Genomic DNA, 55365 nt, shown 5'->3' on the forward strand with positions numbered 1-55365 from the left:
TCGGCCTGCCCGCGGCCATCATGAACGTGCCGGGCAAGGGATACCGGCTTTGACCGCCGCCCCGTCGCGGACGCGGCCCTGGCGCGGCGGCATGCGGCCCTGGTGGAGCAGCAGGCGGCTGCGGCTGCGGCTGACCGTGCTCTACGGCGGCCTGTTCTTCGCCGCGGGCTCGATCCTGCTCGGGCTCACCTACCTGATCACCGCGCGCGCCCTGGAACAGCAGTTCGTCACGGGGCCCGTGAAGATCACCGCCGGGGCGGTGCCCGACCGGGCGCCCATGCCGCACGAGATCGACGGCGACGTGGTCTTCCGCCGCGAGATCCAGACCCGCGCCGACGGCGTGCTCAACGAGGTGCTGACCTGGTCCCTGCTGGTGCTGATCCTGGTGGGGATCATCGCGCTGCTGCTCGGGTACGTGCTCGCCGACCGGGCGCTGCGCCCGCTGGACCGGGTGACGGAGACGGCGCAGCGGCTGTCGGAGAGCACGCTGCACGAGCGGATCGGGCTGCGCGGCCCGGCCGATGAGGTGAAGCGGCTGGCCGACACGTTCGACGCGATGCTCGACCGGCTGCGCAGGGTGTTCGACGCGCAGCGCCGCTTCATCGCCAACGCCTCCCACGAGCTGCGTACGCCGCTGGCCGTCAACCGTACGGTGCTGGAGGTGTCGCTGGAGGAGCCGGCGGCGTCGGCGGACCTCAAGGCGCTGGCCAGGGCGCTGCTGGGCACCAACGCCCGCTACGAGCGGCTGATCGAGGGGCTGCTGCTGCTCGCGCAGTCCGAGCAGGAGCTGACCGTGCGCAAGCCGGTGGACGTGGAGCAGGTCGCGCGGACCGTGCTGGAGCAGCTCGACCCCGGCTCGCGCAAGCGGCCTGTCACCCTGCACCAGGACCTGCGGCCCGCGCTGGTCGAAGGCGATCCGCTGTTCCTGGAGCGGTGCGTGTTCAACCTGCTGGAGAACGCGATCAAGTACAACGTGCGTGGCGGGCACATCTGGCTCACCGTGGCGGGGGAGCCTTCGGGCGCGTCGGTCGTGGTGGAGAACACCGGGCCGCTGGTGCCCGCGTACGAGGTGGAGGATCTGTTCGAGCCGTTCAGCCGGTTGCAGGGCGACCGGGTGCGCTCGGCGCACGGGGCGGGGCTGGGGCTGTCGATCGTGCGGGCCATCGTGGCGGCGCACGGCGGGAGCGTGACGGCGCTGGCGCGGCCCGAGGGCGGCCTGCGGGTGGAGGTCCGGCTGCCGCGTACGGCGGCGTGACATCCACGAGGTCCGGCTGCCGCGCGACTGCGTGAGACCGCGAGGTCCGGATGCCGCGTGCGGCGGCGTGAGATCCTGGACGGATGCTGACGCCGATCGACACGCTGCGCGAGCAGGTCACCGCCCGGCTGGCCGCCTTCGAGCGCAGGCAGGTCCCGCCGGCGGGCGGGGTGCGCAGGGCCGGCGTCACCGTGTGCGTGCTGGAGGACGCCGCGGGCGGCCCGTACGTCGTGGTGATCAGGCGGGCCGCCCGGGGCCGCAACCCGGGGCAGTGGGCGCTGCCCGGCGGGCGGGCCGACGACGGGGAGCGGCCGGAGGAGGCGGCGCTGCGCGAGCTGGCCGAGGAGACCGGCATCACCGGGGTCGAGGTGGCCGGGCTGCTCGACGACTTCGTCACCGACTCGGGGTTCGTGATCACGCCGGTGGTGGCGTTCGGCGGCCGTCAGCAGCCGGTGCCCGACCCGCGCGAGGTGGCCTCCGTGCACGCGGTGCCGCTGGAGCGGTTCCTGGCGCCGGGGGTGCCGCGGTGGCGGGGTGAGCTGCTGCAGATGCCGCTGGGGCCGTCCATCGTGATCCACGCGCCGACGGGCGCGATCCTGTGGCAGTTCGCCGAGGTGGCGCTGCGCGGGCGGGAGCAGCGCGTCTTCGACGTGGCGCAACCGCACTGGACCAGGACGTAGACCCGGGAAAGGCGCCCCATGGGGAAGGGGCGATTACCTCCAGGGGCGGACGGTGTGCTTAACTCAAGATTGCCGATGTGGTTAGTGTCCCCCGGGCCGCAAATTACCGCCTTCACGGAATACCGTTCGGCTGGAGCCGTGTTGTGCACCTCGCCGAGGAGGCGACCGCCACATCGGCCTAAAGCTTTTCCCAGGCGTCCCGCCGCACCGGCGGGACGCCTGATCTATGGTGGGGTGGCCGCCGGCCCGATGATCAGGAGAGCTCGTTGCTGTACGAAGTGGTCAAGTTCGCCGCCGCTCCGCTCGCGCACGCCATGTGCAGGCCGCACATCTCGGGCGCGGCCCACGTGCCGAGGAGCGGGCCCGCGATCCTGGCCGCCAACCACCTGTCGGTGCTCGACTCGTTCCTGCTTCCCGCGCTGCTGCCCAGGCACGTGACGTTCACCGCCAAGAACGAGTACTTCGACGGCAACCCGGTCTCCGGCTTCTTCATGCGGCTGGGCGGCAGCCTCCCGATCGACCGGGAGAGCGCGCACGCCGCGCAGGCCATGCTCGACGACGCCGCCGCGCTGCTGGAGCGGGGCGAGCTGTTCGGCATCCACCCCGAGGGCACCCGCTCCCCCGACGGCCGCCTCTACCGGGGCAAGATCGGCGTGGCCTGGCTGGCGCTGAAGACCGGCGCCCCCGTGCTGCCGGTGGCGCTCAGCGGCACCGAGAAGGTCCTGCCGTACGGGGCGAAGGTGCCCAGGCCCGCCAAGATCGGCATCGCCATCGGGGCGCCGATGCGGTTCGAGGGCGACCACGCCAACGCGCGTGACCGGCGGCGGGTCACCGACGAGATCATGGCGGCCATCCAGAAGCTGTCCGGCCAGGAGTACGTGCCGACCTACGCCACCAGTTACAAGGCTTCGAATGGAATGCCCTGAATCGGACGCTAGGCTCGGACACCTGTCGTCGAGATGCAGGGGGCTGATCAGTGGCGCGGGGTCGTACGATCGCGATCGTGTCCGGAGCCACCGTGCTCGTGGTGGGGGCCGCGGCCGGTGGGGCGTACTACGTACTGCACACCAGAGGCACGCCGGCGCAGACCGCGCAGCGCTTCGCGGCGGCCTGGCAGGCGGGTGACAAGGGCGCGATGACGGCCGAGCTGGCCATGCCGCAGCAGCTCACCGCCTACGACCAGCAGCGCACCGCGCTCGCCGTCGAGTCGACCGCCGTCAAGCTGGGCCGGGTCACCGAGGGCGACGACCGCGCCAGCGTCCCCTACACCGCGACGCTCAACCTGAAGAACATCGGCGCGTGGACCTACCAGGGCACCATCGACCTGGTGGTGGCCGACCGCACGTGGAAGGTCGACTGGAAGCCCGCCACGCTGCACCCGTCGCTCACCGGCGGGGCCGCGTTCTCGCTCACCACCAAGTGGCCGCAGCGCGCCGAGATCACCGACGCCGACGGCGACCGCATCGACACCGGCACGGTCGGCGGCTCGGTGCAGCAGCTCGTCGGCTACCTCAGCAAGGCCACCAAGAAGGACGTCGCCAGGCTCGGCTCCTCCTACAAGGTCGGGCAGGCCGTCGGGTTCGACGGGCTGCAGAAGGCGTTCCAGGAGCAGCTCGCGGGCACCCCGGCGACCGAGATCAAGCTCGGCGACAAGACGCTGGAGACCATCGAGGGCACCGAGGGCGAGCCCGTCCAGACCTCGCTCGACCCGCGGGCGCAGGCCGCCGCGGTGACCGCGGTCAAGGAGATGAAGAAGCCCACCTCGCTGGTCGCGATCAAGGCTTCGACGGGCGAGATCCTGGCCGTGGTGAACAACGTGGGCGGGTTCAACCGGGCGCTCGACGGCCGCTACCCGCCCGGCTCGACGTTCAAGGCGGTCACCGCGATCGGGCTGCTGGACGCCGGCGTCGCCCCGCAGGACACCGTGACCTGCCCGAAGAACGTCAACGTCGGCGGGCTGTCGATCCGCAACTCCGACGAGGAGTCGTTCGGGTCGATCTCGTTCCTCGACTCCTTCGCCCACTCGTGCAACACGACGTTCGCGCCGCTGGCGAAGTCGAAGCTGGGCGCCGAGAAGCTGCTCGACGTGGCCGAGGACGTGGGCTTCAACCAGCCGCTGAACATCGGGGTGCCGGCCACCAAGGCCAGCTTCCCCAAGGCCACCTCCGACGCGGAGCTGGCCGCCGAGTCCTTCGGCCAGGCCAGGATCACCGCCAGCCCGCTGTCCATCGCCTCGGTGGCCGCCGCCATCGCCGACGGCGCGTGGCGGCCCCCGACGCTGGTGCCGTCCATCAAGCAGAAGGCCAAGGAGCGCAAGCTGCCCGAGGAGGTCACCTCCGGGCTGCACACGATGATGTCGGCCGTGGTCACCAAGGGCACCGCCAAGTCGGCGGGGCTGCCGGCGGGCACGCACGGCAAGACCGGCACCGCCGAGTACGGCACGGGCGAGAAGCTGGACTCCCACGCCTGGTTCATGGGCTTCAAGGGCGACGTGGCGTTCGCCGTGGTCGTCGAGGGCGGGGGCGGCGGCGGCGCGGTGGCCGCGCCGGTCGCGGCCACGTTCCTCAAGAACCTGTAGCCAGGAAGCGCCGGATCTCCCCGGCCACCCGCTCCGGGCGCCCGCGCTGGGCGGCGTTCTGCGTGGCGCCGTGGTCGAGGCCCTCCAGCGCCACGCGCCGGGCGCGCGGCAGGACGCGCTCCAGCTCGGCCAGCGCCGACCGCAGGTAGCCCTGGCTCCTGGTGCCGCCGAGCAGCAGCGTCTCCACCTCGACCGGCCGGTACGCCGCGAAGTCCGCCGGCGCCTCGGCCACGAGCTGCAGGTCCTGCCGCTGGGTCGGGGCCAGGTCCCTGAACGTCGGCTGCTCCCCCGCCGTCCCGTCCTGGCTCTTCAGCATCAGGCCCGTCAGCCACTCCTGCACGCGGCGGGGCAGCGCGTTGAACAGCGGCGGGCCGAGCCGCGCGGCCCGCATGCCGGTGACGAGCGCGGCGGGGATCCGGCCCTCGGCCAGCTCGCGGTCGAAACGCTCCAGGCTGCCGCGCACCTCGGCGGCGTCGAGGCCCAGCGGGGGTTCGAAGAGCACCGCCTTGCTCAGCGCCGATGGGCGGGTGAGGGCGGTGTGCAGGGTGATGACGGCGCCCGAGCTGACGCCGACGGCGTACCGGGCGCCGGTGGCCCGCAGCACGGCGTCGAGGTCCTCGGCCTCGCGCCCCAGGCCGTAACTCGCGCCCACTGGGCCGCTGCCGCCGCGGCCCCGGCGGTCGGGCAGGTAGCAGGTGAAGTCGGCGGCCAGGGCCGTGGCCAGGTCGAGCTGGCTTTGTCCTGTCTGCATGGCGCCGTGCACGATCACCAGGCCGGGGCCCTGACCTAACTCCCGGTAGCTGATCGTGGTGCCGTCGGCGGACGTCACGGTGCCGGTGGCGCTGGTCGTGGTCATGGTGGCTCCCCTTCCTGCCTCATGGTCGGCCCGCCTTCCAGGCGGGCTTGCCTTTGGTCGGCTTGCCTTCAGTCCGTGGGGCGGCCTCTGTCCGCGAGGTCCGCCAGGTCGGGCGGCAACTCGCCCGTACGGTGATATGCCTGCCATTCCGCCAATCCGGGGAACGTGCCCCCGTCCAGCTCCGCCAGCAGCGAGCGCACCCAGGCGGCCTCGGCCTCCCGCATCGCCAGCGCGTACTCCGACTCGACGAGGAACAGCCGGGGCACCTCGGCCCGCTCCTCCTCCAGCGCCCGCCGGCCGGTCTCGATCTGCTCCTCCAGCAGCCCCAGCCGCTGCCGCAGCAACGGCACGACCTCGCCGGGACCGAGGCCGCCCATCACCGACAGCCCCGACTCGAACGCCGACGGCTCGTGACGCGGCGTGGACAGCAGCTCCCTGGTCCAGTCGTCGGCCTCGCCGCGACCCGCCTCGGTGATGCGGTAGACGGTCCGCTCGGGCCGGGCGCCCTGGCGGCCGCTCTCCACCACCTCCAGCAGCCCGTGCTTCTCCAGATTGCGCACGACGGTGTAGAGAGAGCCCCATTTGATCGGCATGTCCTGGTCCTTGCCGCGGGCGCGCAGAACGGACGCCATCTCGTAGGGATGCATCGGGCGCTGAACGACGACGGTCAGCACAGCCAGGGCCAGCAGGTTGCCCACCGGACGCCGTCGGGGCATCTCCCTCACCACCCTTACTCGTACACGAATATACGCACGCGAGTATCCGGGCGGCAAGGGGTTGAGCCTCCAGCGGCTGGAAGGTGCAGACTGCCGGACGTGAGTAAGGAGCTCTACACGATCGGCGAGCTGTCCCGCCGCACCGGACTGCCCGTACGCACCATCAGGTTCTGGTCCGACAGCGGCGTCCTGCCGCCCGCCGACCGGTCCGCGGGCGGCTACCGCCTGTACGACGAGACCGCCGTGACCCGGCTCGGCCTGGTGAGCATGCTGCGCGAGCTGGGCGTCGGGCTGGAGGACGTACGCGAGGTGCTGGCGCGGCGGGTCACGGCGGCCGAGGTGGCGCGGCTCCGGCTACGGGCCGTGGACGCCGAACTGCGGGCCCTGCGGGCGCGCAGGGCCGTGCTGAGCCTGATCTCCGAACGCGGCACTTCGAACGAGGAGACCCTGATGTTGCACAGACTGACCCAGCTTTCCGCCGCCGAACGACGCGAGATCGTGGCGGAGTTCCTGTCCTTGACGTTCGGCGGGATCCCCTTGGACGGCGACGCGGCCGTCATCGCCGGCTGGATGGGCGAGCTGCCCGACTCCCTCACTCCCGGCCAGGTGGAGGCTTGGGTGGAGCTGGCCGAACTGATCTCCGACGAGGACTTCCGGCTGCGGCTCCGCCGAATCGCCCTGGCGGGTGCGGGGCCGCTGGCGGGTGCGGGGCCGCTGCCCGCCTACGAGCTGCGGACGCGCGTGCTCACCGAGGCCGGGCCCGCCTTGGCCGACGGGGTGGACCCTGCGTCCGAGGCGGGGCGGCGGGTGCTCGACATGGTCGCCGGGCCGGTGGTGGATCGGGGGGCGCTGCTGGAGTGGATGGAGACGGTGGCGGATGAGCGGGTGGAGCGGTACTGGGCGCTGCTGGCAACGCTCAACGGCCACCGCGGCTCCGAGCCCGCCGTGCCCGCCTTCACCTGGGTAATCGCCGCGCTACGCGCCCACAGCGCCGCGCCCTGACGCGCCCACCCCATGCCCACGGCGTCGCGGCTCGAAGCGCCCGCCCTTACGCTCCCGCCCACGCCCTCCCGCATCGCGCCCCCGCCTGCCTTCGAGGGTGTCTCTGATCCCTCCGACTTTGATCCTTTTGTGCATGGGCGGGAGCTGGGATACCAAGATTCCTGCTGGCCGGTCGTCGGGCAACGTGTCGGCTAGGTCAATCGGTCGTGCCGGCGTGCACGGCGATGATTCGCCAGCCGTGTGTCTCGTCGTGCAGCCAAGTACGGGTGTAGCGCATCCTGGCCGCGAACGGCGCACCGGAGACGGTCCCTTCGACGGTGCCGAGAAACCACGTCACCCCGGTGCGCCCATCGGTGAGCACGGTCAGCTCCTCCTCGGCCACCTTCGTCAACACCTGGGTCCGAGTGCGGTGCAGCTCCAGGTCGTCCGCCTTGGTCGCAACGTTCGCACCGAAAGTAAAGATCAGCCGATCATCCAGCAGCCGATCCAGCGCCTCGACATCTCCAGCGAGCTGCGCGGCCTGGAGCCGGCGCTCGGCGTCCCGCAAGTCTTCCATCATGAGGTCCACCCTCCCAGCCGGCGCCGCATCCGCGCGAGAACGTTCGCGCACGGCTGATCTTCGTCATCCGATCGAGGGACTCACGCGGCGTCGGCTTCGGGCGCGCACGACGCCGGTGCCACACCGCGCCCGCCCACGCCCACCGGCATCGCGCCCCGCCCGCCCCGGCATCGCGCCCCGCCTGCCTCAGCGCCGCGTGCCCGCCCCATGCCGCCCGCCCTGGCGCCGCACCCATCCACGCCTGCCCCCAAGGCGCCCACCCCCGCGTGCCCGCCCTCGCGCGCCCGCCCCCAAGCCGACCGCCCTCGCGCGCCCGCCCTCGCGGCGTCGGGTTCTGGGGGCGCGATAGCGTGCGAGGGGAAGGGCCGGCGCCGGCCGGTGGAGCGACGTACAGGGAGGGACGGCCCGTATGAGCCGCGAGCACAACTACCAGACCGTCGTGACCTGGACCGGGAACAAGGGCACCGGCACCAGCGGCTACCGGGACTTCGGCCGCGAGCACGAGCTGTCCGCCGAGGGGCCGCCGCTCATCCCGGGCAGCTCCGACCCGGCCTTCCGCGGCGATCTGGCACGCTGGAATCCCGAGCAGCTCCTGGTCGGGTCCCTGTCGCAGTGCCACATGCTGTGGTACCTGCACAAGTGCGCGATGGCGGGCGTCATCGTCACCGAGTACACCGACACCGCGACCGGCACCATGGCCGAGACGGCGGACGGCGGCCACTTCACCGAGGTGGTGCTGCACCCGGCGGTCACCGTCGCCGCCCGGGAGATGGCCGAGACGGCGCTCGCCCTGCACGCCGACGCGCACAAGTCGTGCTTCATCGCCGCCTCGGTCAACTTCCCCGTCCGCCACGAGCCGACCGTCCGCGTGGCCGACTGACATCCCCGGCTGACCTCCCCGGCCGGGAGAGCCGTCGGGCCGGGTCAGGCGGCCGGGGCTTCGTAGTCGAGGCCGAGCCTGGGCGCGATCTCGCGCAAGCACTCCTCGAACACCGGCTCCATGTCCGAGTAGACGAAGTCGAGCTGGTTCAGCACCTCCATGCAGAGCAGGCCGTACAGCCTGATCCAGCACGACATGAACACGTGCACCGCCTCCACGGGCAGCCCCATCCCGCTGGCGGACGCGTACGCCCGTAGTTGCTCCCCGACCGAAGGGTCCAGCTCCTCGGGGTCGGGCACCGGGAAGCGGCGGCTCTTCCACAGCTCGGCGATCTCCTCCAGGAAGACCTGTTCGAAGTCGCGCCCGGCCAGCTCGCGCGGCGAGTCGGGCCGCCGTTCGGCCGTGATGGGGCTGGCGAACACCCAGCCGAACTCCGCCCGGTGGGTGACGGCCCAGCGCCGCATCGCCCGGCAGGCCGCCAGGAGCCGCCGCCCGTGCTCGCCGGGCGGGCAGGCGTCGCGGGCCGTCTCCATGGCCTCGGTCAACTCGCGGAAGAAGTCGGCCGTCACCGCGCCGACCAGCTCGTCGTGCCCGGCGAAGTAGTGGTAGAGGGCCGGGCCGCTCATGCCCATCTCCCTGGCCACCGCGTTGATGGTGACGGCCTGCGAGCCCTGCTCGATGAGCAGTTTGCGGGCCGCCGCCCGGATCTCCGCCAGCGTCGTCTGCCGTACTCGTTCGCGTCTGCTGACGCCCTGCGCGGTCACCCGCTCACCTGCCTTCCGGTTCCGTTGACATCCTAGGGCATCTATGTTTCCTTAATGCCTCTAAGGAAATTTATCTCCATTAAGGAGTCACCATGGCACGCAATCCGTTGGCGAGCGCCTTCGCCAAGTACGTCATGGAGGCCCGCGTCAGCGACGTCGGTCTCATCACCCCGACCATGCGCCGCATCCGCCTGGAGACCGACGAGCCGATCGCGTTCCCCTACCGGCCCGGCCAGCACATTCGCGTCCAGATCAACGACCCGCTGTCCGTCTACGGGATCCTGCGCCCGTCCGAGACGCTCCGGACGTACACGATCTGGGACCTCGACCCCGACCGGCGCGCGCTGGAGCTGCGCGCGCACCTCTACGGCGGTGACGGGATCGGGCTGCGCTGGGTGCGGGAGGCGGCGCCGGGGGACGCGGTGACGTTCTGGTGGCCGCAGGGCGATTTCTTCACCCAGGACGACGCGCCGTTCCACCTGTTCGCGGGGGACGAGACGGCGAGCGCCGCGTTCGGCCCGATGTTGCGCGGGCTCGGGGAGGGGGCGCGGGTGCACGGGGTGCTGGAGAGCGAGTCCGCCGAGCATGACATGCCCATGCCCGGCCCGCACGAGCTGCGCCGCGCGCACCGGCGGGGCGCGCCCGCCGCGTCCTCGCGGACTCTGCTCGCCGCGGTGGCCGGCCTGGAGCTGCCCGGCAACACCGGCGCCGCCTACCTGGCGGGAGAGGCGCGCACCTGCCAGATGATCCGCGACTACCTGGTACGCGAGCGCAACTGGCCGCGCAAGGCCATCAAGGTCAAGCCGTTCTGGACGCCGGGCAAGCGCGGCCTCCACTAAAGATATTCCTTGACACGAATATTCTCCATGGCGAATACTTCTGGCCATGGAGGAACTCCTCACCGCACTGGCCGACCCGGCCCGCTGGCGGCTCGTGGGCCTGCTGGCCGAGCGGCCCCGTCCGGTCGGCGTCCTCGCGCAACTCGCCGGGGCGCGCCAGCCGCAGACGACCAAGCACCTGCAAGCCCTGGAGCGCGCCGGCCTCGTCACCTCCCAGCGCACCGGGCAGCGCCGCGTCTACGCGCTGCGGCCCGAGCCGCTGCGCGACCTGGCGGCGGCGCTCACCCTGCTCGCCGACACCGCCGGCCAGGCCGGCGGCTCGCGTGAGACGTTCGACCGTTACGGGCTCAGCCTCGACGCGGCCCGGCTGGAGGCGGAGGGGCCGGGCTGGGCCGACGGCAGGACGTTCAGGTTCCTGCGGTCGCTGGCCGCGAGCCCTGAGCTGGTCTGGCGGCACCTGACCGACACCTCGCTGCTCGCCGCGTGGTGGACGCCCGACGACCTGCGCGTCTCCCGGCTCGTCTTCGAGGCGCGGCCGGGCGGCCGGATCGTCCAGGAGTACCGCGACGTCGATGACGCCGACGGCTCCGACCAGGTCGCCGGGTACGCGGAGGGAGTCGTCGAGGACGTGCGACCCGGCGAGCACCTGTCGTACCGGCTCTCGCCGCTGCTCCCCGGCGGCGAACCGGCCTTCACCTCCCACGTCGGATTCGCCCTCCGTCCCGCCGGCGCGGGCACGGACCTCGACGTGTCCTACCGGATCACCGGCAGCACCGTCGGCTCCGCCGACTTCATCGCAGGCATCGAGCTCGGCTTCGGTCAGAGCTTGGACAAACTCGCGGCCACCGCCGCCGCGTACGACACCGAGAGCAGGAGCACGAAATGACGCAGCAGAACGGCCGCAGGGTCGTCACCAACATCGCCCTCTCCCTCGACGGCCGTTACGCCCAGCCCGACAACCCCGTGGACATGAGCTGGGTGATGCCGTACGCCGTCAGCGACGTCGCCCGCGACCACCTGACCAGCCTCTGGGAGCCGGCGACGACGGCCCTGCTCGGGCGGGTCAACGCCGAGGGCTTCCTCGGGTTCTGGCCGACCGTCATCGGCATGGAGGGCGCCGACCCGCGCGACGAGGGGTTCGCCAAGTGGCTGGTGGACGCCGACAAGGTGGTGCTCTCCTCCACCCTGCGTGAGGCGCCGTGGGAGCGTACGGCGGTGCTCGACAGGCCGGCCGCCGAGGTGGCCGGGGAGCTGAGGGGGACGGCGGGCGGCGACATCCTCGTGCTGTCCAGCGCGAGCGTCATCAAGGCGCTGCTCGCGGCAGACCAGGTCGACCGGCTGGCGATCACGGTGTTCCCCGTCTTCCTCGGCGGCGGGCCGCGCCTGTTCGACGACGGCCTGCCCGCGGGGCGGTGGACGCTCGCCCGACAGGCCGCGGGCGAGGACGGGACGCTGTCCCTGGTCTACGACCGGGCGCACTGACCCCTACCGCTGACCTCACCGGGGCCGGACGTTGTGGTTGCCGCTGAACAGGTTGCCGGGGTCGAACTCGCGCTTGACCGCCGCGAGCCGCTCGTACGTCCTCTCCGGGTAGACGGCGGCGACGTCCGCCTCGGTGGCGGAGCCGAGGAAGTTCGCGTACGCGCCGGTGACGTGCGGCGCGAGCCTCCCCCACAGCGCGTCCAGGGCGGGACGGGCGGCCTCCACGACCGGCCCGGGGCCCGCCGTGGTGGTCACGATCATCAGCTCCGCCCCGCGGTGCGCGTAGGCCGTGGCCTCCTCGGGGACGTGCGACACCGCGCCGCCGAGGCTGCGCACGGAGATGGCGGGCGCCCCCTGCGCCGCGCCCGCCTCGGCGAGGATCCGCAGCACCGCCGGCACCGACTCCTCGCCGGCGAACCCGCTCCTGGGGGCGAACCGGATGCCGGGCGGCGGAATCACACCCTCCACCAGAATGTCCCCGTACGGCCGCAGCGCCACGTCGTCGTCGATCACCGCGCCGAGGCCGCGGATCGGGCCGATCGCCTCGGCGGCGAGCCGCGGGTCGTCGCCGTCGAAGGTGACGAGCACCTCGACCGGCGCGTCGGGGCCGCCCGCGAAGGGGTTGGCGAAGTTCACGATCGAGGTCAGCTCCTCCGGCGCGGTGCGCAGGTGGTCCGCCCAGCCCTCCAGGACGGTGGCCGCCTGCCGCGCGGGGAAGGTGATCCTGCCGTGGAAGACGTCCGTCGTCGGGTGCGCGGCGAACTCGAAGGCGGTCACCACGCCGAAGTTCCCGCCGCCGCCGCGCAGCGCCCAGAACAGCTCCTGGTTCTCCTCCGCGCTCGCCCGCACCACCGCGCCGCCCGCCGTGACCAGCTCGGCGGCGACCAGCTGGTCCAGGGCCAGGCCGTGCTTGCGCACCTTCCAGCCGATGCCGCCGCTCAACGTCAGGCCGCCGACGCCGACGCTCCTCGTGTCGCCCGAGGAGATCGCCAGGCCGTGCGTCGCCAGGGCGGTCGCGACCTGGCCCCACGTGGCGCCGCCGCCGATCCTGACCAGGTGGTTCTCCTTGTCGATCAGGTCCACCGCGGCAAGCGCGGAGAGGTCGATCACGATGCCGCCGTCGTTGGTGCCGAAACCGGCGAAGGCGTGGCCGCCGCCGCGCACGGACAACCGGGGCGCGGCAGTGGTCTGCTCGGCCGTCTGGGCGGCGGCGAAGGCGACCGCTGCTCGCACGTCCGCGACGCTCTCCGGCCTCAGGACGTAGGCGGGGCTGCCCACGGCCAGGACCGAACGGCTGGCCGACTCATACCCGGCCGAGCCCGGCTCGATGATCGCGCCGCCGAAGTCGCGGCGCAGGTTGTTCAGCGCTGAAGTGCTCATCATGTTCCCGTCTCGACTGGCCCGGCCGGTGCCGGACGACCAGGAGATGCCGCCGGCCCGATTCCTGTGACAGCCCACCGGACGTGACGTACGCCACACCGCATCGAACGGGCACCATGGACGAGTCGCCGAGCCGGTGTCACAAAACTCCACACACCGGCATCTGGTGCACGTGACAGTCGAAAGCGAACAGGAGCCGTCCATGCCCGACCTGCCGGAGCGCCGCGCGCCCGAAGAGCACGAAGGGAGCACGAACCGTCCGGACCCCGCCACCGACACCTTCGTCACCCACCGCAACCTCCTGTTCACCGTCGCCTACGAGCTGCTCGGCTCCGCCGCCGACGCCGAGGACGTCCTTCAGGAGACCTGGCTGAAGTGGGTCGGCGTCGACCTCGCCGAGGTGCGCGACCAGCGCGCCTACCTGGTGCGGATCACCACCCGCCAGGCCCTGGCCAGGTTGCGGACGCTCGGCCGGCGCAAGGAGTCCTACATCGGCCCCTGGCTGCCCGAACCCCTGCTCACCACGCCTGACGTGGCCGAGGACGTCGAGCTGGCCGAGAGCGTGTCGATGGCGATGATGCTGGTGCTGGAGACGCTCGCGCCGACCGAGCGGGCCGTGTTCGTGCTGCGCGAGGTGTTCGGGCTGGACTACGAGGAGATCGCCGAGGCCGTGGACAAGAGCCAGGCCGCCGTCCGGCAGATCGCGCACCGGGCGCGGGCGCACGTCGCGGCCCGCCGGCCGCGCGAGGCCGTCTCCCCCGCCGAGTCCCGCGACGCGCTCGCGGCCTTCCACCGGGCCATCCAGACGGGCGACCTGCAGAACCTGCTCGACATCCTCGCGCCGGACGTCGTCCTGCTGACCGACGGGGGCGGCATCAAGCAGGCCTCCCTGGTGCCCGTCATGGGGGCCGAGAGCGTGGTCGCGGTGTTCGGCCGGATCCACGCGTCGCGGACGTTGTCGCCGGCGCAGGTCAACGGCTACCCGGCGTTGGTCATCCGGATCGATGGGGAGCTCGACACCGTTCTGGCGGTGCGGGTGAACGAGGGGCTCATCACCGGGCTCTACGCCGTACGGAACCCCGAGAAGCTGTCACGCATGGAGCAGGAGACTTTCCTGAGCCGATGAGGCGGAAGCCCGGCGCACCCCGCCGGGCACCACGCCGGAACCGTGATCCGATCATCCGGCAACGCCTGACACTCGATCAGAAAGCCACGGCCAGAGCCATCGCGGCGGCGGCCTCATGACGCAGAACCATGATCAGAAGTGTGGCGACCAACGTGGCGATGAGCACCCAGCTGATCAGGATGATGACCGTCGAGCGGCGCGGCCGGCGCCGGGGCGCGTGCTGCCCGTTCGACTTCGCCTCATCGCGACGAACCCGATCGTTGAACGACTCAAGCCGAGCGACGAGTCGCGGATCGTCATCGACGAGGTGCTGCTCGATTTGGGCCAGCATCCGCTCCTCGTCCTGCGACCAGGCCATAGGTACCTCCCGAACGCAAGCTCCGTGGCGTCTTCCTGCCCAACCATGAAGATCATTAGCCCCCGCCTGACCACTTAATTGCCACCTCTTTTCGGTTTGCGATCATGCTAGAACACCTGTTCTAATCATGCCATGCGCTGGGACAACCTCCGCCTGACCGCCCCAGGCGGAGCCGATCCGACCGAGCCGCTCTTCGCCCGCGGCGCGGTGACCCGCACGTTCGACACGCCCGAGTTCAAGGGGATGACCTTCTACGAGATCCGGGCCAGATCCATCATCAACCGCGTCCCCGGCGCCAGCCGGGTCCCGTTCGACTACACGATCAACCCCTACCGGGGCTGCGGCCACCGCTGCGTCTACTGCTTCGCCAGGAAGACGCACGAATACCTCGACCTCGATGCCGGCGCCGACTTCGACTCCAAGATCGTCGTCAAGGTCAACGCCGCCGAGCTGGCCCGCAAGGAGCTCGCCTCGCCCCGCTGGGCCGGCCACCACGTGGCCATGGGCACGAACGTCGACTGCTACCAGCGCGCGGAGGGCCGCTACAAGCTGATGCGCGGCATCATCACCGCCCTGCGCGAGGCCGCCAACCCCTTCTCGATCCTCACCAAGGGCACCCTGATCCTGCGCGACCTCGACCTCCTCACCGAGGCCGCCGACGTGACGGACGTCAGCGCCAACGTCTCAGCGGGCTTCGTCGACGACGACCTGTGGCGCGCCGTCGAGCCGGGCACCCCCAACCCGCACCGCCGCCTCGAGACCTGCGCCGCCCTCAACGACAACGGCATCGCCTGCGGCGTCCTGATGGCCCCGATCCTCCCCTACCTCACCGACTCCCCCGCCCAGCTCGACCGCACCGTCCAGGCCATCGCCGAAGCCCGCGCCACCCACATCTCCCCCATCGTCCTGCACCTGCGGCCGGGCGCCCGGGAGTGGTGGCTGAGCTGGCTCTCCCGCGAGCACCCGCGCCTGGTGCCGCGCTACCTGGAGCTGTACGGCCGAGGCGCGTACGCCCCGAAGTCCTACCAGCAGCGCATCACCGCCCTGGTCAAGGACCTCGCGCAACGCCACGGCGTCGGCCGCGCCACACCGGCCATGGCCCGCCGCCTCCCACCCCACCGCCCGGGCCCTCCGGCCCAGCCCGAGCAACTCCGCCTGCTTTGAACAAGCACCCGAGCACCGTCACACCCTGCCTCGGCGGCGGCCACCCGGCACACGAGGCACACCGTCGCGGTAATCCCACCCGCGCTGACAGACGGAGGATGCGAGCATTAGGTGGTATGTCGGGTTTCGTTGCTAGATGGGTATTAAGGGGCTTGGTGTACCAATCTGGTGCATCTCATCCGTTACAGGGGGGATTTTCCGATGGCTGACACGAAGAAGAAACCTGCCTCCAAGTCCGGCAAGTCCAAGAAGCAGGCCATCAAGAACAACAGGCAGGCCAAGGAGACGAAGCGGGAAACCCGCAAGACCACCGACGAAGGCTGAGCACCGGCCGTCCGACGGTGATGTGATCGGACGGCCGCGGCCCCGCGAGCGCCCCGGCTGTCCGATCGAACCAGTGGAGCTGTCATGTCGGCTTACCTGCGTTTCCCCGCCGTCTTTCAGGACGTGGTGGTCTTCGCCGCCGAGGACGACCTGTGGATGGTCTCGGCCCACGGCGGGCGGGCCTTCCGGCTGACGGCCGGGCTGGCCGAGGCCGGTTATCCGCGCATCTCGCCGCGCGGCGACCAGCTCGCCTTCGTCGGGCGCGAGGAGGGCCCGGAAGAGGTGTACGTGATGCCGTCCGGCGGCGGCGCGGCCCGCCGGGTGACCTTTCATGGAGCCCGCTGCACGGTGACGGGGTGGGATCCGGAGGGGTGCATCCTGTACGCCAGCGACCAGTCCCAGCCGTTCGAGGGCCGCAGTTGGCTGCACCGGGTGGCGCCGGGCGGGGTGCCGGAGCGGCTGCCTTACGGGCCGGCGAACTCGATCGCGTTCGGACCCGAGAACATGATCGTGCTGGGCCGCAACACCGCGGACCCCGCGCGGTGGAAGCGGTACCGCGGCGGCACCGTGGGCGACCTGTGGATCGACGCCGGCGGCGACGGCGAGTTCGGCAGGCTGATCAGGCTGCCGGGGAACCTGGCCTCGCCGTGCTGGAGCGGCGGCCGGGTGTGCTTCATCTCTGACCACGAGGGCGTCGGCAACGTCTACTCGTGCACCCCCGACGGCCAGGACCTGCGCAAGCACACCCACCACGACGACTACTACGCGCGCAACCTGTCCAGCGACGGCCGGCGGCTGGTCTACCACGCGGGCGCCGACCTCTACCTGCTGGAGCCCGAGCAGCTCGGGGAGCCCGGTGAGCGGCCGCGCAAGCTGGAGGTGCGGCTGGCCAGCTCCAGGACGCAGCGCAACCGCAGGTTCGTCGACGCCGCCGACTACCTCGACAGCGCCACGCTGAGCCCCGACGGCAGCGCGCTGGCGATCACGGCGCGCGGCAAGGCGTACGCGATGGCCGACTGGGAGGGCCCGGTACGCCAGCACGGCTCCCCCGACGGCGTCCGCTACCGCTTTCTGACCTGGCTGAACGACGGCGTGCGGCTGATCGCGGCGGCCAGTGACGACGCCGACGAGGAGAAGCTGATCGTCCTGGAGGGCGGCGAGGGCGGCCCCGGCACGGAGGTGGCGCGGCTGGGCCGGATCAACGATCTCGTCCCTGACCCGGCGCACGACCGGGTCGCGGTCGTCAACCACCGCCACGAGCTGCACCTGCTCGACCTGGAGACGGGCCGGGCGGAGCTGGTGGAGGCCAACCCGCACGGGCCGCCGGAGGATCCGGCGTGGTCGCACGACGGCGAGTGGCTGGCGTACGCGAGCCCGCTCAACGCGCAGACCACCGCGATCAGGCTGCACCATCCGGGCACGGGCCGGACGGCGCAGGCGAGCGAGCCGGTGCTGAAGGACTCGATGCCCGCCTTCGACCCGCTCGGGAGGTATCTGTACTTCATCGGCCAGCGAGCCTTCTCCCCCGTCTACGACCAGCTCCAGTTCGACCTGGGTTTCCCGCTGGGCACCCGCCCGTACGCGGTGGCGTTGCGCGCGGACGTGCCGGACCCGTTCGTGCCCCGGCCACGCCCGCTGCACGAGAAGGACGACGACGAGGACGAGGAGGACGAGGAGGAGAGCGAGGCGCTGCGGGTGGACGTGGACGGGCTGGCGCGCCGGGTCACCGCGTTCCCGCTGCCCGAGGGCCGCTACGAGCGGGTGGCGGGGCTGAAGGGCGGCAAGGCGCTGATCCTGACCAGCCCGCTGCACGGGGACGACACGCTGCACCTGTTCGACTTCGCCAAGGGCGAGAGCGAGACGTTCGCCGACGGGGTGAGCAGGTTCGAGCTGGGCCGCGACCACAAGACGCTGCTGTACCGGGCGGGCGGCAGGCTGCGCGTGGTGAAGGCGGGCGAGGTGCCGGGCGACGAGGAGACGCCGGGGCGGGAGAGCGGCTGGATCGACCTGTCGCGGATCAAGGTGTCGGTCTGCCCGGAGGCGGAGTGGCGGCAGATGTTCAGGGAGGCGTGGCGGCTGCAGCGGGAGAACTTCTGGACCGAGGACATGGCGGGCGTGGACTGGCCGGCCGTCTACGACCGCTACCGGCCGCTCGTGGAGCGGGTGACGACCCGGGGCGAGTTCTCCGACCTGCTGTGGGAGCTGCACGGCGAGCTGGCCACCAGCCACGCGTACGAGAGCGGCGGCGAGTACCGTCCCGGCCCCGACTACAGCCAGGGCAAGCTGGGCGTCGACTGGCGGCTGCGCGACGGCGTCTACCATATCGCGGCGATCGTGACGGGCGACCCGTGGGATCCCGAGGCCACCTCGCCGCTGAACCGGGTCGGCCTGGACGTCCGTACGGGTGACGCCGTCCTGGCCATCAACGGCGCGCCCATCGGCGCGTCGGCGGCCACCCCGAACGAGCGCCTGGTCAACCAGGCCGGCGAGGAGGTGGAGCTGACGCTGCGCCGCGAGGAGCGCGTCTTCACCGTCACCGTGCGGGCGCTGTCCGACGACCAGCCCGCCCGCTACCGCGACTGGGTGAACCTCAACCGCGCCCAGTGCCACCAGCGTTCCGGCGGCCGGATCGGCTACCTGCACGTGCCGGACATGGGCCCGGACGGGTTCGGCGAGTTCCACCGGGGGTTCCTGGCCGAGTACGACCGGCACGCGCTCATCGTGGACGTGCGCTTCAACGGCGGCGGCCACGTGTCGTCGCTGCTGCTGCAGAAGCTGGCCAGGCGGCGGCTGGGCTACGACTACCCGAGGTGGGGCGACCCCGAGCCGTACCCGCCTGAGTCGCCGCGCGGCCCGCTGGTGGCGATCACGAACGAGTGGGCGGGCTCCGACGGCGACATCTTCAGCCACACCTTCAAGCTGCTGAGGCTGGGCCCGCTGGTCGGCAGGCGCACCTGGGGCGGCGTGATCGGCATCTGGCCGCGCCACACCCTCGCCGACGGGACGGTGACGACGCAGCCCGAATTCTCCTTCGCCTTCGACGATGTGGGCTGGCAGGTGGAGAACTACGGCACGGACCCCGACATCGAGGTGGACATCACCCCGCAGGATTACGCCAGGGGCGTGGACACGCAGCTCGAGCGGGCCATCGACGTCGCGCTGGAGCTGCTGGCTGAGCGTCCGCCGCATACCCCCGATCCCCGGCATAGGCCGCGCATGCAACCTTGATGACCTTTCCGGCGTCTAAAGATCATAGGCGGGGAAAGTGCATCGGGGATGAACAGAATGCACTCCGCCGACGGAGAGAGTATGGCCGGTGGTGAGAAGTCCGTTCTCACCACCGGCCACGTGTGTTGAGACTGCTTCCGCGACTAAAGGGGGATTTGTCAGGTGCGCGCACTGGCACGCAAGGGCAAGTCGGCGATGCGACGGCTTTATCGGGGATACAACCGGCGCAAGGCGAGCAGCGCGCCACCACCCTCGACCCGGCAGGTACGCATCCTGCTCCTGCACGCCTACGGGATGGGAGGCACGATCAGGACGGTGTTCAACCTGGCCAGCTACCTGGCCGAGAACCACGACGTCGAGATCGTGAGCATCCTGAAGGAGGCCGAGGAGCCGTTCTTCCCGATCGACCCGCGGGTGAGGTTCCGCTTCCTGGACGACCGGATCAACCCCGGCCACGACCCCGTGCGCGCGATGTTGTCGAAGATGCCGAGCAGGCTCATCCCCAAGGAGGAGTCGGCCTACCACCGCTTCAACCTGTGGACCGACCTCAGGCTGGCCCGCTTCATCCGCTCCCTCGACACCGGCGTGCTGATGGCCACCCGCCCGGGGCTGAACCTCGCGATGGCCCAGTTAGCGCCGCCCGGCGTGATCACGATCGGGCAGGAACACGTGGCCCTGCGCACGCAGCCGGAGCCCGTCCAGGAGCTCATCAAGTGGCGCTACCGCCGCCTCGACGCGCTGGTCACCCTCACCAAGGCCGACCTGCGCGACTACCGCGACACGCTGCCGAAGAAGCCGCGCAAGCTGACCCGCATCCCCAACGCGGTGCCGCCGATGACGGGCGAGATCTCCAAGCTGGACGCCAAGGTGGCCGTCGCGGTCGGCAGGATGACCCGCATCAAGGGCTTCCACCGGCTGATCACCGCCTGGGAGACGGTCGCCGCCGCCCACCCCGACTGGAAGCTGCGCATCTACGGCGCGGGGCCGCAGGAGGAGAACCTCGCCCAGCAGATCGTGGAGGCGGGCCTGGAGGGCAAGGTCGAGCTGCCGGGGCCGACCACCGACGTGGGGGCCGAGCTGGAGAAGGCGTCGATCTACGTGCTCAGCTCGCGGCACGAGGGCTTCCCCATGACGATCCTGGAGGCCATGGCCAAGGGGCTGTCGATCGTCAGCTTCAACAGCCCGCACGGGCCCAAGGAGATGATCACGAACGAGGTGGACGGGCTGCTGGTCAAGCCGCGCACCAACGCCAACCTCGCCGCGTCGATCATCCGGGTCATCGAGGACGAGCAGCTGCGCCGCGGGCTGGCCGCGCGGGCGCTGGAGACGGCCCGCACGTACGACGTGGACGTCATCGGACGGCAGTGGGACGACCTGCTCGCCGACCTGCTGGCCCGGCGCGAGGCCAAGACCCGCCCGGCCGTCACGCCCGAGCTGCCGCCGCCCTGCCCGTGACCCCGCAAGCCGGACTGCCCGTGACCGCGAAAGCCGGACTGCCCGTGACCCCGCAAGCCGGACTGCCCGTGACCGCGAAAGCCGGACTGCCCGTGACCCCGCAAGCAGCCATGCCCGTGACCGCTAAGGCCGGACTGCCCGTGGCCTGGCGTGTCTAGACGCCCGTGCCGGTGAGCTCCACCGGCTCGGCGATCACGTCCACGAGCGCGCCGTTGCGGTGCACGGTGATCGGCAGCGGCCGTCCGATCGCCTCGGCGAACATCAGCCGCTGCAGGCTCTGCGCGTCGCCCACCGGGGTGCGCCCGGCGCTCAGCACCAGGTCGCCCGCGCGCAGCCCGGCCCGGTGCGCGGGCGACCCCGGCACCACCTCGACCACGCGCAGCGCCCCGTTCTGCCCGGTGCGCCGCCGCAGCTCCTCGGGCAGCGGCGCCGGGGACGTCACCAACCCGAGGAACGCCCGGCGGACCCGCCCGTCCCTGATCAGGGCCGCGATGATGGAGCGGGTCGTGCCGTTGACCGGCACGGCCAGCCCCACCCCGATCCCGGCGACCGCCGTGTTGACGCCGACCACCCGCGCCCGCGAGTCGGCCAGCGCCCCGCCGGAGTTGCCGGGGTTGAGCGCCGCGTCGGTCTGGATGACGTCCTCGATCAGCCGCATGTTCGCGCCGCTGCGCGCGGGCAGCGAGCGCCCCAGCCCGGACACCACTCCGGCGGTCACCGACCCGGCCAGCCCGAGCGGGTTGCCCACGGCCACCACGAGCTGGCCGACCACGAGCTCGTCGCTGTCGCCCAGCTCGGCGGGCGGCGGCGTGGCGGCCTGCGCCCTGATGACCGCCAGGTCCGACAGCGGGTCGCGGCCGATGACCTGGAAGTCGCCGGAGGACCCGTCGGCGAACGCCACGGTGCCCGACCGGGCGGAGCCGACGACGTGCGCGTTGGTCAGCAGGAACCCGTCCGCGGTGAACACCACCGCGGACCCGCTGCCCTGACGGGTCCGCACGCTGGCCACCTTGGGCAGCAGCTCCGCCGCCACGGACGACACGACCTGGGAGTAGGCGTCGAGGGGGTCCGCCATGGGGTCCTCCAGAATGATTACTTGCTTACACGGTAACTCCTCACGGCCGTGCCTCGTAGACGAGGTTGAACGGCGTCTGCGCCACCCGGCGGAACCGGCCGAAACCGGCTTCGGCCGCCAGCCGCCGCACCGGCTCCTCCCCGGCCTGCGCGCCGAGGGCGTAGCCGCCCTCCTGCGACAGCGCGTTCGGCACGCACAGGAACGCCGAGAAGGCGTAGTAGGCGCGGCCCACCGGGTTGAGGTTCTCGCTCAGCGACGCGCCCGCCGCCGGCTCCACGATCATCCAGGTGCCGTCGTCGGCGAGCTGGCCGCGCACCCGCCGCGCCGCGCCGAGCGGATCGCCCATGTCGTGCAGCGCGTCGAACGTGGTCACCAGGTCGTACGGGCCGCCGTCGAAGGTCTGCGCGCTGCCCACCCTGAACTGGACGCGGTCGCCGAGCCCGTGCGCGCCGGCCCGCTGGCGGGCCCGTTCGACGGACGCGCCGTGGTAGTCCCAGCCGACGTACGCCGAGGCGGGGAACGCCCGCGCCATCAGCGTGGTGGACGCGCCGTGCCCGCACCCGACGTCGGCGACCCTGATCCCGGCGCGCAGGCCGTCCTCCACTCCGTCGAGCGCGGGTAGCCAGCCGCTGACGAGGTTGGCCGTGTAGCCGAAGCGGAAGAAGCGCTCGCAGCCGGAGAAGACGTCCGCGTCGTGCTCGTGCCAGCCGACGCCCTGCCCGGTGCGGAACGCCTCGGTGATGCGCGGCTCCGCCTTGAGCGCGCCGATGGCGAGCTGGAAGCCGCCGAGCACGGGGCCGTCGGGGTCGGTCAGCGCGTACGCCTGCTCCTCGGTCAGCCAGTAGTGCCCCGTCTCGGTGTCGTACTCGACGTAGCCGCCCGCCGCCTGGCCGCGCAGCCACTCCTCGACGTAGCGCGGCGCGGTGCCGGTGCGGCCGGCCAGTTCCTCCGGCAGTTGCGGCTTGTCGGCGAGCGCCTGGTAGAGGCCGAGCCGATCGCCGACGACGACGCCGCCCGCCGCCATGGTGGCGCCGACGTCGCTGACGAACTTGCCCAGGAACTGCATCAATCGTTCTTCGTTCATCGCCGTGGTCTCCCCTGAGTCGTGTCGTCGGGCGGGGAGCGGCGCCGCGGGCCGCCCCCGGCTCCGGCCGATCGGCGGGAGCCGTCGCCCTCTCCCTGAGGGGCGTGACATTCCGTTCCATCGGCGGCATCAGGGACAGGCCGGGGAGCAGCGGCCCTGCGCCGCTAGCGTGCCGTGACGCTGCGGGCGACGGCCTGGGCGGCCCGCCAGATCAGGTCCGCGTGCGCGGCGGGCGCCTGCGCGGTGATGACGATCGCGCGTCCCGCCCCGAACGGCACCAGGTGGTGCGACTGCCGCCAGCTCTCCCCCTCGTGCCGGTAGGCGATGTCCACCGACTCCAGATCGGGGTCGTGCCGCTGCTGGGACAGCATGGTCTGGCCCGGCCCTGCCAGCTCGACGAGCGGCGGGATGCGGTCGCGCGCCACCGGCCCCTGCGGGTAGATGAGGCACTCGTCCGGCCCCCACAGGTAGAAGGGGGTGGAGTCGCCGCTGGGCGCCGACTCGATGGCGAACTCCTCCGGCCAGATCACCGAGTACAGCGAGGTCTCGATCCGCCAGAGGCGTTCCTCGGGGCCGGGCAGCACGTCCACGACCTGCTCCACGGTGCGGGCGTCGGCCACGTCGACGGTCGCGGTGCGGGTCGTCTCGCCCGCGCCCTGGATGACGGTGACGACGCCGGGGGCGCCGGGGGAACGTTCGAAGCCGTAGGGCCACCAGGGCACCAGTGTCACTCCATGCCCCGCCAGCCGCGCTAACACCTGACCCACGTGCCGTCCCTCCCCCGCCGACGCGCCGATGATCATACTGCCTGGGCCAGCGCCGCCCCGCAGTAGGCCGCGCCCAGCCCGGCCATCACGCTGGCCACCGCGTTGGCGACCGCGTAGAGACGGACGTCCTCCTCCACCAGCCGTACCGTTTCGTACCCCAGCGTCGACCACGTCGTCAGCGCCCCGCAGAACCCCGTGCCCGCCAGCGCCATCACCCCGCCCTCCACCGGCAGCGCGGTCAGGAAGCCCAGCAGCGCCGAACCTGCGACGTTGACCGTCAGCGTCCCCCAGGGGAAGACGGTGTCGTGCCGCGCCTGCACGGCCCGGTCGGTGAGATAGCGCAGCGGCGCTCCCACCGCCGCGCCCAGCACGATGAGCAGCAGCGTCACCGCGCACCCGCCCTCACGGACGCGACCCGCCGCGTCAGCCACACGCCGGCCGTCACCGCGGCGAGCGCCGCGAGCACGGTCGCGGCCAGGTAGAGCAGCCCGGTGACCGGCGCGCCCGCCGCCACCGCGCGCTGCACGTCCACCGCGTACGTCGAGAACGTCGTGTACCCGCCCAGCACCCCCACCCCCAGGAACGGCCGCACCAGCCGGTGGGCCTTGCGCACCTCCGTGATCACCACCATGAGCACCCCCATGAGCAGACAGCCCGACACGTTGACCAGGAACGTCGCCCACTGGAAGTCGGCGGCGCCGGACGGCAGCGCCGACTGCAGGCCATGCCTGGCCAGGGCACCGAGCGCGCCGCCCGCCGCGATCGCGGCGAGCACCGGCCAGCGCGCCTCGGCACGCTGCTCCGGCATGTGAAGATCGACGTCCGGATCCATGGGACGCTCGGTCACAGAACCCTCCCCGTGTCGAAACGGGCGAAGCCGGGAATTTCTCTAGACAACCTCATGCTCGTGGAGGCGTGCTTGAGCACCAAGGACGCGGTCGCGGTCCTCGCCGGAGCCATCATCGTCGTTTCCTTCATCGGCAGTGCCAAGACCCAGCCGGCGACGGCGGCCAGCCCGCTGGGCAACGTCAGCGGCACTCTGCCGGGTCTGGCCCCCATCATCTCCGACGCCGAGAAGTCCGAGGCACGGGGGCTCATCAAACGGTTGCGGGTCAAGGACCTCGGCTCGAACACCGGCTACGCCCGCACCCGGTACGGCGAGAACTGGGCCGACAGCGCGACCGGGGTGCCGTACGCGCGCAACGGCTGCCGCACCCGCGACGACCTGCTGGCCCGCGACGGGCAGAATGTGAAGTTCAGGACGGGCTCGACCTGCGAGGTCGTCTCGATGGAGCTGACCGACCCCTACACCGGGCGGCTGATCCACTGGCACAAGGACAACGCCGACGAGGTGCAGGTCGACCACGTGGTCCCGCTGAACTACGGGTGGCGGATGGGCGCGCCGCGGTGGGCGATGGCCAAGCGGCTGGACTTCGCCAACGACCCGCTCAACCTGCTGCCCGTGGACGGTGACGCCAACGAGCAGAAGGACGCCAACGGGCCGGCGGGCTGGCTGCCGCCCCAGCGCAGCGTGCGGTGCGCCTACGTCACCCGGTGGGCGCAGGTGTCGCTCAAGTACGACATTCCCGTCACGCCCGCCGACAAGCGAACCATGCTCGCCCAGTGCCGCTGACACGACACCATGCCCGCCCGACGCGCGCAGTGCCCGCCCAGTGCCCGCCCAGCGCCGCTAACGGGGGTCGAGCCAGGTGAAGCCGCGTGCGTAGGTGCGCTCCGCGAGCACCCGCTGCCCTGAGGTGTTGGGGTGGAAGTAGTCCCACTTGCTGACGTGGTCGAGGGTGAACGGGTAGGAGAAGACCGCTCCCCCATCGGTACGGCAGCGGGACCCGTACGCGGCACAGGCCGCGGCGGCGGCCCGGTTGAACGCCATCACGCGGGCCCGCACCCGGGCGCGGCGCTGCTCGTCGGCCCGCCGGGTGGAGGTCGGGTCGGCCAGCATCGACTGGCAGATGCGCCCGGTCGTCCAGAACGTGCGCGCCAGCGCGTTGCCCTTGCCGACCTGCCACAGCCGCCGCACGTCGGGGATGCTGGCGATCAGCACCCTGGCCCCCGGCACGCCGGAGCGCAGCGCGGCCAGCGCCGCGTCCAGGCGCCGCCGGTAGGTCTCGACGGGCGTCATCGACTGCTCGGTGCGGGTGCACGCGTCCTGGGCGCCTATGAGAATCGTCACGTAGTCGGCCTTGGCCGCGATCGCCTTCTTCATCTGGGCGAGCAGGTCGGCGCTGGTCGCGCCGGGGGCGGCGAAGTTGGGGTTGTGCTTCTGGAGCGTTCCAGACAGCGCGGTGAGGCGGGCGTAGTGGCTGCTGACCTCGGCGCTGTCGCCGGTGGACCAGGAGCGGGCCGTGCAGGAGACGTACCAGCCGCAGGCGTTGAAGCCGGTGGAGATGGAGTCGCCGAGAGCGGCCATGACGGCGGGGACGGGCTGGGCCGAGCTCGCGGCCTGAACGGGGGGTGCGCCGGTGAGGACGACGGCGGCGGCCAGCACGGGCCCCAGTCGAGCGATCATGAGCACCAAGGTAGGGAGCCGATCACCGGCTCACTATGGCCTCAGGGCAAGGTCTGCCAGTTCAGGACCGACTTCATATCGCCGCTTGACAGACCAGACCGAAACTGGTCCGTCCCAATAATGCTTGGCATCCGGTTTTTTCTGGGTTCTTTGCCCGTAACCCTGCATTCACGGGGGTCCGAGTCGAACGTGTTCAGTTCCCGCATAGAGTGTCTTGGGTGAGTGTCGCGCTCGGAACAACCCGCCCGCTGCCGGTTCGCACCACCCCTGTTGGCGACCCCGGTGACCTGCTGGCTTCCCTCCCCCGTACGGCCCCATACGCGTGGATCAGGAACGGAGAGGGCCTCGTCGGCTGGGGAGAGGCCGCCCGGGTGGCCGTGCCCCCGGGTCCCGGCCGGTTCGCCTGGGCCCGCGAGTGGCTGGCCACCGTGCTGGGTGACGCGCAGGTGCACGACGACGTGCGCACCCCCGGCTCCGGCGCGGTCGCCTTCGGCAGCTTCACCTTCGACGAGGACGCCCACGGCTCCGTCCTCGTCGTCCCGCGGGCCGTGCTGGCCCGCCGCGACGGCCAGGCCTGGCTGACCACCGTCGGCGACACGCCGCTGGAGACGTTCACCCCGGTCCGCGACCCGGGCCGGATCAGCTACGGCGACGGCAGCCTGACCGCGCCCGAGTGGCAGGGCGTCGTGGCGCGCGCCGCGCGGCGCATCCGGGAGGGCGAGCTGGAGAAGGTGGTGCTGGCCCGCGACCTGGTCGCCACCACCGAGCGGCCGATCGACGTGCGGCTGCTGCTGTCCAGGCTGGCCGCCCGCTACCCCGAGTGCTACACGTTCTCGGTGGCGGGGCTGGTCGGCGCCACGCCTGAGCTGCTGATCCGGCGTACGGGGCAGGAGATCGAGTCGCTCGTGCTGGCCGGCACGACCGCGCGCGGCACCGGCGCGGCCGACGACCTCGCGCGCGGGGCGGCGCTGTTCGCCTCGGCGAAGGACCGGCACGAGCACGAGTGCGCGATCGCCTCCGTACGCCAGACGCTGTCGCCGCTGTGCTCCGCCCTCACCACGCCCGACGAGCCGGAGCTGCTCGTGCTGCCGAATGTGCAGCACCTGGCCAGCCACGTCACCGGCAGGCTGGCCGACGGGGCCTCGGTGCTCGACGTGGTGGCGGCCATGCACCCGACGGCGGCTGTCGGCGGCACCCCGACCAAGACGGCGATCCAGGTCATCCGCGAGCTGGAGGGCATGGATCGCGCCGGGTACGCCGGTCCGGTGGGGTGGATCGACGCCAACGGCGACGGGGAGTGGGGCATCGCGCTGCGGTCCGGGCAGGTGCAGGGGCGGCGGGCCCGGCTGTTCGCGGGCGGCGGGATCATGGGTGACTCCGATCCGGCGGCCGAGCTGGCCGAGGCGCAGGCGAAGTTCCGCGTCATGCAGTACGCACTGGAGGGCTGACCGCACGTCGCGTGCTGCCATCGCCCAGGGCCACTCAGGCCGGGACGTGGAGGTCGTCGCCGATCTCCACGCGCGCCCGGCCGGCCGTCAGCGTGGCCACCCAGTCGGCGAACGCGGCCACCTCGTCCTCGCCCACCGCGACGTCGAACGTGACCTCCCCCGCGTAGGCCACCTCCCGCACCGCGTGCCGCGAGGCCCGCAGGTCGTTCTCCACCCGCCCGGCCTGGTCGTGCGCCACCGCGACGCGCACCAGCTTGGCGGGGACCATGCGCACGGCGTCGGCCCGGTCGAGCGTCTCGGTGACCGCCGAGCCGTAGGCGCGCACCAGCCCGCCCGCTCCCAGCAGGGTGCCGCCGAAGTACCGCGTCACCACCGCCACCACGTCGCTGAACCCCCGCCCGACCAGCGCCTGAACCATGGGCGTGCCCGCGGTGCCGCCCGGCTCGCCGTCGTCGTCGCCCTTCTGGATGCGCTCCCCGATCACGTACGCCGTGCAGTTGTGGCTGGCGGCGGGATGCTCGCGGCGGCGGCCCGCGATGAAGGCGACGGCCTCCTCGACCGTGCGCGCCGGGGCCAGGGCGCAGATGAAGCGCGAGCGCCGCGCCTCGCTCTCGTGTTCGACGACGGTCTTCAGCGTGAGGTACGGGGCAGGCACAATCGCAAGGGTATGCCCTCGCCGCCGGAACTTCGGGAGCTACCATCTCGTCATTCCATAAGGACCTATGGGAGGGTCTCATGGACACTGCGGACAATGTCATGCCTTTCGTCACGGCAGCGATCGACGCGTACGGCACCGGGGTGCTGGCCAAGACCAGCGAGCTGGCCGCGGACACGGAGGTGGCCCGCGGCTCGCGCATCCTGCAGCGGGTCTTCGGCCGGGGGGACGCGCAGGCACACCGGGTGATCGGCCGGGTGGCGGGCGCCAAGCCCGACGACGAGTCGGGGCGCGCGGCCTTGCGAAACGCGATCATGGAGGAGTTCCGGGCCGACCCGCTGTTGCGGCGGGAGGTGACCGCGATGCTCCCCCGGGTGCCGGTCACCGGCTCCGGGGAGCGGTCGGTGGCGGTGGGGGACATAACAGTGGCCTGATCGTCACGGGGAACGGCGTCCCCTTGCGGGATGCACTGCCGGGCGCGCCGCGGTGTGCGGCCCGCACATCGCGGCGCTCCCGGCACCTCGTACGGTTCTCGGCATGAGCTATCGCGTCGCCATGGACATCGGCGGCACCTTCACCGACGTCGTCTGCTACGACGAGCGGTCGGGTGCCGTGACGGCATCGAAGGCGCCCTCCACCCCGGGCGACCTGGCCGAGGGCGTGTTCGCCGCGCTCGGGCGGGTCGTGGACGATCCGGCGGGCATCTCGTTCTTCGTGCACGGCACCACCCAGGGGCTCAACGCGCTGCTGGAGCGCAAGGGCGCCCGCGTGCTGCTGCTGGCGAGCCGGGGCGGCCGGGACGTCTACCAGATCGCCAGGGGCAACCGGGACCGCATGTTCGACCTGCGCTACCGCAAGCCGGAGCCGCTGGTGCCGCGCCAGGACGTCATGGAGGCGGGCGGCCGGCTCGACTACCAAGGGCGGGAGCTGACGCCGCTGGACGAGGAGTCGGTGCGGGCGGCGGCGCGGCGGGCGCGGGCCGAGGGGTTCGACGCGGTGGCGGTGTGCCTGCTGTTCTCCTACGTCAACCCGGCGCACGAGGTCAGGGCGGGTGAGATCCTGCGGGCCGAGCTGGGTGAGGACGTGCTGGTGGTGCTCTCGCACGAGGTGGCGCGGGAGTGGCGGGAGTACGAGCGGACGTCGTCGGCGGTGCTGGAGGCCTACACCGGGCCGGTGGTGCGGCGGTACCTGGCCGGGATCGAGCGGCGTTTCGCCGAGCGCGGGCTGGCCGTGCCGGTGCACGTGATGCAGTCGTCGGGGGGGGTGGTGAACGCCGCGTACGCCAGGCGCCGCCCGCTGCAGACGCTGCTGTCGGGGCCGGTCGGCGGGACGATGGGCGGCGTGGCCGCCTCCCGCCTGCTGGGCGCCGGGAACCTGATCTGTGTGGACATGGGCGGCACGTCGTTCGACGTGTCGCTGGTCGTGGACGGCCGGCCGGACGTCAACAGCGAGGCGCGCATCGAGGGCTACCCGGTGCTGATGCCGATCGTGAACCTGCACACGATCGGCGCGGGTGGCGGCTCGATCGCCTACGCGGAGGCGGGCGCGCTGCGGGTCGGCCCCGAGTCGGCGGGCGCGGTGCCGGGCCCGGCCTGTTACGGCAGGGGCGGCTCGCGGCCGACCGTCACCGACGCGAACGTGGTGCTGGGACGGGTGGATCCGGCGTGGTTCGCGGGCGGGCTGATGACGCTGGACGCGGAGGCCGCCGGGGCGGCGGTGGCGGAGCTGGCCGGGGAGCTGCGGCTGGATCCGCTGGCGCTGGCCGAGGGAATCTGCGACGTGGCCAACGCGAAGATGGCGCAGGCGATCCGCACGCTGACCGTGGAGCACGGGGTGGAGCCGCGCGAGTTCTCGCTGGTGGCGTTCGGCGGGGCGGGGGCGATGCACGCGGTGTTCATCGCGCGGGAGCTGGGGATCTCCGAGGTGGTGGTGCCGCGCTTCCCGGGGGCGTTCTCGGCGTGGGGGATGCTGGAGGCGGAGGTGCGCAGGGATCTGACGCATCCGTACTTCCGGCCGCAGGACACGCTCGACGGCGCCGACATGTCCGGAAATTTCGTGACCTTGGAGCGGGAGGCGCTCGACGCGCTCGCCGGGCAGGGCGTCCCCGAGGAGCGGCGGCGCGTGGAGCACTCCGTGGACCTGCGCTACGAGGGCCAGGACTACACGCTCACCGTCCCGCTGCGCGACGCGGCCGAGCCGGCCGAGCCGGAGTTCCTGGCGGAGATCGCGGCCCGCTACGCCGAGGCGCACACCGCGCGTTACGGGCACGCCACACCCGAGGCGCCGGTGGAGTTCGTCATGCTGCGCAGCACCGGGTTCGGCACCTTCCCCCGCACCGCCGCCCCGGCCGTCGCCGCCGCCGGGCGGGAGGCTCCGGACGTACGGGATGTGATCTTCGACGGCGCGGTGCACCGCACCCCCGTGCTGCGCCGCGCGAGCCTGGACGGCGAGCTGGCAGGGCCGGCGATCGTGGTGGAGGAGACCGCGACCACGGTCATCCCGCCCGGCTGCCTGGCCACCGTGGACGACAACGGCTTCCTCATCCTGAAAGTGGACACGTGATCGACCCCGTCACCACCGAGATCATCCGCTGCGCGCTGCTGCAGGCGGCGGAGGACATGAACACCACCCTCATCCGCAGCTCCTACACCCCCGTCATCTACGAGGCCAAGGACTGCGCCGTCGCGCTGCTCGACCGCGACCACAACGTGCTCGGCCAGTCGTCCGGCCTGCCGATCTTCCTCGGCAACCTGGAGGTGTGCACCCGCGAGACCGAGCGCCTGTACGGGCGGGAGGTCTGGCAGGAGGGCGACGTGTGGGTGCTCAACGACTCCTACATCGGCGGCACCCACCTCAACGACGTCACCGTCTACGGGCCGATCTTCGCCGGCGGGGAGCTGGCCGGGTTCGCGGCCTCGCGGGCGCACTGGCTCGACGTCGGCTCCAAGGACCCGGGCGGCTCGATGGACTCCACGTCCATCTTCCAGGAGGGGCTGCGGCTGGGCCCGGTGAAGGTGTACGCGGGCGGCGAGCCCTGCCGCGACCCGCACGAGGTGATCTCCCGCAACGTCCGCTTCCCGCACGCCACGCTCGGCGACCTGCGCGCGCAGGTGAGCTGCGCGATGACCGGGCAGCGGCGGCTGAAGGAGATCGTCGGCCGGTGGGGCCTGGAGACGGTGCTGGCGGCCCGCGACGAGATCTTCGCCCAGACCGAGCGCATGGAGCGGGCCGCCATCGCGGCCATCCCCGACGGCGTGTACGAGGCGTCGGGGTTCCTCGACAACGACGGCATCGACCTGGCCACGCCGCTGCCCGTGCACGTCACCGTCACCGTGTCGGGCCAGAGCATGCACGTGGACCTGACCGACTGCGCCGACCAGGCGCTCGGCCCGGTCAACTGCGGCGCGGCGCAGGCGGTGGCCGCCGTGCGCGTCGGCTACAAGCTGCTGGTCTCCGGTGACGTGCCGCTCAACGGCGGCTCGTTCCGCCCGCTGTCGGTCGAGACCAGGCCCGGCTCCATGCTGGCCGCCGAGTCGCCCGCCGCCTGCCAGTACTACTACTCGCACCTGGGGCTGCTCATCGACCTGGTCGTCAAGGCCCTGGCGCCGGTGCTGCCCGGCAAGGCCGCGGCGGCCTCGTACGGCGACTCCATGATCGTGCAGTTCACCGGGACGGACCCGCGCACCGGCAAGCTGTACGTCTCCCAGGAGGCCACGGTCGGCGGCTGGGGGGCCTGGGAGGGCGGCGACGGCGAGAGCTGCCTGATCAACAACGTCAACGGCTCGCTGCGGGACATGCCGATCGAGGTGCTGGAGACCTTGTTCCCGGTCCGCGTCACCCGCTACGAGGTCCGGCCAGACACCGGCGGCGCCGGGCAGTGGCGGGGCGGGAACGGGGTGGTGCGGGAGTACGAGTTCTGCGGGGACACGTCGCTGTCGCTGTGGTTCGAGCGGTCGGTCACCCCGGCGTGGGGGCTGGCGGGCGGCTCGGCGGGCGCGCCTCCCCGGGTCACGCTCAACCCGGGGGCTCGTGGGGAGCGGGAGGTGCTCAAGGTCAACGCGCTGCCGGTCAAGGCGGGGGACGTGCTGCGGTGCGAGTCGGGCGGCGGTGGCGGCTACGGGCCGCCGGAGCGGCGCGCGGCCGAGGCGACGGCGGCCGACCTGGCCCAGGGCATGATCACCCCCCACTGACCCCGCCCCGGCCCGCTCCGCCGGGCGGGCCAGCGGGCGGGCCACCGGGCGGGCCATCGTCGCCGGGCCCACCTGGCGCGGCGAGCGCCACCGCTGCGGCCGTCCCGGTGCTTTCCCCTGGTGCCGGGGCGGCCGGGCGGGTCCGGCGGCGGTCCATCTCGCGCCACTGCGGGTGCAGCCCGGCCAGGCCCGTGACCAGCGCGTAGGTGGCGCCGCAGACCAGCAGCACCGGCGCCAGCCCCGCCACCGACACCGCCGCCCCCGCCAGCAGCCCGCCGAGTGGGATCCCCGCCCAGGCCAGTGAGGTCTGCAACGCCCCCACCCGCCCCAGCAGCTCGCGCGGCACCCGCTCGTACGTGATCGCCGCCAGGATCGGGTTCAGGAACCCGCCCGCGAACCCGCTCACCCCGAACACCGCGACGATCACCCACACCGGCGCATCCCCCGCCAGCGCCAGGAACCGCAGCGGCCCCGCCAGCAGGAACGCCACGAAGAACACCGGCCGCCGCCGCATCCGATGCGCCACCGCCGCCGCCACCAGGCTCCCGCCGACCGCCGCCGCGCCCATCACGCTGCTGTTCAGCCCCAGGACGCCGGGCCCGTGCCCGGACTCCTTGGCCCACACGGCCGCCAGCACTTGGGAGAAGGCCGCGTCCAGCAGGTTCGTGACCCCGACCACGACGATCACGGCGAGCAGCAGCGGCTGGCCGCGCAGAAACGCCAGCCCCTGCCCGAACCGCCGCCAGTACCCCTCCCCCTCCCCCCGCCGCGCCTGCCCACCCTGCCCAGCCGCACCCTGCGCCTGCCCACCCTGCCCGCCCTGCCCAGCCGCACCCTGCGCCATCCCGGGTTGCCCGATCGCGCCCTGTCCCATGCCGCGCGGCAGTGCCCAGGCCACGATCACCGAGCCCAGCGCGAAGCACCCCGCGCTCAGCCCCAGGCTCGTCATCGGCCCGAACGCCACCACGATCGCACCCCCGGCCGCGGGCCCCACCGTCTGAGCCAGCCGCTCGGTGACCCCCATCAAGCCGGTCGCCCGCTCCAACGGCACCCGCCCACGCTCGGCCGCCTCCGGAATCATGATCTCCTTGGCCAGGTCGCCAGGCCCCCTGGCCGCGCCGATCAGCGCGACGAGCGGGACCAGCATCCCCAGCGACAGCACCCCGATCACATGCAGCGCCACGACCACCCCGGCCGCCGCCGCGCTCACCACGTCGGTCGCCCACGAGACCCGGCGCGGCCCCACTCGATCGACGATCGGCCCGGCCAGCGCCTTGACCAGCACGTACGGCGCCATCTCGGCGAACGCCACCAGCCCCGTGTGCGCCGCGCTGCCGGTGCTCACGTACACGAACCAGGGCAGCGCGATGGCCGACACCCTGGTGCCGGTGAGCGCCACGGTGATGGCCGCCAGCACCCCGGCCAGCGGCCGCGATCTCACGACGGCTCCGGCAGGAGCTGGGTGATGAGCGAGACCCGCACCGCGTCCTCGGGCGCCCGCGCCTCCGGCTCGTCCCGCCGGTAACGGGAGATCACCTCGCCCAGCTCCTCGCGCAGCCGCGCCCCCTCCTCCGGTGTCAGGCGCAGCGCGAACGAGCTGAGGTCCAGCACGTTGCGCCACTCCCTCGGCATGGTCTGCATCTCGTTGAGCGCCTGCTGGGTGCGCAGGTTGTACAGGGCGGCGACGGACTGCATGTACGCCAGCACCGCCTCCGGCTCCCGCTCGGCCAGCTCCTCGCCCGTCAGCCGGGTGGCCCGGTGCACCGAGCGCCACCACCGCTCGCGCGCGTTGCCGCGTTCGAGATCCTCCTCCACGAACCCGGCCGCGCCGAGCCTGCGCAGGTGGTAGCTGGCCGTGCCGGAGTTCACGCCGAGGCGCTCGGCCAGCCGGGTGGCGGTGGACGGGCCGTGCTTGCGCAGCAGGTCGACAAGCTGCACGCGCACCGGGTGGGCCAGGGCCCGCAGGCCTTTGGCGTCGAGGACGACGACGCTCTTGTCGGGTTCGATCACATTCCGGAGCCTAAACCGCAAACACTTCTTCGCAAAGAGTCGTTCGCGAAGAAGTGTTTGCGGTTTCCGGGTTGGAGAAAACGTCCAACCTGGACATACAATCCGAAGCGTGACAGATCCCCGCGTGCGGACGTGGGCGCCCGCGTGCGCGGCCATCGCCAAGCTGCTGGCCCCGCACGCCGAAGTGGTGCTGCACGACCCCGCCACCGACCGCGTCCTGGCCGTCTGGAACCCGCTGACCAGGCGCGGCGCGGGCGACCCGTCGATGCTCGGCGAGCTGGACCGGCTCGACCCGGCCGACGACGACGTCTACGGCCCGTACGAGAAGACGCTGCCCGACGGGCGGAGGCTGTCGTCCGTCAGCGCCGTGCTGCGCGACGACGGCGGCGAGCCGGCCGCCGTGCTGTGCGTGAACCTCGACCGCACGCCGCTGGAGCAGGCGGCGGCGCTGCTCGCCGCGTTCGCCGCGCCGGCCGCGCCGCGCCCCGAGGCCATGTTCGAGCAGGACTGGACCGAACGGGTGCACCAGATCGTCGGCGGCTACGTCCGCGAGCACGGGCGCGCCGTCGAGCGGCTGACCCGCGACGACCGCCTCGCCGTGCTGGCCGAGCTCGACGCGGCGGGCGTGTTCGCCGTGCGCCGCGCCGTCCCCTTCGTCGCCGGAGCGCTGAGGACCTCCCGATCCACCCTGTACGCGCTGCTCGCCGACCTCAGAAGGAGCCGACCGTGAGCCGACTGCCCGACTTCCGGCTGGAGGTCTACTTCTCCCGCTGGGAGTTCACCGCCCGGCACCACCTGACCGCCTCCGACGCCCAGACCATGACCATGGCCGAGCTGCTCGCCCTCGCCGATCCCGGCGACCTGCGCGCCTGGGAGACGCTCACCCTCGGCTACACCGAGACGTTCGGCGACCCCGGGCTGCGGCAGGCCGTCGCGGACACGTACGAGCAGGTCTGCGCGGACGACGTGATCTGCTTCTCCGGCGCGGAGGAGGCGCTCTACCTCGCCATGCAGGTGCTGCTCGGCCCCGGCGACCACGCCGTCGTGATCACCCCTAACTACCAGGCCGCCGAGACCGTGCCCCTGTCGCTGTGCGAGGTCACCGGCGTCGCCCTCGACCCCGCCCGCGGCTGGGCGCTCGACCTCGACGCCGTAGAGACGGCCCTGCTGCCTACCACCCGGGTGGTGTCGATCAACTTCCCCAACAACCCCACCGGCGCGCTCATCCCCGCCGCCGACCTCGCCAAGCTGGCCGCCATGTGCGAGGACCGCGGCATCCACCTGTTCAGCGACGAGGTGTACCGGGGCCTGGAGCTCGACCCCGCCCGCACCCTCCCGCAGGCCGCCGACCTGTCGCCCGCCGCGCTGTCGCTGAACGTCACCTCCAAGTCGCTCGGCCTGCCCGGCTTGCGCATCGGCTGGATCGCCTGCCGCGACCGCGAGCTGCGCTCCCGCCTCGAACGCGCCAAGCACTACACCACCATCTGCAACTCCGCGCCCAGCGAGGTGCTCGCCCGGATCGCGATCAAGGCCAGGGACCGGATCCTGATCCGCAACCGGGCCATCATCGCCGCGAACCTGCCCCGGTTCGAGGCGTTCTTCACCGAGTTCGGCGACCTGTTCGAGTGGCGCGCGCCCGACGGCGGCTGCGTCGCCTTCCCCCGCTACCTCGGCCGCGACGGCGTCGAGGCGTTCTGCACCGGCCTCGTCGAGCGGTCCGGCGTGCTGCTCCTGCCCGCGAGCGTCTACCGCTCGCAACTCACGGACACGCCCGCCGACCGGTTCAGGATCGGCGTCGGACGCGCCGACCCCCAGCCCGCCCTGGACGCCTTCGCCGCCCACCTCAAGGGGCTATGAGCTGGGCAGCACGTCACGCAGCAGGCGGCGGTTGCCGGGACGGGGCTTCCACTCCCTCGGATAACCCAGCGACACCTCCTCGAAGCGCACCCCGTCATGCCAGGTCACGCGCGGGATGTGCAGATGCCCGTAGATCATCGCGGCCGTGCGGTGGCGGCGATGCCAGTCGCGCGTGGCCGTGGTGCCGCACCACTGCGCGAACTGCGGGTAACGCAGCACGTCCGTCGGCTCGCGCACCAGCGGGTAGTGGTTGACGAACACCAGCGGCACGTCGTCGTCCAGCTCCGCCAGCCGCCGCCGCGTCCACGCCACCCGGGCGCGGCACCAGGCGTCGCGCGACGGGTACGGGTCGGGGTGCAGGACGTACTCGTCGGTGCAGACCACGCCCGTGCTGTGGGCGTACGTCAGCGCGCTCTCCTTCGTGTGGTGCCCCGGCGGCAGGAACGTGTAGTCGTACAGCAGGAACAGCGGCACGATCCGCACCGGCCCGCCCGCCCCCTCCCACAGCGGATACTCGTCCTCCGGCGTGACGACCCCCAGCTCACGGCACATCTCCACCAGATGCTCGTAACGCGCCACACCCCGCAGCTCGGGCGGCTCGCCCGGCACCGTCCACAGCTCGTGGTTGCCCGGCACCCACACCACCCGCTCGAACCGGCTCGCCAGCAGGCCCAGCGCCCACTCGATGCCCTCCAGCCGCTCCCCCACGTCGCCCGCCACCAGCAGCCAGTCGCCGGGCGTGACGGGTTTCAGCTCCTCCACGATCGCCCTGTTCTCCTGGTAACCGATGTGCAGGTCGCTGACCGCCAGCAACCTGCTCACGCCAGACAGCTCCGCCTCCGCCAACGGGGCCTCCTTCCGGGGGTGCCGTTACGAGCATGCCATGCGCGTTCTCACCGCAACATCACGTGGCAGGCGAGCTGCAGGGCCAGCCGGGTCGCCGCGTCGTCGAGATCGAAACCCGCCGACTTGATGCGATCCAGACGGGCGGTGATCGTGTTGCGGTGCACGCCCAGCCGCTCCGCCGCCCGCAACGCGCCGCCCTCGTCCAGGACCGCGCCCAGCGTCTCCAGCAGCGTGCCGTCCCTGTCGATCGCCAGCAGCGGGCGCAGCACCACCGCCGCCGGCGCCCGCAACGCGCCCGTCGGCAGCGCGCCCAGCAGCTCCGCCGGGCCGATCCGATCCGCCCGCTGCACCACGCCCGCGCCCGCCACGTACGCCGCCGCCTCCGCGCCCAGCAGCGACTCCGCCATCACGTCCAGGCCCTCCACCTGCGCGCCCACTCCGCCGGCGCACGACCAGGGCATGCTCAGCAACGCCTGGCGGACGCGTTCCGCCAGGTCGGACGGGCTGAGCGCCGACCACCCCGCCCAGCCGTCGCCTCTCGTCATGACGGGGACGTTGCCCAGGGTCGCGGTGATGAGGGTGGCGGCCAACTGGGCGTCGCCCGGCTCGGTCAGGGGGCGGATGCGGTAGGCCGTCAGCAGGCCTCTGACCGGCCAGCCGAGCGCGACCGCGGCTGCCCTTACGCCGCCGTCCGCCGCCGACCCGGGCCCGGCGCTTTCTGTGGGCGCGGTGCTTTGTGCGGGCCAGGCGTTTTGCGCTGGTTGGGCGCCTCGCGTTGGCCCGGTGTCGGGCGCGCGGTCCCGCGCGGGCACTGTCTTCGACGCGGGCCCGGCGTCCGGGGCGGGCTCGGCGTCGGACGCGGGCTCGGCGTCCGAGGCGGGCTCGGCGTCCGAGGCGGGCTCGGCGTCCGAGGCGGGCTCCGGCTCTGTCAGGACGCGTTCGGCGAGGGACGCCTGCCAGGCGAAGGCGCGGGAGGCACGCAGGCGTTCCCGTGCCGCCCACGCCGTCAGCGGCGCCACCGCCAGGCCCAGCACGGTCCGCACCACCGCCGGCCATCCGGGCGAGCGCGACGAACCGGCGGCCACCAGCGTCCCCAGCACCCCGCCCTCCTGATCGGGCACCACCACCTCGGCCGACCACCGCCCCCGACCGGCGGACGCGTCCCCCACCGCACCACGCTGCCCCCGACCGGCGGACGCGTCGCTAGTCGCGCCGCGCTGCCCCCGACCGGCGGACGCCTCACCCGCCGGGCCGCGCTGTCCCCGAGCAGCGGACGGGTCGGCGAGGGCGTCGCGGCGGCCCGCCAGCGTCAGGCCGTACCGGTCGAGGAAGGCCACCGACGTGCCGGGCAGCTCGGCGTTCAGCACCCCGAGCACCCGGCGCGCCGACGCGCCCGCATCGGCCAGCCTGGTCGCGCAGCGGGCCACGAGCTGGGTGCGCGCCGCGTCAGGACGGGAGGCGGCCGACGCCACCCGCACCGCCACCACCAGCGGATCCTCGTCCACGAAGATCAACGTCACGCCGAGCCGCTCCGCCAGCACCTCCCCCGACCCCTCGCTCAGCCCGCCCGCCGGCGCGATCACGCACGCCGCCGCCTGCTCCCAGGCCCGACGCATGGCCATCTCCACCGCCCAGCCCCCGCTGGCCGCCGTCCCGATCAGCACCACCGCCGTGTGCGGGGCGACCGTGGCGAACACCGCGGGCTCGTCCACGATCCGCACCCCGCGCACGGGGTTCTCGCCCGCGCCGTACATCCGCGCCCCCGCCAGCGGCCCCCCGCTGACCAGCTCCGCCACCGTGACCGGCGCCTCCCACCCCGGCTCCCGCACCCCGCTCACAGCGTGATCCCGAAGGCACGTGGCCCGCCCAGCGCCAGCCCGCGCTCCGTGTGCCACACCGGTGCGGCCTTGACCACCATGATGTCCACCTCCAGGCCGGGCTCGGCCTTGTCCACGTCCACCACCATCCCGTCGCCGGTCGAGATCATGCAGATCTGGTCCGGCACCGTGGCCACCACCGCCCCATCGGCCAGAGCCAGCACGATCTCGTTGTGCGCCTCCAGCCGCACCAGCCGCCGCAACCCCTCCGACTCCCGCACCACGATGCTCGACGGCAGCGACGGCAACGCCAGCTCACCCCCGTGCCCCGTGCTCCCCTCCACCGCCTGGATCCGCCCCCGGCACAACGTCCGCACCCCGTACGGCGCCGCCGCGGACCGGGGCGCCCCCGGCTCGCCCGCCCGCATGAGCAGGCTCACCGTCCCCGGCACCAGCACCCGCGCCAGATCACGCGCCGCCATCGGATAACACGCCGCCACCGCCCACCCGCCGACCGACAGCACCACCGGACGCAGCAGCTCCTCCACCCGATCGGCCGCCGTCTCCAGCAGCACCAGCTCTCCCGACCCGCCCGCCAGCGCCAGCGGCGCCGCGCTCATCCCGCCCAGCGTGTACGTGGTCTGCTCCACCAGCGGGAACACCCGCCCCGTGCCGTCACCGTCCACCATCGGCAACCCCAGCCCGGCAGCGGCGATCAGCGGGATCAGCGCGTTCTCCGCCGCCAGGTTCAGCGCCGCCACCGCCCCGGCCCGCTCCCCCAGCCTGCGTTCCAGCGCCCGCACGGCCCGTTCGGGCTCGTCCCCGGCGGGCAACTGCTCGCCCAGCGCCGTCGTGGAGCCCACCAGGCTGACCACCAGGCACAGCGTCTCCGGCGCCAGCTCACCGGCCCCCACCAGCTCCACACCCCGGCCGACCACCGACGCCGCCCAGTCGTAGGCGAGGTTGTACGACGACTGCGCCGCCCCCGTCGCGAACAGCCGCGACCCCGCCGAGAAGCGGCCCAGCCCGTCCAGGTCGATCAGCCGGCCCACGGCCGCCCGCCCGCCGTCACCCGCACCCGGTAGAGGCCGTCAGGCAGGTACGACAGCGGGTTCACCGTGACCTCGTCGATCCCCGCCGACCCCGGCGCCGCGCCCGCGCTGACCACCCGGGTGAGCGCCTCGTCCCTGGCGTCCCGCAGCACCCGGTCCAGCTCAGCCCGGCCTCTGGCCTGCACGATCCGCTCCACGTGCGCCTCCGGCCGCCCGAGTGCCGCCCCGTACGCGGTCGCCACCCCATCGGGCACCTCCACCTCCTCGGGCACCCCAGCCCCGCCGAACGCGCCCCCTCCAGAGGCGATGCCGCCACTCCGAGCCGCGCCCTCGCCCCGAGCCGGAGCCGCGCCGCCGACCGGCCCTCGCACCGCGCCGGCGCTCTCGGCGAGCGCCGCCCGCCCCCGTGCCAGGCTGGCCACCGCCCCCAGGTCGCACGTCAGCGGAAACCGCCGAAAGTAATGCGCCGACACCAGCCCACCCCCCGACCTGGCGAAGTACGCGGGCACCCCCGGCAACTCACGCGCCACGTCATCCGCGATCCGCCCCGCCTCCGGCCCGAGCGCCGCGTTGCGGATGGCGTCCGCCTCCCGCTCCCGAAGCCCCGGATACCCGAACTCGTACGACAAGGTGATGCGCGCCTCAGGAACCTCGGCCGCCACGATCGCCGCCACCGCCAGCTCATGATCGGCCAGCATCGGCGAGCCGGTCGCCGTCACCGCGAAGTCGGCCAGCCCGCACGTGGCCGCGAACCGCCGCACCGCCTCGGTGTCCAGCGGCGCCAGCGGACGCCCCGTCACGCTGTGCCCGCCCCGCACGATCGTGGCCACCCCCGTCCCCACGACGGGCCGCAACGCCTCCGGGCAAGGGCCGCCCACGCGGATCGCCGCCACCGGAGCCGTCGGCGCCCCGCCCAGGTCCACCGCCACGCAGACGCGCGACGCCGTCCGGGCCACGCCGCGGGCGACCGGCCAGGTGAGGCCGCCGTCATCGACGGCCACCACCGAGAGCGCGGCCTCCCCCAGGGCGACGCCGAGGATCACTCCAGCTCGCGCCCTTCCGTCTCGGGCAACGGCACGGCCAGCAGCGCGGTCGCCACCATGAACGCGTTGATGATCAGCATCGTGGCGGTGAAGCCGGTGGCGTTCGCGAGCAGCGCGCCCACCGCCGACGGCGCCACGGTGGTCGCGACGAGCTGCGCCGCCGTGGCCCACGAGTAGCCGGTGCCGCGCAGCGCGGTCGGGTAGAACTCGCCGTTCCAGGTGTTCCAGACGCCCCACGCGCCCATGCTGAAGAACGACAGCACGAAGTTGCCCGCGTACAGGCCGAAGGACGAGCCGGCGGTGGCGAACCAGAGGCCGCCCAGCGCCGCCGCGACCACGTACAGGAGGAAGACCCGCTTGCGGCCGAACCGGCCGGTCAGCAGCGACGCGCTCACGTACCCGGGGATCATCATCAGCGCGCTCAGCGCCGCGAACCCGAGCGACGCCGACAGCGTCAGCCCTCGTTCCTGCAGCAGCGTGGGCAGCCACGTCTGCAGCCCCCAGTAACCCCAGTTGAAGACGAAGTTCAGCGCCAGCATCACCAGCGTGATCCGCGCCAGGCCGCCCTTGAACAGGTCCAGCGGGCGTCCCACCCGCTCGCTCGCCACCGTGAACGTCGCCTCGGCGTCCGGGCTGCCCAGCGAGCGCAGCACCGCCCGCGCCTCCTCCTGCCTGCCCCGCGCGGCCAGCCAGTACGGCGACTCCGGCACCCACGCCCTGATCGCGAACGCCCACACCCCCGCCACCGCGCTGGCGACCACCACCACGTGCCAGCCGAGATCGCCCAGCACCGTCGAGGCGCCGATCGCGGCCAGCATGCCGATCGGCCACCCGATCGACAGGTACACGGCCGCCGGGCCGCGATGCCGGGTCGGCAGCAGCTCCAGGAAGAGCGGGAACGTGATCGTGTAGACGCCGGCCAGCGCCAGCCCCGAGGCCACCCGCAGCGCCACCAGCACCTCCGCGTTCTGGGCGAACGCCGAGGCCAGCGCGATCACCCCGTACGCCAGCAGCGACCAGAACGCCGTCGGCCGCCGCCCGATCCTGTCGGCGACCGGCCCCCACACCAGCACCCCGGGGATCATGCCGAACGCGACCGCCGACAGCACGAGCCCGATGCCCGCCTCGTCGATGCCCAGCTTCGCGCCGAGGTCGCCGGAGACGTACACGAGGGCGAGCTGTTCCCACGACTCGATGACGAACGCGACGAACAGCGCGAGCGCGATGAGCACGTGCCTGCGCGTGAACGGCATGCGGTCGAACGCCGCGCCGATCGGCAGGGCCGGTGAGTCGATGGCGGTCATGGTGCTCCTACGGAGGGGGGCGGAATCTGGCCGCACCCTACGGCGAGCCCGCGCGGCGGGGCCTGTGCGAACCGCCCTGACCAGGGCCTGCGACCTGTGCGCGGCGCACTGGCACACCGCGGGCAAGCCCGGTGCGGGCCGCTCGGCGAAGGGCGGCCCGCCGGTTCCGGGCTGCCGGGGTAATAACGGGCCCGGGGGTGTGCCGGGCCACAGCTTCACCGCCGGACGCCTTTACTTGGCGGATTCCGTCCCGAGCCACCGCCGCAGCATGCTGGTGGCCAGCTCCATGGCCGTCTTGTTGGCGTTCGTGTCACGCAGCAGGTCGACCATGGCGAAGTCGTGCACCATCCCGGCCAGCCGCACCGCCGTCACGTCGTTGCCCGTCTGGCGCAGCCGTGCCGCGAACGCCTCGCCCTCGTCGCGCAGTACGTCCGCCTCGCCGTTCAGCACGAGCGCGGGCGGCAGGCCGCGCAGGTCCTCGTCCTTGGCGCGCAGCGGCGAGGCGTGCGGCTCGGCCCGCTGGGCGGGGTCGGTCGTGTACTGGTCCCAGAACCACTTCATGCCGTCGCGGTTGAGGTAGTAGCCGGTGGCGAACTGCTTGTACGACTCGGTGTCGAAGTTGGCGTCGGTGACCGGGTAGAACAGGGCCTGCCCGAGCAGCCGCACGTCGCCGCGCTCCTTGGCCATCATGGCCAGCACGATCGACATGTTGCCGCCGACCGAGTCGCCGCACACCGCCATCCTCGACGCGTCGAGGCCCTTCTCGTCGCCGTGCTGCATCACCCACTGGGCGGCGGCGTAGTTCTGCTCGATCTGGGTGGGGTACTTGGCCTCCGGGGCGCGGTCGTACTCGGGGAAGACCACGGCGGCCCCGCACCGTACGGCGAGCTCGCGGACGAGCCGGTCGTGCGTGTGCGCGGAGCCGAACACCCAGCCGGCGCCGTGGATGTAGAAGATCACCGGCAGTGTGCCGGTGGCGCCCTTGGGCTTGACGATGCGCACCGGGATGACGCCGGTCGGGCCGCCCTGGACCTGGATCCACTCCTCGTCGATCTCCGGCTTGGGCACGTTCGGGTCTGACTGGAGCTTCTCCAGGATCTCCCTGCCCTGCTCGGGCGGGAGCTGGTAGATGAAGGGCGGCTTGGCGTTGGCGTCCGCGAACTGCTGCGCCGCCGGCTCCAGCACGACAGTCTTGCTGGTCATCGTGGTCATACTGCTCTTGTGCCTTGCGGCCGCTCGAACCGACCACCGTGACGCGTCAAATGTCGGCCAAAGTCACTCGCGTCTGAGCTCGTGCGCCAGCTCCTCCAGCTCCGCCCCGCCCGCCATGAGCGCGGTCAGCTCCTGCGCGGTGATGTCGTCCTTGCCGTACTCGCCCATGCTGGCGCCCCTGTTGAGCAGCAGGAACCGGTCGCCCACCGGGTAGGCGTGGTGCGGGTTGTGGGTGATGAAGACGACGCCGAGCCCCCGGTCGCGGGCGCGCGCGATGTAGCGCAGCACGACGCCCGCCTGCTTGACGCCGAGCGCCGAGGTGGGCTCGTCGAGGATGAGGACGCGCGCGCCGAAGTGCACGGCTCTGGCGATGGCCACCGACTGCCGCTCGCCGCCGGACAGCGTGCCGACCGGCTGGTCCACGTCGCGGATGTCGATGCCCATGGCGCGCAGCTCCTCGCGGGCCACCCGCCTGGCCTTGGCCACGTCGAACGCCGGCCCCTTGCGGGGCTCGGAGCCGAGGAAGAAGTTCCGCCAGACCGACATGAGCGGGATCATCGCCAGGTCCTGGTAGACGGTGGCGATGCCGCGGTCGAGCGCCTCGCGCGGGCTGCCGAAGCTGACCTCCTGCCCGTCCACGAGGTACGCGCCCGCGTCGTGCCGGTGCACCCCCGAAAGGATCTTGATGAGGGTGGACTTGCCCGCGCCGTTGTCGCCGAGCACGCACATCACCTGCCCGGCCGCCACGCCCATCGACACGTCACGCAACGCCAGCACAGAGCCGAACGTCTTGCCGATCCCCCTGGTCTCCAGGATCGTCTGCGGGATCAATGCCGCACCTCCTCGGCGTACCGCCGCACCAGGCGGTTGGCCAGCGTCGCGAGCAGCAGCATGCCGCCCAGGAAGAACTTGAACCAGTCGGCGTCCCAGCCCAGGAACACGATGCCCTTGTCGGCCATGCCGAAGATCACCGCGCCGATGGCCGCGCCGATGGCGGAGCCGTACCCGCCGGTGAGCAGGCAGCCGCCGATGACGGCGGCGATGATGTAGATGAACTCCTGGCCGATGCCGATGTTGGCCTGCACCGAGGTGTAGCGCAGCGCCAGGATCGAGCCGACCAGCCAGGCCGCGACCGCGGTGGTCATGAACAGCGCGATCTTCGTACGGGCGGCGGGCACTCCCACCGCGCGGGCCGCGTGCTCGTTGCCGCCCACCGCGAAGATCCAGTTCCCGGCCCTGGACCGCATGAGCACCCACGTGGCCACCGCGGTCACCAGGATCCACCACAGGATCGCCACCCGGAACGACGTGCCGCCGATCTCGATCGTGCCCGCGAAGATCGCGTTCGCCGACTCGAACCCGTCCGCCCGCCGCAGCCCGCTGACCTGCACCGTCCCGGTGATGGCCTTGGTCACGCCGAGGTTGATCCCCTGCAGCATGAGGAACGTGCCCAGCGTCACGATGAAGCTGGGCAGCCTGGTCCTGGTGACGACGAGCCCGTTGGCGAACCCGATGGCCAGCGCCACGACGAGGCCCACGAGCATCGCCAGCCACACGTTGAAGCCGAACCTGGTGGCCAGCGTGACGAGGATCAGGCCGCTCGTCCCCGTCAGCACGCCCGCCGACAGGTCGAACTCGCCGCCGATCATGAGCAGCGCGACCGCGACCGCCATGATGCCGAGCGTGGCGGCGGGGTCGAGCCAGTTGGCGATGCCGTCCGGGGAGCGGAACACCGGCGACTGCGCGGCGAAGAACACGAACACCGCCACGAGCCCGACCACCGCGCCGAGCTCGGGCCGGATGAGCAGGCGGCGGGCCAGCCCGACGTGGGCGACCCGCTCGTCGGCCGCCGCCTGAGCCGGCACCGTCATCGAGTGCCCGCCTCCGCCAGCTTGGCCACCTGGGCGGCGTTGTCCTTGGTCACGAACCCGGGCCCGGTGTTGACCGCCAGGCCGCCGCCGACCGTGTTCAGGTTCGTGTTGTAGAGCCTGAGGAACGTGATCGGCAGGTAGCCCTGGAGGTACTGCTGCTGGTCCACCGCGAACAGGATCTCCCCGTCGTTGATCGCCGTCACCACGTCGGCCGACAGGTCGAAGGTGGCCAGCTTCGCCTGCGAGCCCGCGTCCTTGATGGCGTCCCTGGCGGCGATCGCGATGGCCGGGTTGAGCGACAGCACGCCGTTGACCTGCTGGTCGGACTGGAGCTTGGCGGTGACCTTGGAGGTGACGTCGGCCAGGTTGCTCACGTCCACCTGCAGCCGCTCGACGGTGCCGCCCAGCGTCTGCTCGGCGCCCTTGCAGCGCTGGTCGAGCCCGACGTTGCCGGCCTCGTGGATGACGCACAGCAGCTTGGTCACGCCGGCCGCCTTGAGCTGCTCGCCCGCGCCGCGCCCCGCCACGTCCTCCGACTGGCCGACGTGGGTGATCGCGCCGAACTCCTTCGAGGACTCCGCTCCGGAGTTGATCGTCACGACGGGGATCTTCGCGGCGACGGCCTTGCCGATGGCCTCCTTCAGCGCGTCGGGGTTGGCCATCGACACCACGATGCCGTCCACCTTCTCGGAGACGGCCTGGTCGATGAGCTGCGACTGCTTGGCCGGGTCGCCGTCGCCCTGGTAGGTGACCTTCACCCCGTACTGCTTGCCCGCGGCCTCGGCGCCGTTCTTGACCACGTCCCAGAAGGAGTCGCCGGGGGCGCCGTGGGTGATGACGGAGAAGCCGGCGCCGCTCGCCTGGGGGGCCGCGGAGGATGCGGGCGGGGCGGCACTCTGTTGTCCTCCCGCCCCGGATGAGGAGCAGCCGGTGACGGCAAGCGCGCCCAGCAGGGCCAGCACGATCGGGGTACGTCTCACAGGACACCTCCAAGACCAACGGGCTCGCCCTGGTTCTACCTCAATGTCATCTGTTTGTATAGACATGCTGACTTATGCGCGGTACGTTCACCCCGCGTTCACGGTCTACGCCCTGTCCGGCGCCAGCTCCAGCACATCCCCGCCGCCTTCCCCCTCCCTGACGGCACCACCGGCTCGGGCAACTGCGGTCCGGCGGGTTCCACTACATTGGATCTTCGCACCATTCGTGCCGTTGCCGCCTGCCGAGGAGCGCCCTCCAGATGAACTGGCTCTACGTCGCGGGGATCATCCTCTTCCTCCTGGGGTTGATGTTCTCCATCGCGCTGCACGAGCTCGGCCACCTGATCCCGGCCAAGATCTTCGGGGTCAGGGTGACCCAGTACATGGTGGGCTTCGGCTCCACGGCGTGGTCGCGGCGCAAGGGCGAGACCGAGTACGGCGTCAAGTGGATCCCGTTCGGCGGCTATATCCGCATGATCGGCATGCTGCCGCCGCGCCCAGGCGACGAGCCGGGCAAGCTGAGGAGCACGGCGACGGGCCCATGGCAGGGCCTGATCGAGTCGGCCCGCGACGCCGCCCAGGAGGAGGTGCGGCCGGGCGACGAGAGCCGCGTCTTCTACCGCAAGAAGTGGTGGCAGAAGGTCATCATCATGTCCGGCGGCCCGGCGATGAACTTCGTGCTGGCGTTCGTCTTCTTCACGATCTTGCTGGTCGGCATCGGCCTGCCCGCCGAGGTCCCGATCGTCTCGCCCACGACCGAGACGTGCGTCATCCCCAGCTCCGAGCGGCGTGCCAGGTGCGAGCCCGGCGACCGGCCCACCCCGGCCGCGCAGGCGGGCCTCAAGCCGGGCGACCGCCTGGTGTCCTTCGACGGCGCCGCGATCCGTTCCTGGGACGACGCCAAGCGCCTGATCCGCTCCCACGGCGCCGGCCCGGCCCGGCTCGGCATCGTCCGTGACGGCGAGCCGATGACGCTCGGGGTCACGCTCATCGCCCAGGACCGGCCGAACCTCGACGACCCCGGGAAGATCGACGAGAACGCCGGCTTCCTCGGCGTGCGGCCCACCGAGGTGATACAGCGGCAGAGCGTCGGCGAGGTGGCCGGCTACATGGGCGGGCTGACGGCCAGGGCGGCGGGCTCGATCGTCAACCTGCCGGAGAAGATGGTCGGCGTCTGGCACGCCGCCTTCTCCGGCGAGGAGCGCGACCCCGAGGGGCCGGTGGGCATGGTCGGGGCGGGCCGCCTGGGCGGCGAGATCCTGACCTCCGACCTGTCCGCCACGGAGAAGCTCGCCACCTTCGTCAACCTGCTGGCCGGCTTCAACCTGGCGATCGGCCTGTTCAACCTGATCCCGCTGCTGCCGCTGGACGGCGGGCACATCGCGGGAGGCCTCTGGGAGGGGCTCAAGGGGGCCTATGCCAGGATCATGCGGCGGCCGACGCCCAAGCCCGTCGACATCGCCAAGGTGCTGCCGCTGACGTACGCGGCAGCGCTCGCGATGATGGTCATGGCAGGCCTGCTGGTGTACGCCGACCTGGTCAACCCGCTCACGCTGACGAACTGACGGACCGGTTCGCTTGAAGGAGGGCCAGGATCACCGTCTCGACCTGCGATCGGCTCACCCGTGTCAGGCGAGCGTGACGCCGTACACCGCCTTGATGACCTTGATGGGGATGTCCAGGTTCTTCGGCTCGATGTTGGCGTGGATGACGACGCTCCGACGGCCGTCGTCGGTGCTCAGCGCGAGGGTGAAGGACCCGGGGAGGGTGCCGCTGACGCCGCGCACGGTCTGGCCGGCCATCGCCGCGCTGTCGAACTCGATCACACCGAGGCCGTAACGGGCGTGCGGCAGCCAGGCGACGTCGCCGCTGGTGACCATGGTCCACATCTCGTGGTGCTGAGCCGGGGGCAGCAGGCCGCCGGTCGCGATCGCCCGGAGGAAGCGGGTCAGGTCCCCGGTGGTGGAGACGACGCCGCCGGCCGCCCAGCCCCACGAGGTGTTGAGTGCGGTCACGTCGACGGGCGGCTTGTCGTGGTCGATCATCGACGCCCAGTTCTCCGCGGTGAGCATCGCCGGGTCGACGCCGTCCTTGAGTGCGCCGGCGACGTAGGTGGTGGGATGCGGCTGGAGATAGCCGGTGGCGTCGGCGGGCCGCACGTAGGTGGAGGTCAGGCCGAGCGGACGGATGACCGTGCGTTCGACCTCGGCGGCGTAGGAGTTGCCTGTCACCTGCTCGATGATCGCGCCGGTCAGGTAGTAGCCGCCGTTGGAGTAGACGAACTGCCCGCCCGGCTCGCCGACCGGCGGCTGGGAGACCGCGAGGCCGACCAGCTCGGAGGTGGTCCAGACGCGGGCCGGCTGGGTGGCGATGCTGTTCTGCAGCTCCGGGGCGAGGCCGGTGAGGAACAGGCCGCTGGTGTGGTTGAGCAGCTGCCGGACGGTGATCTTGCCGCCGTCGTAGCCGCCCGTCTCCATGACGCCGGGCAGCCACGCGCTCACCGGGTCGTCGAGGCTCAGCCTGCCTTCGGCCTCCAGGGCCAGGACGGTGGCGGCGGTGAACGCCTTGCCGGAGCTGCCGATGTGCAGGTACTCGCCGGGCTGACGCCGGTGCCCGGCGGACAGGTCGGCCACTCCCGCGGTGCCGAACCAGGTTCGCCCGTCGTCGTGGACTTCTGCGACGATGCCGGGAATGCCGTCGCCGGTCACGGCCTCGTCCAGGATCTGCTGCACTTCTTCGTGCATGTGTGCCTACCTTTCTGTGCGGGGTCAGCGTCCTCTGCGCGCGTAGGCGCGCAGCGACAGCGGGACGAACACGATCAGGAGCGCGGCCGACCAGAGCAGGACGGTGGCGGCTGGATGCGCGAGCGGCCAGACCACGTCTCCGGACGGGGCGCCCGGGTTGCCGAACAGTTGCCGGGTGGCGGCGGTGAGCGCGCTGATCGGGTTCCAGTCGGCGATGAACCGCAGCCAGGCGGGCATGCCTCCGGTCGGGACGAACGCGTTGGACAACATCGTGATCGGCAGGAACAGCGGCACGAGCTGGGCGGCGCTCTGCTCGTCCTTCACCGCCAGGCCCAGGTAGACGCCCACCCAGCTCAGCGCGTACCGCATGAGCATGATCAGCCCGAACGCCCCGGCGGTGGCGAGCGGGCCGTGGCGCGGCTGCCAGCCCACCAGCAGTCCGGTGCCCACCATGGCGGCCAGCAGCGGCACGCCGACCAGGAAGTCGGCGCCGCTGTGCCCGAACGGCACCGCCAGCCGCGCCATCGGCATGGAGCGGAAGCGGTCCATGACGCCGCGGGAGGCGTCGGCCGCCATCCGCCCCATGACGCCCTGCACGGCGGTGAAGGTGACCATCGCGAACAGGCCGGGCATGAGGTACTCGCGGTAGTCGCCGCCGTCCGGCACCTGGATGGCGCTGCCGAAGACGTACCCGAACAGCACCACCATCACGGCCGGGAAGGCCAGCGCGGCGATGATCTGCCCGGGTTCCTGCCGTAGTCGGCCGAGCTCGCGGCCGACCAGGGTCAGCCCGTCGGTGAACGTCCAGCGCAGGCGGCTCAGCGGCGAGGTGAGGGCGGTCATCGCGCGGTCTCCTCGCGATCGGTGAGGCGGTCGGTGGGGCGGTCGGTCTGGCGGTCGGTGAGGCGGTCGGTGAGGCGCAGGAACACCTCGTCGAGGGTGGGGCGGCGCAGGCTCACGTCGGCGACGGCGACACCGGCGCGGTCGAGCTCGCGCACGATGCCGGCGAGCCGGAGACGGCCGCCGGGCAGGGCGACGCTGAGCCGGTCGGCGTCCGTCGCCGCAGGATCGGTGCCGGTGAGGGCGTGCAGGACGGTCATCGCGGCGGGCAGTGCGGCGGGGTCTTCGACGGTGACGTCGAGGCGGTCGCCGATCGTGGCCTTCAGCTCGTCGGGCGTGCCGGTGGCGACGACCTGCCCGTGGTCGACGACGGCGATGTCGTCGGCCAGCCGGTCGGCCTCGTCCAGGTACTGCGTGGTGAGCAGCACCGTGGTGCCGTCGGCCACCAGCTCTCGGATGCTGTCCCAGATCTCGCCGCGGCTGCGCGGGTCGAGGCCGGTGGTCGGCTCGTCCAGGAAGAGCACCTCGGGACGCTGGATGAGGCAGGTGATCAGGTCGAGCCGGCGCCGCATGCCGCCGGAGTAGCCGAGGACCGGCCGGTCGGCGGCGTCCATCAGGCTGAAGCGTTCGAGCAGGTCGTCGGCCCGCCGGTGCGCCTGACGCCGCGGCAGGTGGTGGAGCCGGCCGAACATGCGCAGGTTGGCGCGGCCGGTGAGCTTCTCGTCCACGGCGGCGTACTGGCCCGCGAGCCCGATGCTCGCCCGCACCCGGTCCGCCTCGCGGACGACGTCGTGTCCGGCGATGCGGGCATGCCCGGCATCGGGGACGGACAAGGTGGCCAGGATGCGCACCGCGGTCGTCTTCCCCGCGCCGTTGGGCCCCAGCACGCCGCAGACCGCTCCTCGCGGGACGCTCAGATCGAGGCCCCGCAGCGCATGGGTGCCGCCGAAGGACTTGTGCAGCCCCTCGGCGACCACGATCGGATCAGACATGAGGCTCCTTAGTGAGTACGTTGTACGCTGTTTCGGCTCACGCTAGACCACTGGGTACTATGTACGCAACATGGGAGGTGGCCCGGTGACCGACGCCGAGTACGTGAACATCTGGATGCGTCCGGAACGCCCGGCCCGCGGCCCGAAACCCACCTACAGCCGCGCCCAGATCACCGACGCGGCGATCCGGATCGCCGACGCCGAAGGGCTCGAAGCCGCCACCATGCGCCGCATCGCCGCCGAGATCGGCGCCGGCGCGATGTCGCTCTACCGCTACATCCCGGGCCGCGACGACCTCGTCGAGCTCATCGCCGACCGGCTGCAGGGCGAGATCGACGTCACCGGCCTGCCCTCCGGCGACTGGCGCGCCGACCTGACGCACTACGCCCGCGAACTGCGAGCCATGTGGCTGCGCCACCCCTGGATCGCCACCGTGCACCGGGCCCTGCCCAGCTACGGCCCCAACCAGATGCTGCTGATCGAACGCGTGATGGGCGCCCTGGACGAGCACGTCTCCATCGACGAGAACCTCCGGCTCATGGCCCTGCTGAACAGCTACGTCGAGAGCGCCGTCCGCGAGGAGATCAGCTCGGCCGAGGAGGTCCGCCGCAGCGGGCTCAGCGAGTCGCAGTGGATGGCCCGCAGCTACCCGCGTATCCGGCAGCTCGTGGACAGCGGCGACTACCCGATCTTCACGAAGATCGTGCAGCAGGCGCGCCAGCCGCGCCTGAGCCGCGACGAGCAGTTCCGGCACGGGCTGGAGCGCGTCCTCGACTGCATCGCCGCAGCCCTCCCCCCTGTCTCTGCGCCTTGACAGGACACCACGGCCTGCTAGGGACTCTCGGGCCTCATGGCCGCTGTGGTGTCGCGGGCAGCACCTTGACCATCGCCGTCTCGCAGTTGACGCAGGTCGCGTGGGCCCAGGGCGGCATGCTGCGCAGCCCTCGATGACGCCAGGACACGGTGTCCCCGCCATGGCCGTCGTCGAAGTGGCGGGCTTCGTACTCGTCGTGCCAGATGTGGGAGCAGTGCTGGCAGATGAACGTCCAGATTTCCGAGAACACGTCGGTTTCGCGCATGGCGAAGCACCTTCCGGGAGCTTGACGCGGATGGCTGGCGGTCGAGGAAAAGACCGCAGGCCTATACGCGCCAGATGCTCAGCCGGACCAGGCGTGATGTGTGCCGGGCCTCTTGCGCCGGGGCCTCTCCGACCACGCTGGGCGTCGCCCCGACGATGCGGGCGGGCGATCCGGCGACGAGGACTGCCGGTGGTGGCCCTCCCGTGGCTCGCGGTCGCTTCGCGGGCGAGCGTGTCGGGCAGCGCAGGCCGGGCTCGCCGGTGCTGGGCTCCTCGCCGAGATGGACGGACGAGGCCGCCGGAGCCGATTCGGCCGCGAGAGCATGGGCTCCAGGCGACCACAACGCCAGGCCCAGCCAGAACGCGGCGAGCATGACCAGCCATCGCACCAAGCCTTGGCGGTACGTGGTCATGACATCACCCTGAGTAACAGAATGCGGGCTGGCGCTATCGCCTCATACTTCGTATCCGCAGGTCAGCTCAGTTAAACGGCCCGCGGGCCCCGCCGTGGACTTGCGAGGCGGTCAGCAGCTGCAGTCGCAGCCGCAGCCGTCGCAGCCGCAGCCGCCGTCGTCGCCTGAGCAGCAGTTGCAGCAGTTGGTGCAGTTGCCGCAGCCGTCGTAGCCGGAGCAGTCGAAGCGCTCGCAGCAGGAGCCTTCGCGTTCCTCGTCCCAGGGGGGACGGTACAGGCCGCAGGTGCAGCAGCTCATGAGGCCGCACGCCAGTGACAGCAGGCCGCCTGGGTCTCGCTTCGGCGGCTTGCGTCCCGGCGGCGCGCCTGGGTCGCCGGGTGGGTGGCCAGGGCCGGGAGCATGGCCGGGGCCGTGCGTTCCAGTGGCGAAGGCTCTTGAGATGGCGTTGCCGGTTTCCCGGACCAGCAGGGCGCGCGTCAGGGCGGCGCGGGGCAGGTCCAGCTCGTCCACGGCGGCGCGCAGCCCGGCGTGCGCGGCGTCGCAGTGGCGGCGCGCCTCGTCCAGGCCGGTGCCGGTGGCCGCCAGGGGGTTGTACGCGCCGGACGCCCGATCGTCGGCCAGGTCCTCCACCGCGTCGATCAGGTGCGCCAGCCGCCCGAAGCTGCGCCCGGCCGCCTCCAGGGGCTCCCGGTTGTGCGGCTTGCCCGCCAGCACCCCCGTGTGCGCGAACGCGGCGGCCACGGCGTCCTCGGTGGGCCCCGTCAGCTCGCGCAGGCCGGTGGGCGCCGCACGTTCCAGCAGCGCCTGGCGGCCGGCCGCCGCCGTCAGCGGGGTGGGGTCGAAGCCGAGCGTCCCGGCCATGGCGGTGCCCGCCGAGGACCAGCGGCCCGCCAGGCGGGTGGCGCCGGCGGCGACCGGGCGGCGGGCGTAGGCGCCGTCACCGTCCGACACGTGGTCCTTGACCTTGCCCGCCGCCAGGAGCAGCGACACCGAGGCCGCCAGCCGCACCCCCTCAGACTGCACCACGTCGGCGCTCTTGAAGCCGCGCAGCGCGCACGGGCCCGCCCGGCGGCGCGAGACGGGCGTGGGCGACTGGGCGTCGGTGAGGACGGACACGAGCAGGCCGTCGTAGTTGGTGACGAGACGGGACAGATGGCCGTGCTCGTCGCGGAGCGCCAGGCAGAGCCCGCACAGGTGACCCATCCAGTCCGCGTAGAGCCCTTTGCACAGGACGTGCTGACACGGGCGGACAATGCCGAACATTCGTCCCCTTGATCGCCTATTTGGGAGCCAACCGTAGCACTGCTCTTGGACCGGTCCTGGCGGTACGGGGTTACACGGGCTGGTACAAATGCGGCATGAACTACCCCCCGCAGCCGCCGGTCCGGCGCGTCCACGGCCGTAAGTACCGCGTGTGGACGCACGTGCTGCTGTGGACGCCGATCGCGCTCACGGTGACCGGCGTCGTCCTCGGCCTGGGGCTGTTCGCGGCCGCCGACGCCGACCCGGCGTACCGATCGTCGGCGCTCGGCTACATCGGCCTGTTCGTGTGGGGGGCTCTCGCGGTCCTGTCGCCGTTCCTGCTCGGCTCGTTCGTCGCCGGGCTGGTCATGTGGATCCGCGCGCGCCGCTGACGCGCCGGGCCCCGCCATCCGGGACGTCCCGCACGGACTCGGACTACCTGTAGAAGGGGCGCCTCAGCTCAGGATCGCCCCCCTGAGCCGCTCGGTGGAGGTGGTGACCGCGGCCGCCACCTCGCGGGGGTCTGCGGGGTGCGGGGCCGTGGCGAACACGGCGGCCAGCCCTTCGACCGCCGCGGCGGCGCGCGGCGTCCAGGTGTGCTGCCAGTCGGTGACGGCCTTGAGGTTGTCCGGACGGGCGGCGAGCGCGTAGCGGGCCAGGGCGGTGCTCCAGGCCTGGCTGCGGGCGGTGTCGGCGCCGGAGTCCTTCAGCAGCCGCGCGGTCAGGCCGTCGCCGTGGGCGTCGGCCAGGTCAGCGAAGGACTCCTTGAACAGCGCGTCGAAGGCGGGCTTGACGACGAGGTTGAGCGCTACGAACGCCTCGCCCCAGTCGTAGGCGAGCAGCAGCAGCTCCAGGGCCTCGCGGGTCGGCTGCCACGCGGGGTCGTCCTCCCAGACGGCGCGCGTGGCGGCGCTGTCGGCGAGCCTGGGCCCGTGGGTGAAGGACAGCGACTTGGCCCGGTAGGCGATCCACTGCAGGGCGCGCAGCTCGTCGGCGCCCTGGAACAGGGCCGCGTTGGTGATGGCCGCGCCGGGGCCGAGCTGGGCGACGTACATGCTGGTGATCTGCAGGACGTGCAGGGCGAAGCGGGCCGGCAGGTACGCGCGGCCGAGCACCGCGACCCAGGCGGGGTCGAGCCGCGCGTCGTGGTCGTCGGCCTCGAAGCTGTCCACGACGCCTTCGGCGTAGATCTCGCGGTCGTTCTGGAGCGCGACGTAGCGGCGGTAGTTGAGCCGGCCGGGGTCGCGGAAGCCCTCCCAGTCGGGCGCCTGCAGCAGGGAGCCCTCCCGGTGGCGCAGGTACCACTGGTTGATCGCGCTGCGCGGGTCGAGGTCGAAGGGAGCGGGCCGGCGGCCGAAGTGGTAGTGGAAGCCCCGGGTGACGATGTCGTACTCGTCGGGCTTGCGGCGCTCGCCGTCGAAGAGGCTCCAGGTGCGCCGTCGGCGGGGGTCGCCTGCCGTTGCCATGGTCAGTCCTCCCTGGTCAGGTACCAGATGAGCTCGTCGTCGCCCTCGTAGCGCATCCGGCCGGCGAAGCTCGCCATGGCCGGTTCGAGGCCGGACAGCGGGAAGGCGCGGCCGGTGGCCTGCTCCAGGCTGGCGCGGGTGACCCGCAGCCGGTGCTGCGCGTGGATGCGGACGTAGCCGCCGTGGTCCTCCACCAGCAGCTCCTT

At 72.3% G+C, this 55365-nt stretch carries 57 protein-coding genes (2 of these 57 cut by a window edge); 25 read left to right on the forward strand and 32 right to left on the reverse strand.

Features of this window, described 5'->3' with window-relative positions; all coding sequences use genetic code 11:
* From ABD331_RS14885 to ABD331_RS14905, 5 genes are all read left to right on the forward strand, one after another.
* On the forward strand, positions 1–53 hold the 3' end of the coding sequence (locus ABD331_RS14885; RefSeq protein ID WP_344474830.1) for a response regulator transcription factor. 601 nt of this gene lie to the left of the window's left edge; the window shows 53 of its 654 coding nt (coding positions 602–654); its start codon lies beyond the left edge, outside the window; its stop codon occupies positions 51–53.
* Positions 50–1255 carry a sensor histidine kinase gene (locus ABD331_RS14890; RefSeq protein ID WP_344474832.1) on the forward strand — a complete coding sequence of 402 codons (1206 nt, stop codon included), beginning with the start codon at positions 50–52 and terminating at the stop codon, positions 1253–1255. Before ABD331_RS14885 ends, ABD331_RS14890 begins: the two co-directional genes overlap by 4 nt.
* 83 nt (positions 1256–1338) lie before the next feature.
* Entirely contained in the window at positions 1339–1935 is a 597-nt protein-coding gene (locus ABD331_RS14895) for an NUDIX hydrolase (RefSeq protein ID WP_344474834.1), read from the forward strand.
* A 266-nt stretch (positions 1936–2201) separates the two neighbouring features.
* The gene (locus tag ABD331_RS14900) at positions 2202–2861 is read left to right on the forward strand and encodes a lysophospholipid acyltransferase family protein (RefSeq protein WP_344474836.1); all 660 of its coding nucleotides are present in this window, start codon (positions 2202–2204) and stop codon (positions 2859–2861) included.
* A gap of 77 nt (positions 2862–2938) precedes the next feature.
* A complete protein-coding gene (locus ABD331_RS14905; protein WP_344474838.1) occupies positions 2939–4513 on the forward strand; it encodes a penicillin-binding transpeptidase domain-containing protein in 1575 nt (524 codons plus the stop codon).
* Here the strand turns inward: ABD331_RS14905 and ABD331_RS14910 are convergent.
* Positions 4500–5369, reverse strand: a complete 870-nt coding sequence (locus ABD331_RS14910) for an alpha/beta fold hydrolase (protein ID WP_344474840.1) — start codon at positions 5367–5369, stop codon at positions 4500–4502. The two genes, ABD331_RS14905 and ABD331_RS14910, sit on opposite strands and share 14 nt — an antisense overlap.
* Before the next feature lie 68 nt (positions 5370–5437).
* Positions 5438–6085: a PadR family transcriptional regulator gene (locus tag ABD331_RS14915; protein WP_344474842.1), complete on the reverse strand. Its 648-nt coding sequence runs from the start codon at positions 6083–6085 to the stop codon at positions 5438–5440.
* A gap of 99 nt (positions 6086–6184) precedes the next feature.
* Between ABD331_RS14915 and ABD331_RS14920 the strand changes: the two genes are divergently transcribed.
* Positions 6185–7087: a helix-turn-helix domain-containing protein gene (locus ABD331_RS14920; RefSeq protein ID WP_344474844.1), complete on the forward strand. Its 903-nt coding sequence runs from the start codon at positions 6185–6187 to the stop codon at positions 7085–7087.
* A 196-nt stretch (positions 7088–7283) separates the two neighbouring features.
* Here the strand turns inward: ABD331_RS14920 and ABD331_RS14925 are convergent, their stop codons facing one another.
* Entirely contained in the window at positions 7284–7646 is a 363-nt protein-coding gene (locus tag ABD331_RS14925; RefSeq protein ID WP_344474846.1) for a nuclear transport factor 2 family protein, read from the reverse strand.
* Positions 7647–8055: 409 nt separating this feature from the next.
* Between ABD331_RS14925 and ABD331_RS14930 the strand changes: the two genes are divergently transcribed.
* Positions 8056–8526, forward strand: a complete 471-nt coding sequence (locus tag ABD331_RS14930) for an OsmC family protein (RefSeq protein WP_344474848.1) — start codon at positions 8056–8058, stop codon at positions 8524–8526.
* A gap of 44 nt (positions 8527–8570) precedes the next feature.
* On the opposite strand, the gene ABD331_RS14935 is transcribed toward ABD331_RS14930, so the two are convergent.
* On the reverse strand, positions 8571–9290 hold the full coding sequence (locus ABD331_RS14935; protein WP_344474850.1) for a TetR/AcrR family transcriptional regulator: 720 nt from the start codon (positions 9288–9290) through the stop codon (positions 8571–8573).
* Positions 9291–9382: 92 nt separating this feature from the next.
* On the opposite strand from ABD331_RS14935, the gene ABD331_RS14940 reads away from it, so the two are divergent.
* From ABD331_RS14940 to ABD331_RS14950, 3 genes are read left to right on the forward strand one after another with little or no spacing between them, the layout of a single operon-like run.
* Positions 9383–10129, forward strand: coding sequence for a siderophore-interacting protein (locus ABD331_RS14940; protein WP_344474852.1), 747 nt, complete (start codon positions 9383–9385; stop codon positions 10127–10129).
* Between the two features lie 46 nt (positions 10130–10175).
* On the forward strand, positions 10176–11015 hold the full coding sequence (locus ABD331_RS14945; protein WP_344474854.1) for a metalloregulator ArsR/SmtB family transcription factor: 840 nt from the start codon (positions 10176–10178) through the stop codon (positions 11013–11015).
* The gene (locus ABD331_RS14950) at positions 11012–11611 is read left to right on the forward strand and encodes a dihydrofolate reductase family protein (protein WP_344474856.1); all 600 of its coding nucleotides are present in this window, start codon (positions 11012–11014) and stop codon (positions 11609–11611) included. Before ABD331_RS14945 ends, ABD331_RS14950 begins: the two co-directional genes overlap by 4 nt.
* Before the next feature lie 15 nt (positions 11612–11626).
* Here the strand turns inward: ABD331_RS14950 and ABD331_RS14955 are convergent, their stop codons facing one another.
* On the reverse strand, positions 11627–12994 hold the full coding sequence (locus tag ABD331_RS14955) for an FAD-binding oxidoreductase (protein WP_344474858.1): 1368 nt from the start codon (positions 12992–12994) through the stop codon (positions 11627–11629).
* A gap of 199 nt (positions 12995–13193) precedes the next feature.
* Here ABD331_RS14955 and ABD331_RS14960 point away from each other — a divergent pair, with 199 nt between their 5' ends.
* On the forward strand, positions 13194–14117 hold the full coding sequence (locus tag ABD331_RS14960) for an RNA polymerase sigma-70 factor (RefSeq protein ID WP_344474860.1): 924 nt from the start codon (positions 13194–13196) through the stop codon (positions 14115–14117).
* A gap of 76 nt (positions 14118–14193) precedes the next feature.
* On the opposite strand, the gene ABD331_RS14965 is transcribed toward ABD331_RS14960, so the two are convergent.
* Positions 14194–14475 (reverse strand): DUF3040 domain-containing protein, encoded by a 282-nt coding sequence (locus ABD331_RS14965; RefSeq protein WP_344474862.1) that lies wholly within the window; start codon positions 14473–14475, stop codon positions 14194–14196.
* 132 nt (positions 14476–14607) lie between these two features.
* Between ABD331_RS14965 and ABD331_RS14970 the strand changes: the two genes are divergently transcribed.
* The 4 genes from ABD331_RS14970 (at position 14608) to ABD331_RS14985 (ending at position 20646) form a co-directional block, all read left to right on the forward strand.
* Positions 14608–15639, forward strand: a complete 1032-nt coding sequence (locus ABD331_RS14970; RefSeq protein ID WP_344474864.1) for an Rv2578c family radical SAM protein — start codon at positions 14608–14610, stop codon at positions 15637–15639.
* A 201-nt stretch (positions 15640–15840) separates the two neighbouring features.
* Complete coding sequence (locus ABD331_RS14975) at positions 15841–15963, forward strand: hypothetical protein (RefSeq protein WP_344474866.1); 123 nt, start codon at positions 15841–15843, stop codon at positions 15961–15963.
* Between the two features lie 84 nt (positions 15964–16047).
* Positions 16048–19191 (forward strand): S41 family peptidase, encoded by a 3144-nt coding sequence (locus ABD331_RS14980; protein WP_344474868.1) that lies wholly within the window; start codon positions 16048–16050, stop codon positions 19189–19191.
* A 162-nt stretch (positions 19192–19353) separates the two neighbouring features.
* The gene (locus ABD331_RS14985; RefSeq protein ID WP_344474870.1) at positions 19354–20646 is read left to right on the forward strand and encodes a glycosyltransferase family 4 protein; all 1293 of its coding nucleotides are present in this window, start codon (positions 19354–19356) and stop codon (positions 20644–20646) included.
* 154 nt (positions 20647–20800) lie between these two features.
* On the opposite strand, the gene ABD331_RS14990 is transcribed toward ABD331_RS14985, so the two are convergent.
* The 5 genes from ABD331_RS14990 to ABD331_RS15010 all read right to left on the reverse strand — a co-directional run bounded on the left by ABD331_RS14990 (position 20801) and on the right by ABD331_RS15010 (position 24419).
* Positions 20801–21721 (reverse strand): S1C family serine protease, encoded by a 921-nt coding sequence (locus ABD331_RS14990; protein ID WP_344474872.1) that lies wholly within the window; start codon positions 21719–21721, stop codon positions 20801–20803.
* A gap of 40 nt (positions 21722–21761) precedes the next feature.
* Positions 21762–22805, reverse strand: coding sequence for a class I SAM-dependent methyltransferase (locus ABD331_RS14995; protein ID WP_344474873.1), 1044 nt, complete (start codon positions 22803–22805; stop codon positions 21762–21764).
* A gap of 164 nt (positions 22806–22969) precedes the next feature.
* Positions 22970–23527, reverse strand: coding sequence for a hypothetical protein (locus tag ABD331_RS15000; RefSeq protein ID WP_344474875.1), 558 nt, complete (start codon positions 23525–23527; stop codon positions 22970–22972).
* Between the two features lie 77 nt (positions 23528–23604).
* The gene (locus ABD331_RS15005; RefSeq protein ID WP_344474877.1) at positions 23605–23961 is read right to left on the reverse strand and encodes a fluoride efflux transporter FluC; all 357 of its coding nucleotides are present in this window, start codon (positions 23959–23961) and stop codon (positions 23605–23607) included.
* Positions 23958–24419, reverse strand: coding sequence for a FluC/FEX family fluoride channel (locus tag ABD331_RS15010; protein ID WP_344474879.1), 462 nt, complete (start codon positions 24417–24419; stop codon positions 23958–23960). The genes ABD331_RS15005 and ABD331_RS15010 overlap by 4 nt, the downstream gene beginning before the upstream one ends.
* A gap of 72 nt (positions 24420–24491) precedes the next feature.
* Between ABD331_RS15010 and ABD331_RS15015 the strand changes: the two genes are divergently transcribed.
* Positions 24492–25205, forward strand: coding sequence for an HNH endonuclease family protein (locus ABD331_RS15015; protein ID WP_344474881.1), 714 nt, complete (start codon positions 24492–24494; stop codon positions 25203–25205).
* 57 nt (positions 25206–25262) lie between these two features.
* Here ABD331_RS15015 and ABD331_RS15020 read toward each other — a convergent pair whose 3' ends face one another.
* Positions 25263–26099 carry a GDSL-type esterase/lipase family protein gene (locus ABD331_RS15020; RefSeq protein WP_344474883.1) on the reverse strand — a complete coding sequence of 279 codons (837 nt, stop codon included), beginning with the start codon at positions 26097–26099 and terminating at the stop codon, positions 25263–25265.
* Positions 26100–26317: 218 nt separating this feature from the next.
* Here ABD331_RS15020 and ABD331_RS15025 point away from each other — a divergent pair, with 218 nt between their 5' ends.
* On the forward strand, positions 26318–27547 hold the full coding sequence (locus tag ABD331_RS15025; RefSeq protein WP_344474885.1) for an isochorismate synthase: 1230 nt from the start codon (positions 26318–26320) through the stop codon (positions 27545–27547).
* Positions 27548–27581: 34 nt separating this feature from the next.
* On the opposite strand, the gene ABD331_RS15030 is transcribed toward ABD331_RS15025, so the two are convergent.
* Positions 27582–28202 carry a YigZ family protein gene (locus ABD331_RS15030; protein WP_344474887.1) on the reverse strand — a complete coding sequence of 207 codons (621 nt, stop codon included), beginning with the start codon at positions 28200–28202 and terminating at the stop codon, positions 27582–27584.
* A gap of 80 nt (positions 28203–28282) precedes the next feature.
* Here ABD331_RS15030 and ABD331_RS15035 point away from each other — a divergent pair, with 80 nt between their 5' ends.
* The 3 genes from ABD331_RS15035 to ABD331_RS15045 all read left to right on the forward strand — a co-directional run bounded on the left by ABD331_RS15035 (position 28283) and on the right by ABD331_RS15045 (position 32392).
* Positions 28283–28636, forward strand: a complete 354-nt coding sequence (locus ABD331_RS15035; RefSeq protein WP_344474888.1) for a hypothetical protein — start codon at positions 28283–28285, stop codon at positions 28634–28636.
* 103 nt (positions 28637–28739) lie between these two features.
* Positions 28740–30764, forward strand: coding sequence for a hydantoinase/oxoprolinase family protein (locus tag ABD331_RS15040; RefSeq protein WP_344474890.1), 2025 nt, complete (start codon positions 28740–28742; stop codon positions 30762–30764).
* On the forward strand, positions 30761–32392 hold the full coding sequence (locus ABD331_RS15045; protein WP_344474892.1) for a hydantoinase B/oxoprolinase family protein: 1632 nt from the start codon (positions 30761–30763) through the stop codon (positions 32390–32392). The genes ABD331_RS15040 and ABD331_RS15045 overlap by 4 nt, the downstream gene beginning before the upstream one ends.
* On the opposite strand, the gene ABD331_RS15050 is transcribed toward ABD331_RS15045, so the two are convergent.
* Both ABD331_RS15050 and ABD331_RS15055 read right to left on the reverse strand, forming a co-directional pair.
* Positions 32379–33833 carry an MFS transporter gene (locus tag ABD331_RS15050; RefSeq protein WP_344474894.1) on the reverse strand — a complete coding sequence of 485 codons (1455 nt, stop codon included), beginning with the start codon at positions 33831–33833 and terminating at the stop codon, positions 32379–32381. The two genes, ABD331_RS15045 and ABD331_RS15050, sit on opposite strands and share 14 nt — an antisense overlap.
* Positions 33830–34402 carry an ArsR/SmtB family transcription factor gene (locus ABD331_RS15055; protein ID WP_344474896.1) on the reverse strand — a complete coding sequence of 191 codons (573 nt, stop codon included), beginning with the start codon at positions 34400–34402 and terminating at the stop codon, positions 33830–33832. Before ABD331_RS15055 ends, ABD331_RS15050 begins: the two co-directional genes overlap by 4 nt.
* 109 nt (positions 34403–34511) lie before the next feature.
* On the opposite strand from ABD331_RS15055, the gene ABD331_RS15060 reads away from it, so the two are divergent.
* Both ABD331_RS15060 and ABD331_RS15065 read left to right on the forward strand, forming a co-directional pair.
* Positions 34512–35132 carry a helix-turn-helix transcriptional regulator gene (locus ABD331_RS15060; RefSeq protein ID WP_344474898.1) on the forward strand — a complete coding sequence of 207 codons (621 nt, stop codon included), beginning with the start codon at positions 34512–34514 and terminating at the stop codon, positions 35130–35132.
* Entirely contained in the window at positions 35129–36259 is a 1131-nt protein-coding gene (locus ABD331_RS15065) for an aminotransferase class I/II-fold pyridoxal phosphate-dependent enzyme (protein ID WP_344474900.1), read from the forward strand. The genes ABD331_RS15060 and ABD331_RS15065 overlap by 4 nt, the downstream gene beginning before the upstream one ends.
* Here ABD331_RS15065 and ABD331_RS15070 read toward each other — a convergent pair.
* The 9 genes from ABD331_RS15070 to ABD331_RS15110 form a co-directional block, all read right to left on the reverse strand.
* A complete protein-coding gene (locus ABD331_RS15070) occupies positions 36254–37081 on the reverse strand; it encodes a metallophosphoesterase family protein (RefSeq protein WP_344474902.1) in 828 nt (275 codons plus the stop codon). The two genes, ABD331_RS15065 and ABD331_RS15070, sit on opposite strands and share 6 nt — an antisense overlap.
* 71 nt (positions 37082–37152) lie before the next feature.
* Entirely contained in the window at positions 37153–38943 is a 1791-nt protein-coding gene (locus ABD331_RS15075; RefSeq protein ID WP_344474904.1) for a helix-turn-helix domain-containing protein, read from the reverse strand.
* Entirely contained in the window at positions 38940–39974 is a 1035-nt protein-coding gene (locus tag ABD331_RS15080; RefSeq protein WP_344474906.1) for a DUF917 domain-containing protein, read from the reverse strand. Before ABD331_RS15080 ends, ABD331_RS15075 begins: the two co-directional genes overlap by 4 nt.
* Complete coding sequence (locus ABD331_RS15085) at positions 39962–41017, reverse strand: hypothetical protein (RefSeq protein WP_344474908.1); 1056 nt, start codon at positions 41015–41017, stop codon at positions 39962–39964. The genes ABD331_RS15080 and ABD331_RS15085 overlap by 13 nt, the downstream gene beginning before the upstream one ends.
* Positions 41014–42321 (reverse strand): MFS transporter, encoded by a 1308-nt coding sequence (locus ABD331_RS15090; protein ID WP_344474910.1) that lies wholly within the window; start codon positions 42319–42321, stop codon positions 41014–41016. Before ABD331_RS15090 ends, ABD331_RS15085 begins: the two co-directional genes overlap by 4 nt.
* A gap of 231 nt (positions 42322–42552) precedes the next feature.
* Positions 42553–43524: an alpha/beta hydrolase gene (locus tag ABD331_RS15095; protein WP_344474912.1), complete on the reverse strand. Its 972-nt coding sequence runs from the start codon at positions 43522–43524 to the stop codon at positions 42553–42555.
* Between the two features lie 72 nt (positions 43525–43596).
* The gene (locus ABD331_RS15100; RefSeq protein ID WP_344474914.1) at positions 43597–44364 is read right to left on the reverse strand and encodes an ATP-binding cassette domain-containing protein; all 768 of its coding nucleotides are present in this window, start codon (positions 44362–44364) and stop codon (positions 43597–43599) included.
* Entirely contained in the window at positions 44361–45404 is a 1044-nt protein-coding gene (locus ABD331_RS15105; RefSeq protein WP_344474916.1) for an ABC transporter permease, read from the reverse strand. The genes ABD331_RS15100 and ABD331_RS15105 overlap by 4 nt, the downstream gene beginning before the upstream one ends.
* Complete coding sequence (locus ABD331_RS15110; protein WP_344474918.1) at positions 45401–46384, reverse strand: sugar ABC transporter substrate-binding protein; 984 nt, start codon at positions 46382–46384, stop codon at positions 45401–45403. The genes ABD331_RS15105 and ABD331_RS15110 overlap by 4 nt, the downstream gene beginning before the upstream one ends.
* Before the next feature lie 260 nt (positions 46385–46644).
* On the opposite strand from ABD331_RS15110, the gene ABD331_RS15115 reads away from it, so the two are divergent.
* The gene (locus ABD331_RS15115; protein ID WP_344474920.1) at positions 46645–47949 is read left to right on the forward strand and encodes a M50 family metallopeptidase; all 1305 of its coding nucleotides are present in this window, start codon (positions 46645–46647) and stop codon (positions 47947–47949) included.
* 63 nt (positions 47950–48012) lie between these two features.
* On the opposite strand, the gene ABD331_RS15120 is transcribed toward ABD331_RS15115, so the two are convergent.
* From ABD331_RS15120 to ABD331_RS15130, 3 genes are read right to left on the reverse strand one after another with little or no spacing between them, the layout of a single operon-like run.
* Positions 48013–49128: a serine hydrolase domain-containing protein gene (locus ABD331_RS15120; protein WP_344474922.1), complete on the reverse strand. Its 1116-nt coding sequence runs from the start codon at positions 49126–49128 to the stop codon at positions 48013–48015.
* Between the two features lie 24 nt (positions 49129–49152).
* Positions 49153–49971, reverse strand: a complete 819-nt coding sequence (locus ABD331_RS15125) for an ABC transporter permease (protein WP_344474924.1) — start codon at positions 49969–49971, stop codon at positions 49153–49155.
* Positions 49968–50960, reverse strand: coding sequence for an ATP-binding cassette domain-containing protein (locus ABD331_RS15130; protein WP_344474926.1), 993 nt, complete (start codon positions 50958–50960; stop codon positions 49968–49970). The genes ABD331_RS15125 and ABD331_RS15130 overlap by 4 nt, the downstream gene beginning before the upstream one ends.
* Positions 50961–51045: 85 nt before the next feature.
* Between ABD331_RS15130 and ABD331_RS15135 the strand changes: the two genes are divergently transcribed.
* Entirely contained in the window at positions 51046–51774 is a 729-nt protein-coding gene (locus ABD331_RS15135; protein WP_344474928.1) for a TetR/AcrR family transcriptional regulator, read from the forward strand.
* A 34-nt stretch (positions 51775–51808) separates the two neighbouring features.
* On the opposite strand, the gene ABD331_RS15140 is transcribed toward ABD331_RS15135, so the two are convergent.
* From ABD331_RS15140 to ABD331_RS15150, 3 genes are all read right to left on the reverse strand, one after another.
* Positions 51809–52039, reverse strand: a complete 231-nt coding sequence (locus ABD331_RS15140) for a hypothetical protein (RefSeq protein WP_344474930.1) — start codon at positions 52037–52039, stop codon at positions 51809–51811.
* A gap of 61 nt (positions 52040–52100) precedes the next feature.
* Positions 52101–52451 (reverse strand): hypothetical protein, encoded by a 351-nt coding sequence (locus ABD331_RS15145; RefSeq protein ID WP_344474932.1) that lies wholly within the window; start codon positions 52449–52451, stop codon positions 52101–52103.
* A 111-nt stretch (positions 52452–52562) separates the two neighbouring features.
* Positions 52563–53714 carry a DUF5685 family protein gene (locus ABD331_RS15150; RefSeq protein ID WP_344474934.1) on the reverse strand — a complete coding sequence of 384 codons (1152 nt, stop codon included), beginning with the start codon at positions 53712–53714 and terminating at the stop codon, positions 52563–52565.
* A gap of 95 nt (positions 53715–53809) precedes the next feature.
* On the opposite strand from ABD331_RS15150, the gene ABD331_RS15155 reads away from it, so the two are divergent.
* On the forward strand, positions 53810–54085 hold the full coding sequence (locus tag ABD331_RS15155; protein WP_344474936.1) for a hypothetical protein: 276 nt from the start codon (positions 53810–53812) through the stop codon (positions 54083–54085).
* A gap of 63 nt (positions 54086–54148) precedes the next feature.
* Here the strand turns inward: ABD331_RS15155 and ABD331_RS15160 are convergent, their stop codons facing one another.
* On the reverse strand, positions 54149–55159 hold the full coding sequence (locus tag ABD331_RS15160) for a ferritin family protein (protein WP_344474938.1): 1011 nt from the start codon (positions 55157–55159) through the stop codon (positions 54149–54151).
* A gap of 2 nt (positions 55160–55161) precedes the next feature.
* Positions 55162–55365, reverse strand: the 3' portion of a protein-coding gene (locus ABD331_RS15165; RefSeq protein ID WP_344474940.1) for an MmoB/DmpM family protein. 102 nt of this gene lie beyond the right edge of the window; only the last 204 of its 306 coding nucleotides appear in the window; its start codon lies beyond the right edge, outside the window; the stop codon is at positions 55162–55164.

The sequence above is a fragment of the Nonomuraea monospora genome, from assembly GCF_039531895.1.
Taxonomy (GTDB): domain Bacteria; phylum Actinomycetota; class Actinomycetes; order Streptosporangiales; family Streptosporangiaceae; genus Nonomuraea; species Nonomuraea monospora.

What these genes read in the sequence shown, in the direction of transcription:
- ABD331_RS14970 (WP_344474864.1), top strand. Translation starts at nt 14,608, where the DNA reads ATGCGCTGGGACAACCTCCGCCTGACCGCCCCAGGCGGAGCCGATCCG.
- ABD331_RS14945 (WP_344474854.1), top strand. Translation starts at nt 10,176, where the DNA reads ATGGAGGAACTCCTCACCGCACTGGCCGACCCGGCCCGCTGGCGGCTC.
- ABD331_RS15105 (WP_344474916.1), bottom strand. Translation starts at nt 45,404, where the DNA reads ATGACGGTGCCGGCTCAGGCGGCGGCCGACGAGCGGGTCGCCCACGTC.
- ABD331_RS14975 (WP_344474866.1), top strand. Translation starts at nt 15,841, where the DNA reads ATGGCTGACACGAAGAAGAAACCTGCCTCCAAGTCCGGCAAGTCCAAG.
- ABD331_RS15115 (WP_344474920.1), top strand. Translation starts at nt 46,645, where the DNA reads ATGAACTGGCTCTACGTCGCGGGGATCATCCTCTTCCTCCTGGGGTTG.
- ABD331_RS14895 (WP_344474834.1), top strand. Translation starts at nt 1,339, where the DNA reads ATGCTGACGCCGATCGACACGCTGCGCGAGCAGGTCACCGCCCGGCTG.
- ABD331_RS14925 (WP_344474846.1), bottom strand. Translation starts at nt 7,646, where the DNA reads ATGATGGAAGACTTGCGGGACGCCGAGCGCCGGCTCCAGGCCGCGCAG.
- ABD331_RS15035 (WP_344474888.1), top strand. Translation starts at nt 28,283, where the DNA reads ATGGACACTGCGGACAATGTCATGCCTTTCGTCACGGCAGCGATCGAC.
- ABD331_RS14955 (WP_344474858.1), bottom strand. Translation starts at nt 12,994, where the DNA reads ATGATGAGCACTTCAGCGCTGAACAACCTGCGCCGCGACTTCGGCGGC.
- ABD331_RS15130 (WP_344474926.1), bottom strand. Translation starts at nt 50,960, where the DNA reads ATGTCTGATCCGATCGTGGTCGCCGAGGGGCTGCACAAGTCCTTCGGC.
- ABD331_RS14990 (WP_344474872.1), bottom strand. Translation starts at nt 21,721, where the DNA reads ATGGCGGACCCCCTCGACGCCTACTCCCAGGTCGTGTCGTCCGTGGCG.
- ABD331_RS14980 (WP_344474868.1), top strand. Translation starts at nt 16,048, where the DNA reads ATGTCGGCTTACCTGCGTTTCCCCGCCGTCTTTCAGGACGTGGTGGTC.
- ABD331_RS14910 (WP_344474840.1), bottom strand. Translation starts at nt 5,369, where the DNA reads ATGACCACGACCAGCGCCACCGGCACCGTGACGTCCGCCGACGGCACC.
- ABD331_RS14930 (WP_344474848.1), top strand. Translation starts at nt 8,056, where the DNA reads ATGAGCCGCGAGCACAACTACCAGACCGTCGTGACCTGGACCGGGAAC.
- ABD331_RS15090 (WP_344474910.1), bottom strand. Translation starts at nt 42,321, where the DNA reads ATGACCGCCATCGACTCACCGGCCCTGCCGATCGGCGCGGCGTTCGAC.
- ABD331_RS14965 (WP_344474862.1), bottom strand. Translation starts at nt 14,475, where the DNA reads ATGGCCTGGTCGCAGGACGAGGAGCGGATGCTGGCCCAAATCGAGCAG.
- ABD331_RS15040 (WP_344474890.1), top strand. Translation starts at nt 28,740, where the DNA reads ATGAGCTATCGCGTCGCCATGGACATCGGCGGCACCTTCACCGACGTC.
- ABD331_RS15145 (WP_344474932.1), bottom strand. Translation starts at nt 52,451, where the DNA reads ATGACCACGTACCGCCAAGGCTTGGTGCGATGGCTGGTCATGCTCGCC.
- ABD331_RS15020 (WP_344474883.1), bottom strand. Translation starts at nt 26,099, where the DNA reads ATGATCGCTCGACTGGGGCCCGTGCTGGCCGCCGCCGTCGTCCTCACC.
- ABD331_RS14950 (WP_344474856.1), top strand. Translation starts at nt 11,012, where the DNA reads ATGACGCAGCAGAACGGCCGCAGGGTCGTCACCAACATCGCCCTCTCC.
- ABD331_RS15095 (WP_344474912.1), bottom strand. Translation starts at nt 43,524, where the DNA reads ATGACCAGCAAGACTGTCGTGCTGGAGCCGGCGGCGCAGCAGTTCGCG.
- ABD331_RS14940 (WP_344474852.1), top strand. Translation starts at nt 9,383, where the DNA reads ATGGCACGCAATCCGTTGGCGAGCGCCTTCGCCAAGTACGTCATGGAG.
- ABD331_RS15120 (WP_344474922.1), bottom strand. Translation starts at nt 49,128, where the DNA reads ATGCACGAAGAAGTGCAGCAGATCCTGGACGAGGCCGTGACCGGCGAC.
- ABD331_RS14960 (WP_344474860.1), top strand. Translation starts at nt 13,194, where the DNA reads ATGCCCGACCTGCCGGAGCGCCGCGCGCCCGAAGAGCACGAAGGGAGC.
- ABD331_RS15140 (WP_344474930.1), bottom strand. Translation starts at nt 52,039, where the DNA reads ATGCGCGAAACCGACGTGTTCTCGGAAATCTGGACGTTCATCTGCCAG.
- ABD331_RS14915 (WP_344474842.1), bottom strand. Translation starts at nt 6,085, where the DNA reads ATGCCCCGACGGCGTCCGGTGGGCAACCTGCTGGCCCTGGCTGTGCTG.
- ABD331_RS14995 (WP_344474873.1), bottom strand. Translation starts at nt 22,805, where the DNA reads ATGAACGAAGAACGATTGATGCAGTTCCTGGGCAAGTTCGTCAGCGAC.
- ABD331_RS15150 (WP_344474934.1), bottom strand. Translation starts at nt 53,714, where the DNA reads ATGTTCGGCATTGTCCGCCCGTGTCAGCACGTCCTGTGCAAAGGGCTC.
- ABD331_RS15155 (WP_344474936.1), top strand. Translation starts at nt 53,810, where the DNA reads ATGAACTACCCCCCGCAGCCGCCGGTCCGGCGCGTCCACGGCCGTAAG.
- ABD331_RS15125 (WP_344474924.1), bottom strand. Translation starts at nt 49,971, where the DNA reads ATGACCGCCCTCACCTCGCCGCTGAGCCGCCTGCGCTGGACGTTCACC.
- ABD331_RS15160 (WP_344474938.1), bottom strand. Translation starts at nt 55,159, where the DNA reads ATGGCAACGGCAGGCGACCCCCGCCGACGGCGCACCTGGAGCCTCTTC.